We start from the raw sequence: 55,236 nt of genomic DNA, 5'->3' as shown, positions 1-55,236 counted from the left end.
CGGTATCGAAACCGCCTTCGACTGCCTTCATTTCGTGTTCCTCCATCGGTCCTGGCGGTAGCACCCGCACCCGATCACTCGGGGGGTTGCTGCGACTTCAATGAGCCAGGTCTCTCGGTCGCTCTGGATGGTCGTTCGCAAGTGTACGAGGTCAAACCCGGGTGTTGTCAACCCGGTCGGTAGGAATTGCTGCTCGAGTCACATTTTCGAGCACCCGAAGTTGTTTCTCGAACGGGTGGACGCCCACCTCTTCGGGCGAGAGTGAAGCGTCGTAAAGCGGTGTGTATCCACTGGACAGATACAGCGCGACGGCCTCCGGCTGCCGAGGACCCGTCGTGAGAAACACACGGTTGTATCCACGAAGTTCGATCTCTCGTTCCAACTCGCGAACGACGGCCTTGCCGAGGCCACGCTTCCGATAGTCGACCGACGTCCAGATTCTCTTCAGTTCGGCAGTGGTGGAATCGAATTGACGAAACGCACCACCGGCGATCGGCAGACCGTCGTGGGTGAGCACCAGAAGCGCACCCTGCGGGTAGGCAAATTCTTCTGCCGGATACGTCGTGAGATCATCGAGCATCGCTTCGCGAGTCCCGCCGTAACGCGAACTGTATTCGAGTGCCAACTCCGCGATCAGTGGAGCTGCCAAGGGATCGTCCTGCGATACCGAATAGACCTCTACCGCTCCGACACCCTCGAGCTGTCGAGTTCCGAGCTCCAGTGCCACAACACTTTCCTCCATGAATCTGGTCAACGCTCCCCCAGCCTGAAAACTTCCGGAGCGAGGGTGGTTCCGTCGACGAGGTCCGCCACAAGTTCACCCAAGGCCGGACCGAACTTGAACCCGTGCCCCGAGAATCCCGCCGCCACCGTGACGGCGCCGACTCGGTCGATGACGAAGTTACTGTCCGGCGTGCTCGTGTACAGGCACGTGATCGACTCGACACGGGTGGAATCGACGCCGGGCAACCACGACTCGGCGTACTGGGCCAATCGCCGCTCTCCGTCGACGTCAGGGGTGTAGTCACGGGTCTGCGGAGTCACCACCGGCCCGGTCGCGTGTTCGCCGATCTTGATCCCGTCCTCGGAACCGAGCCCGTAGATCCCCGCGGTCTCCAATTCTGCGCCGGTGTGGTGAACGAAACTCGGCCACTCGACTCCGGGATCGAGCGGTGCGAAGTGTGCTGGTTGTTCCTGTGTCGTGCGCAGTGTCGGCAATACGATCTCGGAGCCGAGACCGCTGTCTGCGATCAGGTCCGCAGTCCACGCACCGGCCGCGATCACGACCTGACGAGCTGCGAGCGTTCCACTGTCCGTCACCACGTCCACGCCGTAGGACGCTCGCGCGAGTGCCAACACCCGAACATCGTGACGGACCTCGGCACCGGCAAACACCGCTCCCGCCTTCAGAGCGGTCACGGCGCGGTCCGCGTGCAACCGGCCTGCGTCGGGGTGATGGAGCACCGTGGTGTCGAATCGCAGCCCCGGCCAACGGGCGGACGCCTCGGCAGGAGTGAGGATCTCACCCTTGATGCCCGCCTCGCGAAGTATCTTCGCCTTGGACTGCACTGCCTGCGGCAGGCCGTGATCGACGGCACCGGTGAGTTCCAGGAACCCGATGTCCGTCGTGGTCTCCAACTCCCGCCACAGCGGCAGCGCGCCGGCCGCCAAACCTGTGTACAGGTGATTGTCGTACGCCTGCCGGTAGATACGCGAAGTACCGTGCGACGCACCGTGCTTGTGACTCGGCCCGAACTGTTCCAGCTGAACTACGCTACGTCCGCGTGCCGCGAGCCGCCATGCGGCGGAGGACCCGACGAGTCCTCCGCCGATGACGATCACATCGAGAATCTCACTCATGGACGAGAGCTCACTTGGTCTTCGGAAGGCCGGGCGGGTTGATCAGGGACGTGTCGACGGCTTCGCTGGTGATGTTCCAGCGCTCGAGGATCTGCTGGTACGTGCCGTTCTCGATCGTGTGGTTGATCGCGTCGTTGATCGCCTTGATCAGGCCGTTGTCCTTCTTCACCAGCACCGCGATCTGCCCCTGCAGGGTGTCGCCGGCCCCGGAGAACTCACCGACAACCTCGGTCTCCCCCGACTGCTTGGCGTGGAACTGCGACGACGGGTTCGGGCCGAAGTAGGCGTCGATCCGGCCGGACTGCAGCGGGAGGTAGTAGTCGGTGGTGTTCTGGTAGTAAGAGATGTCGGTAGGCGCCAGGCCGGCCGCGACGTTCTGCTCACTCCACTTGACCAGCAGCGCTTCCTGATTGGTGCCCGAGGAGACGGCGATCTTCTTGCCCGCGACGTCCTTGGGTTCCTTGATGGAGATTCCGGCACCCTTCTTGGCTTCGAAGGCGAGGGTGTCGAGACGGTAGGTCGCGAAGTCGTACTTCTCCTTACGCTCCTCTGTGACAGTCACATTGGAGAGGAAGGCGTCGGCCTCACCGGAGTCGATCCGGACGAAGTTCTGTGCCCAATCTGCTGTCTGCAGGTCGACCTTCAAGCCGAGAACGTCACCGATCAGATAGGCGAAGTCGGTCTCGGAACCGATGAGGGTGGTGTCGTCGTCGGCGTAGAAACGGAGCGGCGGAGCGGAACCGGCACTACCGGTGACGCGCAGCGTGCCACGATCGCGGATGTCCTGAGGTAGCTCGGCGGCGATTGAATCCACCTTGTCGGTGGTGATGCGGTTCTGATCGGCCGTGAGGTTGTAACCCGCAGCAGCGGTGACCTGGGCGCCGTCGGACTCGGCGTCCGCGCTGCTGCATGCAGCGCTGAGCAATCCGACGGTGGCAAGCGCCGAGATCAGAAAAGTCGCGCGACGGGATGTGGAGAACATCAATTTTTCCTTCCGGGAATGAGTCTGGGTCGCGTCAGAGGACGCGGGAGAGAAAGGCTTTGGTCCGTTCGTGGACCGGATTGTCGATCACCTGCGAAGGCGGGCCCTGTTCGACGATGACGCCGCCGTCCATGAAGACCGCAGTGTCCGCCACTTCCCGAGCAAATCCGACCTCGTGTGTGACGATCACCAAGGTGGCGCCGTCACGGGCCAGCTGAGCCAGGACTTCGAGAACCTCGCCCACCAGTTCCGGGTCGAGCGCCGACGTCGGCTCGTCGAAGAGAATGACCGCCGGCCGCAGTGCCAGCGCTCGCGCTATCGCGACGCGCTGTTGCTGGCCACCGGAGAGTTGGCGCGGATACTCGTCTGCCTTGTCGCCCACCCCCACTCGCTCGAGCAGTGCGTGGGCCTCGCGGTACACCTCGTCACGATCACGCTTCTGGGCCGAGAGCGGCGCTTCCACCACGTTTTCCAACGCGGTCAGGTGCGGAAACAGGTTGAAGTTCTGGAACACGAATCCGATGTGCGAACGCTGTTTCAGGATCTCGCGGTCACGCAGTTCGTGGAGTCGATTTCCCTTGCGCCGGTATCCGATCAGCTCTCCGTCGATCCGTACGGTCCCGCGGTCGACCTTCTCGAGGTGATTGAGGGTGCGCAGCAAGGTGGACTTACCGGAACCCGACGGACCGAGAATGACGGTCACTTCGCCCTTGCGGACCAGGAGATCAACGCCGGCAAGTACTTCCAGCGTGCCGAAGGACTTGTGAATTCCGCGTGCTTCGACGGCGTACACCGTATCTTCGGCCAGTTCTGCGGTCATCGGGTCGCACCTCTCGGAATATCGAGACGCGCATCGCGAATCTCTTCGAACTTCTTGCGCGCCTTCTGTACCGGAGTCAACGGAAGAGCACGGGCGGATCCTCGTGCATAGTGGCGCTCCACGTAGTACTGACCGATCGAGAGCAACGTCGTGAGGATGATGTACCAGATCGTGGCGACCATCAGCAGGGGCACGACTCGTCCGTTGCGGCCGAAGATGACCTGCACCTGGTAGAACAGTTCGGCGATTGCCATGGTGGAGACGATCGACGTTCCCTTGAAGAGTCCGATGACCTCGTTGGCGGCGTTGGGGAGGATCGCCCGCATTGCCTGCGGGAGAACGATCTTGAAGAACTGGCGACTGCGCGGAATGCCGAGCGAGTGAGCAGCTTCGATCTGACCGTGATCCACCGAGATGATTCCGGAGCGAATGATCTCGGCCGAGTATGCAGCCTGGTGCAGCGCCAAACCGATGACTGCTGCGGTGAATCCGCCGATCACACCGCTGACCTGGAAGGTGAAGTACTCAGGCCCGAAAGGTATTCCGAGAGAAAGTGTCTGGTACAGGTAAGTGATGTTGAACCAGAAGAGCAGCTGCACGATGAGTGGAATCGAGCGGAAGGCCCAGATGTAGGTCCAGGCGATCACCTGCAGGACCGGATTCTTCGACAACCGACCGAGCGCCAGGAAGACACCGAGACCGAAACCGAGGATCGTCCCCCACAGGGTCAGTTTGATCGTCATCCACAACGCGGCGAGCACTGATTTCGCGGTGAAGTACTGCGCGAACGTCGGCCAGTCCCAGCCGGGGTTGACGACGAGTCCGTGGATGAACTGAGCAAGCAGGACCAGCACGACCGCACTGATCACCCAGCGCAGCGGGTGCCAGGTGCGAGCGACGACAAGCTCCGAGTCGGGTAGTTGCGACTCGGACACCGACTTTTCGGGGCGGACATCGGTGGGCGCGCTCACGGCGCGCTACCTGACGGAGTGGACATCACGAATAGACCTTTCGGGGAAATGGGAACGCAGCTGTGTCCTCGAGTTGGTGAGCTCGAGTTGCGAAGACGACGAGAGTTCGGTCAGCGACAGTGACACGAAGCGGTGCGGCACAGATCGATGTGACGTCGCTTGTGCGCAGCGTGCGAAGTGGTACCCATGTGATGCCTTCCATCGGTCCTGGCGGTAGCACCCGCTCCCGATCACTCGGGGGGTTGCTGCGACGTCGACGAGCCAGGTCTCTCGGTCGCTCTGGATGGTGAGCAAAGACTAGACGCGAAATGTCGAGTCGTCAAATGTTGTATTTCCCTGCACTGCAAGGGAAATGAAGGGCCCACGATGTTGAAATCGCATTGATTCCAACGGTGTCCGCAGCCGCGTTCGGCGTGTTGAATGGAGCGTTCGAATGAAGACCGGGACCGCCGTCCGGACTGACTTTTCCTCTGCCGTACCGTCTGCGGAGTGAGTGGACTCGACGCTTTCTTCATCTTGTTGGCCGGTATCGGCGCGGGCGCGATCAACGCCGTGGTCGGCAGTGGAACGCTGATCACGTTCCCGACGCTGGTCGCCTTCGGCATGCCGCCCGTGACCGCAACCATGTCCAACGCGGTCGGGCTCGTCGCCGGCGGAGTTTCGGGTACCTGGGGCTACCGACGTGAGCTGTCCGGACAGTGGGATCGACTGAGGTGGCAGATTCCGGCGTCACTCGCCGGGGCACTACTCGGTTCGTGGTTGCTCATGCATCTACCCGAGAAACTGTTCGAGACCATCGTTCCGGTGCTGCTGGTCCTCGCTCTCGCGCTCGTCCTCCTCCAACCACGCATCCAGGCGTGGGCCAAGAAGCGTTCCACCGAAGAAACGACGCTGTCCACCAAGAGGCTGATGCTCCTGACCGCCGGCACTTTTGCAGTCGGCATCTACGGCGGGTACTTCACTGCCGCGCAGGGCATCCTTCTCATCGGTGTGATGGGTGCCATCCTCCCGGAAACCCTCCAGCGCATGAACGGCGCGAAGAACCTGCTGTCGCTGCTCGTCAACATCGTTGCAGCAGGGATGTACATCACTCTGGCATTCGATCAGATCAATTGGGCAGCAGCCGGTTTGATCGCCGTCGGCTCACTCGGTGGTGGCGTTCTCGGTGCCCGCTACGGACGGCGCCTGTCCCCCACTGCACTGCGCTACACGATTGTCGTCGTCGGCCTGATCGGACTGTGGCGCCTTCTCGCTTGACCGCCCACATCGGGCGCCACCCGCACATACTGGAGTAATGACCAGTACAGAAGATCAGACCGGTTGGACCTACCTCATGGACATGGACGGGGTTCTCGTCCACGAGGAGCACTTGATACCTGGAGCGGACACGTTCCTGGCAGAGCTGGCGTCGAACGACATCCCGTACATGGTGCTCACCAACAACTCCATCCGCACCCCGCGTGACCTGCGAGCACGCCTGCTCAATTCGGGACTCGACATCCCGGAGAAGTCGATCTGGACGTCAGCGCTCGCAACCGCGACGTTCCTGGCCAACCAGCGGCCGGGCGGCAGCGCCTACGTGGTCGGCGAATCGGGCCTGACCACTGCCCTGCACGACATCGGTTACGTCCTGACGGACAGCGACCCCGACTACGTCGTCCTCGGCGAGACGCGAACGTACTCCTTCGAGGCAATCACCACCGCCATTCGCCTGGTCGAGCGTGGATCGCGGTTCATCGCCACCAACCCGGACGCCACTGGACCGTCGCGAGACGGCTCGCTGCCGGCCACCGGCTCGGTCGCCGCTCTCATCACCAAGGCGACCGGACGCGATCCCTACTACGTCGGCAAGCCCAACGCCTTGATGATGCGCTCAGCCCTGCGGTCCATCGGCGCTCATTCCGCCAATACGTTGATGATCGGCGACCGCATGGACACCGACATCGTCTGTGGCCTCGAAGCCGGACTGCAGACGATTCTGGTGATGACCGGGATCTCGACCCGCGCGTCGGTAGAGCTCTATCCCTACCGCCCGACCATCGTCCTCGAGTCGGTCGCCGATCTTGTGGGAACAACAACCGATCCATTTCGTAGCAACACAAACAATTGATTCAAATTGCAAAACAAAACCGAAACTCGGTAATTAACTGGTAAAAAACAGCAGATTTGCCAGGTTCCGACTCGTCCGCTTTGTCCAACTGAACAAACCAACGGTTTTATTCGCACCAAACTTACAAACGAGTAGTTAGACGCAGGTCAAAGATCATTTCGACACCGAGTGACAGTTGGACTCCAGTCGTAAAATTGATTTTTCGAAAAGTGGTAACGAATCGTTTGCCGTGTCTGATACTCATGTCTGAATGGCCCCATTTCGGGTCCCAGACATGAAATGAGATTTTCATGAAGAAGCAGACCAAGGGTGCGATCGCTGCTGCGGCGGCCGGTGCTCTCCTCCTCGGCGGTGCCGGCTCGCTCGCAGTCTGGAGCGATTCGGCCGACGTCAGTGGCGGCGGGCCCGTCACGTCCGGCGCCCTCGACCTGAGCTCTTGCGCACCGGTCGGTGGCGGGTGGAACTCCCTCAACCCGACGAAGACCGCGATCACCAACATTTCGGCCTACCGCATCGTCACGACCGAAAGCATCGAATACACCTGCGACGTCACTGTGACCGCAGTGGGCGATCGTCTCGCGGCTGTTCTGACCGCTGATACGGCCGGAATCGTTCCGGGTGCGAACAGCGCCGAGCTTGCCGCTGCTGTCGTGCCCGTGACGACAATCAAGGACACTGGCGGCAACCCGATTTCGCAGATCACCAAAGCCCAGAACGGAACGATCGTCCACGTCGGAGTCCGGCTGAACTTCAACGAGGTGGCCAATCAGGTCGCGCAGAACCAGTCGCTGAACTTGTCGGCGATGAAGTTGGTCGTCACTCAGACAGCACTGACACCGGCCCCGTAATTTCATGAGGAAAAAGGTCTGGGGAGCGATCGCAGTCGCGGTGGCTGCTGTAGCGGTGTTCGCATCGTCGCAGCAGTCGCTCGCGCTGTGGTCCGATTCGGCGAGCGCGAATGGCGGTACGGCGACAGCCGCCAGCGTCAACCTCACGGTTGGTACAACTGCCGGAACCAGTGCGGCGTACACCCTGGCGAACTTGACGACGGCCGCGACGCCCGTTGTCCCGGGAAACACGGTGCAAGCACCGCTCACCGTCAAGAATTCGGGGGCTGATCCTCTGCGGTGGCGAATGCAGTCGACGACCACGCCACTTCCGGGATTCACGTTGACCACGTACGGCGTCGACAACGAAGGCGCCTGCCCGACCGGCGTGAACACGGCAGCTCCTGCGGTTCCATCCCTGCTGTCAGCACCGATGACCGCGTCGCTGCAGCACCCGGTTTCACCGGCGTACATGCCGGATCCGCTCGTGCCTGGCGGCACCTACGTCTTGTGTCTGCGGCTCGCGGTGGACTCTGGTGCGGTCTCCGGTCAAACGAACAAGGCCACCTTCACGTTCCAGGCAGGTCCGGTATGACAAAACACTCGACCAAACGCGGTGAACGTACCGGCCCTCTGTGGTGGGTCACCTCGATTGTCAGCTGGACACTGCTGCTGGCAATTTCGGCAGTCATCGTCGCAACCATTGTCGTTCCCTTCTTTGCCGGAGCACAGCGCTTCACGATTCTGACCGGTTCGATGCGCCCGACGTACAACCCTGGATCACTGGTAGTCGTCAAACCTGTCGATCCGTCCGAACTGGGGATCGGTACACCTATTACGTACCAACTGGAATCCGGTCAGCCGACCGTCGTCACGCACCGGATCATTGCAACCAGCGAAAACCAGAAGGGTGAAAGAACTTTCATCACCCAGGGTGACGCAAACGGTGAGCCTGACGAGAAAGAAGTACGGCCAGTACAGATCCGGGGAAAGGTCTGGTACAGCCTGCCTTATCTCGGTTACGTGAACACCTGGCTGACGGGAGAGCAGCGCACCGTGATCGTGGTGATCGTAGTGACCGCTCTACTGCTGTACGCGTCGTACATGATGATCAGCGGCATCCGTGACGGCCGGAAGGAGCGAGCTCGAGCCCGATTGGCTCCTGACCCTGCACCTTTCGCGCCCGCAGACTCCGCCCAGATCGAGAAAGGCCAGAACGATGCCCTCGCGCCCTGACCGTCCGGCTCACCGGATTCGTCACCTGTTGACCAGCACGCGCTTTCGCGCGCTGCTCGCTTTGGGGATGGTACTGGGTGTCGGCGGTGTCACTACACTCGCGGCCTGGACGTCTTCCGCCACGGCAACCTCGGGCAACATCACGACCGGGTCCATCAATCTGCAGTTGAACAGCATTGCCCAGCCCATTCTGACCAGGTCTCTGAATTTCAGTGAGCTTGGCAAGTCCGGAATGATTCCCGGCGATTCGAATACCGCTCTGATCAAGGTCAACAACCTGGGCACCGGGACAACTGTCCCGCTGAAGTACACGATCACGTCTACGAGTAGTGGTGCGTTGACGACCTCTCTACGAATGACGGTTTCCTCCAACGGAACTGTTGCCAACAAGTGCACTGACGGCGCCAACGTCGTGTCCTCGCTCGCGCTGACACTCACCGCGAATCAAGCCATCGGTAGCCCCGACCGCCCACTGGCGGTCGGGGCTACCGAGAATTTATGTGTCTCGGTACAGCTTCCGACAACACCGACACCGCCGACGAACAGCACGTCGAACATCGTCCTGACCTTCACGGCAAAGGTGTGATGGCAATGTCCCGACACACGAAGATGTCACCGAAAGCCTCGACGCCACGTCGGATTCAGGAAATTCTGCTCACGCTCGGCGCGCTCGCAGGATTTGCTTGCATTGCCCTCTTCATAGCCGGATTGGCCTTCGGCATCTCACCGCTGATCTTCAAGAGTGGATCGATGTCTCCCGCGATCAACACCGGGGCACTGGCATTTGCGCGAACAGTGCCTGCTTCAGAAATTCAAGTCGGTGACATCGTCAGCGTCTCCGACAGCCAAGGCACGCGCATCACCCATCGTGTGGAATCAATAGATCAGCAGGGCAACAACCTTGCCGTCGCACAACTGCGTGGTGATGCAAATCCGATCGCCGATCCCGATCCCTACGTCATCACCGAAGCCGATCGCGTCTTCTTCAGCATCAACCGCCTCGGATACGTGGCCGTCTGGCTGTCCGGACCGAGTGGGCTTGTGCTTGGTGCGATTGCCGTCGGCGGGCTCCTGTACATCGCGTTCCGTCGACGTGAGGCTTCCGACGCGGAGGAACCTCAGCGGGATCGTCAGGACATACGCGGCGACTCCCATGCCCTCAAGGCCATCGTCGCCTTGGCTACGGTCGGTCTCACGGTGGTCGGTGTGTCCCAGATCGGTGGTACCAAGGCGGGGTACACCGACACAGCCACGGCAACAAGCATTCAGTTCGGTACTGCTGCAACCTTTCCCACGTCTCCAAGCGCAGCCAGTTGCGCGGTGAATTTTGCGCTCGTTGTTCCGGTCGCGGTGACAATCACCTGGCCCGCGACTGTCGGAAGCTCATACCGTCTCATTGCCCGCGATAGCAACGGATCCTTGTTGGGATCGAATGACTACACCGCAACGTCTACTACAGGCTCCATGAGATACGGCTCGGGCGGTACAACAGTCGCGTTCCCGCTCATCGTCGGCACCTACAACATCGAAATCCATGGACTGAGCGGCACGTCGGTCACGCCGTCGTACTCCGGCTACCAATTCAGCATTCTCGTCGGCCTGCTCTACTCGTGTGGCGGTCCGATCAGCGGGACATCTGCTCTCAGTCGATCGGCAGCGCCGGCACTGGCGGCAGACGCTCCGAGCACTCCTACTACGGCCGTCACTTCCACGACCGCCTCATCCACCACGCCCACCACGACATTGGCGCCGGCTGTGACAACCACCAGCACAACTGCACCGTCGACAACCACCTCGTCACCGGCTACAACTACGGCGCCCCAGACGACGACCGCTACAACGACAACGACAACGACAACGACAACGGTGCCACCAACTACGACCACCCCGAGCGAGGTTCCCGTCGACGCCCCGGCGACCACGACCGGTCTCAGCGCCCAGAAGCTCTCGACTGCCAGCGGAACGGTTGTGTCCGTGTCGAATTCATCGGGCGCTGAGGTATATCGAGGTCCCGTTGACAGCGACGCTGTCCTGCATTGGCTCACCGGAACCGATCAGTTGTATGTGATCACCACTGGCGGCGTCACCGTCATCGACACGTCAACGGGAGTCTGGGCCGAATCTCCTGCCCCGAGCGAACTGCCGGACGAGATCAAGGCGCTGGTGCCGTGATGAGAAAGACAACGAAAGCTGCCATGGCAGTTGCCGCGGCCGGAGCCGTATTGCTCGGCGGTTCGGGCACATTGGCGAAGTGGACCGACAGTGCGACCCTGACAAGCGCCGCTGTCCAGTCCGGGACCCTGGATCTGGGAGCGTGCGTGACCACGAGCGGCGGGGGCTGGTATTCGCAGGTCTACGTCAACGCGCCCACCAATCCGAATCCACTCGTATATATCCCGGACATCACTACCTACCGGCTCAAGCCCGGATTCAACTACACGTATTTCTGCGATTCGAAGGTGATGGCCACCGGCCCACGTCTGAAAGCGAACGTGACAGTCGACAAGACCAAGTTGAGCGGCGGGCTCGCGGCCGCCAACATCGACCTTCGCACGTACGTCACGGATCAGAGCAACAATCTGCTGTACGACAGCACAGCACCGACGCCGAACCTCATCGCGGTCACGTCGGCCCTGAACAACACCAATCTGACGGCGCAGGTGTTGTTCACGATCTACCCCACCGACACGACAAGCTCAGGTCTCACACTGAATACGACGGCGTTGACGATCGACGTCAAACAACTGGGTCTCACGCCCGCACCGTAGAACGCCTTGCCGTCGGAAGTTCGAGGCAAGGCGCTCCAGCGATTCAGCCGAGTGCTCGCTTCAGATCAGCCAACAGATCAGCCGTGTCTTCGAGACCGACGGACAGACGGACAACGCCGTCTGTAAGACCCACTGCTGCACGGCCTTCCGGACCCATGGCCCGGTGCGTCGTCGTGGCGGGGTGAGTGATCAACGACTTGGAATCTCCCAAGTTGTTGGAGATGTCGATGACGCGCAGACCGTTGAGAACCTCGAACGCCCGCTTCTTGCCCTCTCCGTCAGGCGCATCGAGCTCGAACGTGACAACCGTTCCGCCACCGCTCATCTGAGACTTCGCGAGCTCGTGCTGCGGATGCGACGTCAGGTACGGATACTTGACCCACTTGACGCCGGAGTGTCCTTCGAGGAATTCGGCGATCTCGAGTGCCGAAGCCACGGAGTGCCGAATACGGACCGGCATCGTCTCCAGGCCCTTGAGCAGAGTCCACGCATTGAATGGACTGAGCGCAGGACCGGTGTGCCGCATCAGTTCTCGAACGGGACCGCTGATGTATTCTTCGGTACCGAGGATCGCGCCACCAAGCACGCGGCCCTGACCGTCGATGTGCTTGGTGCCGGAGTACACAACGACGTCGGCGCCCAGATCGAGGCTGCGCTGCAGAAGCGGCGTCGCGAAGACGTTGTCCAGCACTACCTTTGCACCGGCTGTATGAGCAAGCTCCGACACCCGTCGAACGTCGACGAGAGATTGCATCGGGTTGGACGGCGTCTCGAAGAACACTGCCGTGGTAGGCACGGACAGCGCCTCTTCCCACTGCGCGTTGTCTTCACCGTCGACGAAGACGACCTCGACTCCCCAGCGCGGAAGAATCTCGTTGCACACGACGAAGCAGGATCCGAAGAGGCTGCGCGCAGCCACCAATCGGTCGCCGTTGGCCAACAGTGCGCCCAACGCCGTGAAGACTGCCGACATTCCGCTGGCAGTCGCAAAGCAGGCTTCTGCACCTTCGATGAGACGCAGACGCTCTTCGAACATCTTGACGGTCGGGTTGCCGTAGCGGGAGTAGACAAAATGATCCACCTCGCCGGTGAAGGCTTGTTCGGCGGCTTCTGCACTCTCGTAGACGAATCCGGAGTTGAGGAACAGCGCTTCGGAAGTCTCCTCGAACCCGGTACGCATCAGTCCGCCGCGAACACCGAGGGTGCCGAGACCGACGTCGTCCGGCAGCGCTCGTTGAAATGCGCCACCCTGGGGAATTCCGCTCACTGCTGCCTCCATGGCAAGCCGATGGCCCGCCAACCTACAAGTCCGCGATGTCCGTCGGCACCCAATGCGCCTTCGAACCCGTCGAGCACGTTGTACGACGGGCCGATGCCCGCCGCAGTCGCAGCTTCCGCCGCACCGATGGAACGCTGTCCGGATCGACACAGGAAAATCACCGGACGCTCCGACCCGGAGGAATCAGCAGTGATGCCGGCTTCCTTCAACTGGTCGACGAAGTTGTCATTGCGCGCGCCGGTCGGGTGGCTCACCCATTCGATCAGTGCGGCCTGCTTGCCGAGGGAGGACACATCGGGGACACCGACGTACTTCCACTCCGCATCGGTCCGCACGTCGACCAGCACGGCGTCGGGGTTTTCGCGGAGCAGCTCCCAGGCTTGCTCCGGCGTCAGATCGCCTGCGTAACTCACGTAGTCCATGTTTTCACAAGACTGCCGTGAGCGCCTGAGCGGGCCGTCAGTTGCAGACGACCCAACGGTTGCCGTCACGGGTCAGGGCCCAGGTCGAGACTCGCTCGCCCGCTCCGCCACCGGTGATCGTCACGTCGGCCCGGGCGCGATCGCCGTTGACCACGACCCCGTCCACACCCTTCAGTTCGACCGTTCCGTCGACGCCGGCCATCGGACCAGTGCTCGAATTGAAGCTCGCGCAGGTCAGGGTCTTGACCGTCTCCGCGTCATTCCGATTCTCGGCATCGACGTAGTCGGTGACGGAGCGGCTCACGCGGTCCGACTCGGTGACGTTCTCCTCGGCCGGCGAGATCCACGATGCGACGAAGATTCCACCCAGGATCAAGGCGACGATGGCGACAGCCAAGAGGAACGGCCCCGCAGACGCCTTCTTGCCATCGATGTTGTCGGATTCGCGCAGCTCGTCACTCATAACGCCAATAGTCCCCCACAACTTGAAATTGTGGCCCGTCAAGGATCAGGCCCCTACCCCGGATACCCGAGACAACAGGAGAATGGGAGGAAAGAATAGGTTTACCCACAACCGATCGAGTGAGAGTGTGGATCCGTTCGGCCGCAACCGAGGCACTGTGCTTAGGTTCGGCTAAATTGGATACTTGTCGATATGTTGTCCGAACTTCGAAGAAGGTAGCTGTCCTCACGATGACTGACTCCAACCGCCCACTCCGGGTCGCGATCGTCGGCGCCGGCCCCGCCGGCATCTACGCCGCCGACGCCCTCATGAAATCCGACACCGCAGTTTCCGGCCGCGGCGTCAGCATCGACCTCTTCGAGCGCATGCCCGCGCCCTTCGGCCTGATTCGTTACGGCGTCGCGCCTGATCATCCGCGCATCAAGGGCATCATCACCGCCCTGCACAAGGTGCTCGACAAGCCTCAGGTACGCCTGCTCGGCAACATCGACTACGGCACCGACATCACCCTCGACGACCTGCAGTCGTTCTACGACGCGGTCATCTTCTCCACCGGCGCCAACGCCGACCGTGCGCTCGGCATCCCGGGCATCGAACTCGACGGCAGCTACGGCGCGGCCGACTTCGTCTCCTGGTACGACGGCCACCCCGACGTACCGCGTACGTGGCCGCTCGAAGCCGAGAAGGTCGCCGTCCTCGGCGTCGGCAACGTTGCCCTCGACATCGCCCGCGTTCTCGCCAAGACCGGCGACGAACTGCTGCCGACCGAGATCCCCGCCAACGTCTACGAGGGCCTCAAGAACAACAAGGCCGTCGAGGTTCACGTCTTCGGACGCCGCGGCCCGGCCCAGGCCAAGTTCACCCCTCTCGAACTGCGCGAACTCGACCACTCGCCGACCATCGAGGTCATCGTCGACCCCGAGGACATCGACTACGACGAGGGTTCCGAGCAGGCTCGCCGCAACTCCAAGCAGGTCGACATGGTTGCGAATACGCTGCAGGACTGGGCAATTCGCGACGTCGGAGCCCGTCCTCACAAGCTGTTCCTGCACTTCTTCGAATCTCCCACGGAGATCCTCGGTGAAGACGGCAAAGTCGTCGGCCTGCGCACCGAGCGCACTCAGCTCGACGGCACCGGCAACGTCAAGGGCACCGGCACGTACAAGGACTGGGATGTCCAGGCCGTGTACCGCGCCGTCGGTTACCTCTCGCAGAACATCACGCAGTTGCCGTTCGACGACCAGGCCGGCACCGTCCCCAACGACGCCGGACGCGTCGTCGCCGACGACAACGCCGAGGGCGCAGCCCGGTTCATGCCGGCCACCTACGTCACCGGCTGGATCAAGCGCGGCCCCGTCGGCCTCATCGGCCACACCAAGGGTGACGCCAACGAAACCGTCGCGAATCTTCTCGAGGATTCCGTCGACTTCGCGGGCGCCGCGAACCCCGACGAGAACGCCGTCATCGAGTTCCTCGAAGGCAAGCAGGTTCCGTACACGACCTGGCAGGGCTGGTACCGCCTCGACGCGCACGAGCGCAGCCTGGGCGAGCCCGAGGGCCGTGAGCGCATCAAGGTCGTCGAGCGTCACGACATGCTGAAGGCATCCGAGCCCGACCGCGCGAACTGAGTGCGCGGAAGTAACTGAACAGAAGCCCTCCACCGGCCCGACGCGACCCAGGTCACATCGGGCCGGTGGTGTGTGCAGGGACCCAAGGCAACAGGGCAAAATAGACCCCGTGTTTGACGCCCATGTGCATATCATCGACCCGCGCTTCCCGCTGGTCGAGAATCACGGGTACCTGCCTGAGCCCTTCACCGTGGCCGATTACCGGGCCCGGATTGCCTCGCTGAAGGGCCTCAGCGTTGACGGCGGCGCGGTGGTGACCGCGTCGTACCAGGGCAATGACCAGGAATACCTGAAAGCTGCCTTGTCCGAACTCGGCGAAGGCTGGGTGGGCGTCACTGCTTTGCCGCTCGATGCGACGGATGAAGACATCGTTGCCCTGGACGCACTGGGAGTGCGTGCCGTCCGGTTCAACCTGCGCCGCGGCGCCACCGACCTGCGTCTGCTCGCCGATCTCGCCAACCGCGCTTTCGATCTGGTCGGCTGGCACGCCGAGTTCTACGTCGATGCCACGCTGTTGCTGTCGTTGGAACCGGTCTTCGCCAAATTGCCCGCGGTGAGCATCGACCATTTGGGAATGTCCACCCGCGGACTGCCGTATCTCCTCAACCTCGTCGACCGCGGAGTGCGCGTCAAAGCCACCGGGTTCGGCCGCACCACCATCTCCGACGTCAGCGATGTGCTGCGCCAGATCCACGCGGTCAATCCCGCTGCGCTGATGTTCGGCACCGATCTACCCGGTACACGGGCACGTCGAGCGTTCGAGGTCCACGACCTGGACGTGATCGCCGACGCTGTCGGCGACGACCTGCCCGCGGTCATGTGCGACAACGCCCGCTCCTGGTACCGCTGCGCTCAGGTGAACGCAACGGCTCCCAGCCACAGCCCCGCCGCGATCAGCGCTCCGAACAGTTCCACCAGCATGGACAATCCGACTGCCTTCACCGCGTGAAGCGTCGAAGACCAAGCGATGTCGTAACGGCGCAGCCGCGCTAGTTCCGCGAAATACGTTCCGACGATGAATCCGAGGAACAACCCCACGACCGGAATCACGAAGAACCCGATGATGCCGACGACGCCGCCGACCACCACCGACAGGTTGGGCACTCCCCCGGACTTCATCCGCTTGCCCGGCCACGTGTACTTCACGATCCCGGTGACCACCAGTGCCAGCGTGGACAGCGCGAACACCGTCCACGCCGTGGCACCACCGGTCATGATCGCCCACACCAGAATTGCACCGAAAACGAGAAGCGTCCCCGGGAGAATCGGAACGACGACACCGATCAGACCGACCAGGATGACCAGCCCGACGAGGACCTCGGCCGCTGGACTCATCCGACGGGACGCACCTTCGACGCAGCCTCGCGAGCACGGTCGCGTGCAGTAGGCACATCGGCGGCCGTCGACACTGCAACACCCATGCGACGACGCGTGAAGCTCTCCGGCTTGCCGAAGAGCCGCAGGTCCGTCTCGGGAACCGCGAGCGCCTCGGCGACGCCGTCGAATCCGATCCCCTTTGCCTCCACTCCGCCGTAGATCACTGCCGATGCTCCCGGAGACGTGAGCGTCGTGTCGACCGGCAAGCCCAGGATCGCGCGGGCATGCAGTTCGAACTCCGAAAGTCGCTGCGTCCGCAGAGTCACCAATCCGGTGTCGTGCGGCCGTGGGCTCACTTCGGAGAAGAAGACGTCGTCGCCCTTCACGAATAGCTCGACGCCGAAGATGCCTCGCCCGCCCAGAGCCGTGGTCACCTTCTCGGCGACGTCTCGGGCCGAGGCGAGGGCAACCGCGGACATCTGCTGCGGCTGCCACGATTCGATGTAGTCTCCGGCCTCCTGCAGGTGCCCGATCGGTTCGCAGAACGACGTCTCGACCTGACCGCTCTCACCGACGGCTCGAACTGTCAATTGCGTTATCTCGTAATCGAAATCGACAAAGCCTTCGACGATCACCCGGCCGTGATTCACACGACCTCCGGCCATCGCGTAATCCCATGCGGCGTCGAGATCTTCGGCGGATCGAACCGTCGACTGTCCCTTCCCCGACGAGGACATGACTGGCTTGATGACGCACGGGAAACCGATTCGGTCTGTCGCTGCCTGCACTTCGGCAAGCGAGTCCGCGAAAGCGTACGGCGAAGTGGGCAGGCCCAACTCCTCGGCCGCGAGCCGACGGATTCCCTCACGGTTCATCGTGAGCTGGGTGGCTCGGGCGGTCGGAATGACCACCGCACCCCCGCGTTCTTCGACGAGTGCAAGCGCATCCGTCGCGATGGCCTCGATCTCGGGAACCACGAAGTGAGGCTTTTCCAACTCGATGACGGCAAGCAGTGCTTCCGGATCGGTCATGTCGACGGTATGAGCACGATGAGCCACCTGGTGCCCAGGGGCATCGGGATACCGATCCACCGCAATCACTTCGACGCCCAGACGCTGCAGCGCGATGACAACTTCCTTGCCCAACTCGCCTGATCCCAACATCATCACGCGGATGGAGTTCTCGGTCAGTGGGGTTCCGAATCGGAGCGGAAGCGTCGGCAGGGGCGAAGGCGTCGAATCAAGCTGCATGGGTGCGACTATATGCCAATCCCGATGCAGGTCAGCGCGGTTATCGGCCGTCCACCACACCTTCGCGGCCAAATCCTCGCCGGATCGTTCGGGGTAGCGCAGGTTTGCGATAGGTGCGGGTGGCAGTGTCCGGCTCGGAATTCCGTTGCGGCACGGTGTCGTTGCCGACGCGGTGCACTTTCACGAGGTTGCGCCCAGCACGCTTGGCGTCGTACAGAGCCTCGTCTGCGACGCTCATGAGGGTCGACAGCGCCGGCGTCGCATGATCGACCCACGCGACGCCGACGCTGACGGTGCTCGTCACATCTGATTCGGCCGAGTACTCGACTTGCGCGCCGCGGACCGCCTCGGCGACATCGATTGCTCGCGCGTAGCTGCAGTCCGGAAGCAGAACGGCGAACTCCTCGCCGCCGAGCCTTCCGATCAGATCGCCGTCCGACAATCGGTCAGCGGCCCGCTCGGCGAAGTTCGCGAGAACGCTGTCACCGGTCATATGTCCATGCGTGTCGTTGATGCTCTTGAAGTGGTCCAGGTCGAGCATCAGCAGGCCGACCGGAGATTGTGTGCGAGCCGCGTCGGCAAGTTCCGCTTCCGCGTGGCCGAGGAACGCACCACGCGAGAGGACCCCGGTCAGATGGTCGAATTCGACGGCAAGGAAGAGCTCACGCTCGGCAGCACGGCGTTCCTCGGTCGCACAGGCAACCGCTATCGGCCCCAACGCGATCAGTGTGACCGCTATGGATGTGATGACGTCCTCGTTCCACGTCGAGGCGGCTTGATCTCCGATGTCGAGTCGACCGCTACCCGCCATCATGAGTGACCACACCGACCAGACCACTGAAACGAAGGCAGTGCTCGGAACCGAGATGCGAGTGGCACACCAGAGGAGAGCTGGAATCGGCAAGACCAGCGCAATCGGCCCTTCGATACTGAGGGCGATCGGCACGCAGGCTGCAGTGGCGAGTAGCGGAACGCTCAGAGCGGCGACAGTTCTGGCGGTCAGTTTCCTGCGGAACTCGGCAAGGCTCGACGGGATGGTGAGAGTGAGAATGAGAGGAAGGACCAGCAGGTACGCCATGACCTCGGTGGCACCCCAGTGGAAAAACGTGTCAGCAAAGGACTGACCGCGTAAGAGCCGGTCCAAGGCGCCGGCCGTGGCCGCGGTACCAGTCGCCGCCACGAACGAAACGAAGACCATCCATACCAGCGACTGCGAATCGACCAATCGGAACGGTGTGCGCTTCAAGTAGTACAGAACGAGAACACCGAGCGTCACTCCGGCGAGGTTGGCCCCGTTCAGCTGCAGGGCAAGCGACAGCGAGTTGCCCGTAATCAGGTCAGCGCAGACGTATCCGACGGCCGCGGCGATCCACGTCCGCCATTCGATCAGGACCGGCCATCTGACCATCATTCCCAGCAGAATGGCGTTGGCGCACCAGAAAGTCGCGAGCAAACCTGGTGGGCGCGTGAGGATGCCGATCAACGATGCCGCAAGTACGACGGCCAGCACTAGGAGAAGGCGCAGAAAGCGACTCGTCCCTACCATGCGTCACCTCGCGGTCGGCTACCTCTGAATTCGGGAGCACCGGACGTCGCGGTGACCGTATGCCGATGTCGTCGAACCATCGTACGCAGGTGCTGCCACTCGCAGTTCTGTGTTCACATGCCAAAACGGCAGCTGCGACCATCTCCGCAAACGCGAGTGCCCTCCGGCCACGACAGTGGACAGAGGGCACCTGCATGCAATCCGATCGGCAGAGCCGAATGGACCTGCCGGAAGGGATGACTACTCGGCGGATCCGCTGGACAGACCCGAGAGTGAACCGGTGGACGAGCCCTCGCCCTTGCCGGACAGCGATTCGGTGGGAACGGACTTGAGGAAAGCTCCGAGCGCGGTGAGCAGGGGTCCGAGGGTGCTGAGTGATCCGAACATAGGAGGTTCTCCTGTATGTGAGGTGATGTGATGTTCCAGCGCCATTCCGGCCGCAGGCGGTGGCCGAGATGGTTCGGGAACTTCTGCCGCACGGATGGCTGAACCGCCCCCCGAACAACATCCCGAGCTGTGATGTAGCGCACTTACTTGGCGCTGCCTGCATTTATAGACCGGCTTTCCATCCTTGTCTAGCTACCCAATAGCTATCAATGCGGACTTTCGGTTACACCTTTACGGATAATTGCAGTTCAAAGTGCAAATTCACCCTCTAGAATGTCCCATAATGTGATTTAGCTCACAGTGAAAAGTCGAAAGGTGTGACCCGCAGACAACTGCGAGCCACACTTTCGGACAAACTGGACTTACTTATCGGCCGCCGATCCCGTCCCAGGGGTGAGAGAGCCACCACCGAGTGCCGTGAACAGGTCCTTGAGCACCGGAATGAACGTCTTGACGACGCCGCTGAAGTCTTCGAATGAACCCATGTCGGGCCTCCTTTTGTCGGAATGCAGTTGAGATGAAGTGAGGACCGAGAACTACTCGGCGGCCGAACCGGCCGAACCCGAGCCGTCTGCCGATCCCGCGTTCAACTTGGTCACGAATGCAAGAACGCTCTTGAGGAAGGCGTCGAGATTCTGAATCGAGGTCATGCGACTACTCCTGTGTTGTTTCGGAAGATTTCTCGAGGTCGACGTCAGGAGTTCGAGCTCGCGGTGTCCAGCCCCTGAAGGGTTTTGAGCATGTTGACCAGGGGCAGAAGCTGGAGAATGCCCCAGCCCATACCGTTGGCCTTGAGGAGGTTTCCGAGGGATCCCATATGTGACTCCTTGCATGAATATCCATGACGCGGCGCACGTTTTGTTCGCTGCACGTCTTTGTAGCCAAGCTAAATACGTACGTCCAGTTTGTTTCTGTCCAATCGAAAACGTGACACATTGGATGGATATGTAAACCTGCAGTTCAGGTGCTGTGACCTGAATCCAATCTCGAATTCGAGTGTGTTCGAGATCACAGTCAATTAGGACAAAAGGATGCAATCGTCAGAGTCGGTGCCAACCTCGACCGCGATCTGTCATACCGTGTGCGTGTGATCAATCGCGAACGAGCGGCAACCGAGGCAACTCACCGGGAACCGTCGTGCTAGCAAAACTCCTCAAGACGTACCTGCCGCCGTACCGCTGGTTGCTTGCCGGGGTCCTCGCACTGCAACTCTTCGGGGCCATCGCGTCGTTGGTCCTCCCCACACTCAACGCGCGGATCATCGACGACGGCGTCGCCCGAGGCGACACCGGATTCATCATGTCCACCGGCGGGATCATGCTCCTGGTCTCGCTTGCGTCGATCATCGCGTCGGTCGCATCGACCTATCTGGCTGCAAAATCGTCGATGGGCTTCGGCCACGACGTTCGAGGCGCCTTTTACAAGGCAGTCGGCAGTTTCTCGGATCGCGAATTCAACAGTTTCGGTGCGCCGACGCTGATCACACGCAACACCAACGACGTCCTGCAGATCCAGGCCCTGGTCATGCTGACGTCCTCGATGCTCGTCAGCGCCCCGCTTATGTGCATCGGCGGCATCATCATGGCTCTGCGCGAGAACCTGCAGATGTCCTGGCTCCTGACGATTTCGGTGCCACTGCTCGGCATCACCGTCTCGGTCGTGGTGGCCAAGCTGATCCCGCATTTCCGGACGATGCAGACGCGCATCGACAACATCAATCGATCACTGCGCGAACAGCTCACCGGTATGCGTGTCATTCGCGCCTTCGTTCGCGAACCCGACGAGACGATCCGCTTCGACAAGGCCAACAAGGAACTGACCGACACTTCGCTCCTCATCGGCCGGTACCAGGCGGTTCTGCTGCCCACCGTCATGTTGATCGCCAACCTGTCGAGCGTGGCGGTCCTGTGGTTCGGCGCGCATCTGGTCGACACCGGGGACATGCAGATCGGACAGATCAGCGCCTTCCTCGCCTACGTCATGCAGATCCTGATGTCGGTGGTCATGGCGACCATGTTGGCCGTCGTGATCCCCCGCGCCGCCGTGTGCGCCGACCGCATCACCGAAGTACTCGACACCGAGGCGACCGTGCCCGCGCCGGCCCAGCCCCTTCGCCCGACCAGCCCATACGGCGTGGTCGAGTTCGGTGGAGCCGGATTCACGTATCCGGGAGCAGAAACGCCGGTTCTGTCGAATGTTTCGATGCGATGCATGCCAGGCACGGTCACCGCGATCGTGGGCAGTACGGGCAGTGGCAAATCGACCCTCGTCTCACTCATCCCCCGGCTCTTCGACGTCACAGCCGGCGCCGTCCTGGTCGACGGCTTGGACGTCCGTGGCTGGGATCAGGACGAACTCTTCGCCAACTTCGGATACGTGCCCCAGAAGGCCTATCTGTTCGCCGGCACGATCGCGAGCAATATCCGCTACGGAAACCCGACCGCCACCGACGACGACATCTGGGCAGCCCTCACCATCGCCCAGGCAGACGACTTCGTCCGGGAACTCTCCGACGGTCTCGAGTCACCGATCGCGCAGGGCGGCGGCAATCTCTCGGGCGGACAGAAACAACGTCTCGCCATCGCCAGAGCGGTGGTCCGCAGACCCCGGATCTTCGTCTTCGACGATTCGTTCTCCGCTCTCGACATGCATACGGACGCCGCGGTCCGACGCGAACTCCGGACGGTTTCGACTCATTCGACGGTCATCATCGTGGCTCAGCGCGTCGCATCCATCATCGATGCCGACCAGATCATGGTCCTCGAAGACGGTGCGCCGGTCGGCCTCGGCGACCATCAGTTCCTTCTGGCCAACTGTCCGACGTACCAAGAGATCGTGGCTTCCCAGATTCCCGCGGAGATGAGCGCATGACCAGCCCGCAGGACCCGACATGGGGCGGCCCCAACAGCCAGTACTTCGACGATGCCCCGACGGTGGTGTTCGCCAAGATCCCGAGCGAACCTGAATCCGCGGACGGGGATGCGAAGTCGAGTAACCCCGAGACCCCCGACAAAGAGCCGAAGCCCGCGCTGACCGCGACGGACACCAAACCTCGCCACTTCAAGGCGACGATGAAGCGGCTTCTCTCGCTTCTGCAGCCGCACAAGTTTGCGGTCTTCTGTGTCGTCGTTGCGACGATCGCCAGCATCGCGCTGTCGGTCGCAGTGCCGAAAATCCTCGGTCACGCGACAGACCTCATCTTCGCCGGGTTCATCGGCAAGAGCCTGCCCGCCGGACTGACCCGCGAGCAGGCCGCAGACGCCATCCGGGCATCAGGGAATTCGACGTTCGCCGATCTTGTCGCCAACTCGACCGACGTCGTTCCCGGTGTGGGTCTGAACTTCGACGCCATCGGCAAGGTCGTCATGCTCGCGATCGGCGTGTACTTGCTCTCGTCGCTGCTTGCCTGGTTGGAAGCATTCCTCCTCAACATCATCGTCCAGAAGACCATCTACAACCTGCGTGCCTCGGTGGAGGCGAAGCTTCACCGTCTCCCCCTTCCGTATTTCGACAAGACGCCGCGTGGCGAGATCCTCAGCCGCGTCACCAACGACATCGACAACATCTCGTCGACGCTGTCGTCGACGTTGACCTCGCTCCTGACGTCGGTGCTCACCGTCCTCGGCGTCCTGACGATGATGTTCGTCATCTCTCCGATGCTCGCCCTGATCGCACTGATCGCGGTGCCGGTATCGGTGCTCCTCGTTGCCAGGGTCGCCAAGCGAGCACAGGTGTTGTACAAGGCTCAGTGGACCGAGACGGGCAAGATCAACGCGCAGATCGAGGAGAACTACAGCGGTCGCGACCTGGTACGCGTGTACGGGCATCAGGCCGAAGCCGAGCGTGAATTCGCCGAGCAGAACAAGAAGCTCCTCGACGCGTCCTTCGGCGCACAGTTCCTCTCCAGCCTGATCATGCCGGTCATGAACTTCGTCGGAAACATCACCTACGTGCTGCTCGCTGTGGTCGGCGCTCTCAAGGTCGCCAGCGGCAACATGTCACTCGGTGACGTTCAGGCCTTCATCGTCTATTCGCGCCAGTTCAGCCAGCCACTGACGCAGATCGCGTCCATGTCGACGAGCCTGCAGTCCGGAGCCGCGTCGGCGGAGCGGGTCTTCGAGCTTCTCGACGAACCCGAGCAGTCGCCCGACATCGACGTGCCGCTTCTCCCCGAGCCCGCCGGACGTCATCGCAACGTCGGTCACATCGAGTTCGAGAACGTCTCGTTCCGGTACGAGCCGGACAAGCCGTTGATCGAGAACGTGTACCTCACGGCCCGGCCCGGGCAGATGGTCGCCATCGTCGGGCCCACCGGTGCCGGCAAGACCACCTTGGTCAACCTGCTCATGCGCTTCTACGAAGTCGACTCCGGCCGAATCACTCTCGACGACGTCGACATCTCGCAGATGCGCCGCTCCGACTTGCGCAAGCACGTCGGCATGGTTCTGCAGGACACCTGGCTCTTCGGCGGCACGATCCGCGACAACATCGCATACGGCCGACTCGACGCCAGCGAATACGAGATTCACGAAGCCGCACGCGCTGCCTTCGTCGACCGCTTCATCCACACGCTCCCGGACGGTTACGACACCGTGCTGGACGAGGAGGCGTCGAACATCAGCTCCGGCGAGAAGCAGCTCATCACGATTGCCCGAGCATTCCTGTCGGAGCCGTCGCTGCTGATTCTCGACGAGGCGACCAGCTCAGTCGACACACGTACGGAACAGCTTGTGCAGCAAGCAATGTCCGCGTTGCGCGTCGGGCGGACCAGCTTCATCATCGCGCACCGGCTCTCCACCATCCGTAACGCCGATCTGATCGTCGTGATGGAGTCGGGCAAGATCGTCGAGCAGGGCACACACGACGAACTCATCGCAGCGGCGGGCGCGTACTTCCGTCTCTACAACGCTCAGTTCGAGGGTGCCGCCGTCTAGTGATCGGCGCCTCCCTCGGTGGACACAGTGCCCCGGAGCACACCTGATCGATTCGACACGTTACCGTCGGGTCAGAAGTGTTGTCACCGTCTGAATTGGGAGTGCGTGTGTCTGCAGAAGCTGTGGAGAAGAAGGGCCCGCTCGCGGGCATTCGGATCGTGGAATTCGCTGGATTGGGACCGGGCCCGCACGCCGCGACACTGTTGGCGGACATGGGCGCCGACATCGTCATCGTGCAGCGCGCAGGGCAGATTCCGCAAGACTCGAACGCAACCGACCAGATCAAGCGCGGCCGCCGCATCGTCGAGGCCAACCTGAAGGACCCGGCCGACGTCGCGAAAGTGCTCGATCTCCTGGGCCGCGCCGACGTCCTCATAGAGGGTTTCCGCCCCGGCGTCATGGAACGCATGGGACTCGGACCCGACGTGGTCTCGGAGCGCAATCCGCGCCTCGTCTACGCCCGTATGACGGGCTGGGGACAGGAAGGACCGCTCGCCAACGCCGCCGGTCACGACATCAACTACATCTCACTGACCGGTGTCCTCAACGCCATCGGACGCAAGGGTGAACGTCCCGTCCCGCCGCTCAACATGGTCGGCGATTTCGGCGGCGGTTCCATGTTCCTGATCTTCGGCATTCTGTCGGCTCTCGTCGAGCGCTCGACGTCCGGTAAGGGCCAGGTCGTCGACGCGGCAATGGTCGACGGAACCCTCGCGCTCTCCCACATGATGTGGGCATTCCGCGGTCGCGGCGTCTGGTCCGACGAGCGCGGCGTCAATCTCCTCGACACCGGCGCTCCGTTCTACGACACCTACGAGACCTCCGACGGCAAGTACATGGCCGTCGGATCCATCGAACCCCAGTTCTACGCATTGCTGCTCGAGGGCCTCGAACTCGATCCCGCGACGCTCCCTCACCAGATGGACACGTCCAAGTGGGACGACATGAAGAAGCTCTTCACCGAAAAGTTCCTGTCCAAGACTCGCGACGAGTGGGCCAAGATCTTCCTCGGCACCGACGCCTGCGTCTCCCCTGTCCTGACTTTCGCCGAGGCTCCGTCCAACGAACACATCGCGGCTCGCGGTTCGCTCATCGAACTGGACGGCGTCACCCAGCATGCTCCCGCACCGCGCTTCTCGCGCACGCCCACCACGACGCCTGCTGCGCCGGCGCGTGAGGCGACGGATATCGATACGGTCTGGACCTAGGGCCTTCGGCCCCTGTGCGCCTTTTTGGTAGTTACTGCAACCAAAAAGGCGCACGGGGCGTCAGCCCAACCTGTAGAACCTGAACATCTCGTGCTCGATCGGCAGCACGTCCACCCGCTCGAAACCTGCCGCCTTGGCATAGCTTTCGAGTGTCGAGTGCCTCATCACCGTCCCGGTGGCAATGCTTCCCGGATGCGAAAGACTGTCCGGTAAGCAGCAGGTCAGCGAAAATCCGTACAGCAATTGCTCGATCGGACCCGCCTCGGGATCGAACTCATCCGCCGTTCGTTCGTCCATCACGATCACCGGAGCGCCCGGCTGGGCAATCGCCCGAGCCGTGGAAAGAAAACCCACCGGATCCGGAACGTCGTGAAGGCACTCGAAAGCGAAGACGGCGTCGTAGGTCCCGGCATCGGCTCGCCCGGCCTCAGGAGCCTGTCCGGCGACGTCGACCAACGAGAAATGCACGCGGTCGTCCACCCCCCGATCATGAGCGTTACGACGGGCAGCGTTCACCGACGCCGCGTCGACGTCGAAGCCGTGCACTTCGATCTTCGGGTATCCGAGGGCGAGCGCGATCGACGACCAGCCCTCCCCCATCCCGAGATCAGCGACCTGCCCGCCGTCCGAAAGTGTGGCGTGCAGGTCGGTGACTACCGGCAGAAACTGCTGACAGAGCTGATGGAGATACATCGGCCGATTCAGTAGCGCCTGACCCTCGCGAGCATCGGGGCCCATCGATTCCCACGTGACTCCCCCACCGTGACGATAAGCGTCGAGTAGACGTGGCATCGACGACGTCGTCGCGACGAACAGCCTCGCCAGCGGCGCCAGGAAAAGTAGGTTCTCGTCGTCGACCAGAACATCGGCGTGGGCCCGCGGCAGGCTGTACCGGCGATCGGCATCCGAATTGACGTCCACATAACCGGCGACGGCCTGCTGCTCGAGCCACTCCCGCGCATATCTTTCGACGGTCCCTGTCCGGTCCGCCAGCTCCGTCGACGTGAGCGGGCCGTGATCGCTCAGCGCGCGGTACCAGCCCAACCGGTCGCCCAGATACACGGCCTGCAGCTCCGATGCCCCGAGCGTGGCCGCGAACAATCGTTCTGCGAGCGCTTCCGCCGCACTGGTTCCCGCTGCGCCTGTACCGTCTACCGCCGTCATGCCCTACCTCCTGGTTTCACACCACTTTCAGGGTGTGTACCCAGTTCTCAGACGACGACCATTCGTTGGTCTGCCGTGTCGCGATCCGTCGCGAGAGTGTCGTACGCAGCGGCGATGGACGCAACGCCGCGAATGAGGTCCTCGGCAGAACGTGCGTACGGCACGCGGATGAATCGTTCGAACGCACCTTCTACGCCGAAACGGGGGCCGGCGGCAAGGAGTACGCCGAAGTTGGGTGCCACCGCCGCCAACGCCGTCGAGACGGGCGCGGACATTCGCATCCAGACCGACATTCCGCCGGAACCGATGGTGGGACGCCAGTCCGGCAGATGCTCGGCCACCGCACCGAGGAGTACCGCACGCTGTTCTCGCAGAACTTCGCGACGCTGTTCGAGCAACGAGCGGTCGTCGGCGAGCAAGTAGGCGGCTGCCAACTGATCCATGACGGGAGTACCGAGGTCGACCGCGGCACGCGCCCCCACCAACTGGGTGATGAGCGCGGCATCGGCGCGAATCCAACCGACACGTAGCCCGCCCCACAGCGACTTCGCGGTCGAACCGAGCGTCACCACTTCGGTTTTCGCTGCGCCTCGCCCATGTGAGGCGACCGGCGCCGGCGGTGGTGCGTCGAGCCACAGATCCACCATCGTCTCGTCGACGACCAGAGTCATTCGCGTTTCGTGCGCAATCTTCGCAAGCTCGGCGCGGCCGGAAGAGTCCATGCAGAGGCCGGTCGGGTTGTGAAAGTCAGGGATCAGGTATGCCATTCTGGCTGCGGTTTGCCTTGCTGCACTTCGAATCCCGTCGAGATCCCAGGCTCCGGCTGCCGCGAACTCCGGTCGGACCGGAACCGGTACGGGCCGAGCGCCGTTTCGCCGAATCGCTTCCAGCGCATTGGGGTACGTCGGATGATCGACCAGCACTCGCTCGCCGGGTGAGGTGAGCACCGACAGCAACAATCGGAGCGCGTGCTGCGCACCCGAGGTCACCATGATCTGTTCGGCGGTGGTGGGAAGACCCCGCGCCGTGTAGCGCTGCGCGATCACGTCACGCAAGTCGGCGATCCCGACCGGTTCCATCCCGTGTGTGGGAAGGAAGTTCGGAAGTTCCTGCAGCGCAGACGCATACGCCAGTTCGACCTGAGCGGCGGGAGCTGCCATCGCCGCGTAACTGAGGTCGACGACGGGTCCACTCGGCCCGGGTTGATGGGAGCGGAACATCAACCCGTTCGGCCGCGCGCCGGCAGGCAATGCCACGGTGCTTCGCGACCCCTGCCTGCTGATCAGGTACCCCTCGTCTCGCAGCACCGAGTACGACGACGTGATCGTGGTTCGACTGAGTTCGAGTACCGCCGCAAGTTCACGCTCACTCGGCAGTGCGACTCCCAGCGGAACGCGACCGTCGTGCACGAGCAGGCGGATACCGTCGGCAAGCGCACGGTACGCGGGTCTGCGTCCGGACTCTTCCTGCCAGGATCCCAGATCGCGAGCAAGCGAACGGGCACCGAGAACTCGAGTCATCATGCAGTCCAGTATCGACAACTTGGCTATGTAACTCAATACCAGTCGAGTTGATCATATGTCCATGACTACCTTCGCAACCCTGATCGGCATCGGACTCTTCGTGGCACTCGTCTACTTCTTCGCGCCCGCCGAAGGTGAAGGTACATACATTCGTTTGGAGCAGTTTCGCCTGGCAGCACCCCTCGGCGGCATCTTCCACGACAAGACTTCAGACCGCGAGAACGACGCTGTCAGACCCCCGTGCGATTGTGATCAGGGGGAAGAATTCACTGATCTCAGTCCAGTTGGGTAAAACTGGACTCTTTTCGCACTCAGAAAGTCTCCAGAGAGGGTTCCCATGCCGGCTTCCAAAAAGATTCTCTATATCGATCTCGACAACACCTTGGTCAACTTCCAGTCGGGCATCGATCGCCTGACCCACAGCGTCCGAGAGAAGTACCAGAACGACCTCGACGAAGCGCCGCACATCTTCTCTCGCATGGATCCTCTCGACGGCGCTATCGACGCCTACCACCAACTGGCACAGCAGTTCGACACCTACATCCTCTCGACAGCGCCGTGGAAGAACGCCACAGCCTGGCACGACAAGGTTCTGTGGGTCCAAGAGCACCTCGGAATGGAGGAAGGCAGCGTCGCATACAAACGTCTGATCCTCTCGCACCACAAACACCTCAATCGTGGCGACTACCTCGTCGACGACCGCGGAGCAAACGGAGCAGATCGATTCGAGGGCGAGTGGATCAAGTTCGGCAGCACCAAGTTTCCCGACTGGAAGACCGTCACCGCACACTTGTCGAAGCTGGCTTGAAACACGAAATCCCCGCTCATGCTTGCATGAGCGGGGATTTCGAGGGAACAAACTAGCGGACGATCTCGCGCCGGACGATCGTTTCGTCGCGGCCGGGGCCGACACCGATGCAGGAGATGAACGCACCCGAAAGCTCTTCGAGCCTAAGCACGTAGTTCTGCGCATTCTGCGGCAGTTCCTCGAAGGTGCGAGCCTCCGAGATGTCTTCCCACCAGCCGGGCATCTCTTCGTAGATGGGCTTGGCGTGGTGAATGTCGCTCTGTGACATCGGCATTTCGTCGTGGCGGACACCGTCCACCTCGTACGCGACACAGATCGGCACGGTGTCGAGGCTGCTCAGCACGTCCAGCTTGGTGAGGAAGTAGTCGGTGATGCCGTTGACGCGCGTCGCGTAACGCGCGATGACAGCGTCGAACCATCCCGTACGACGAGCGCGTCCGGTGGTGACACCGACCTCGCCGCCCTGCTTCGCCAGGTATGCGCCGTGATCGTCGAACAGCTCCGTCGGGAACGGACCGGAACCGACACGCGTCGTGTACGCCTTCAGGATGCCGAGCACTGTGGTGATCTTGGTGGGACCGATTCCCGAACCGACCGCCGCACCACCCGAAGTGGGGTTGGACGAGGTCACGTACGGGTACGTGCCGTGGTCGACGTCAAGCAGAGTGCCCTGCGAACCTTCGAGCAGAACGGTCTCGCCGCGCTCGAGGGCGAGGTTGAGTTCCAGGCGCGTGTCCGAGATGCGGTGCTTGAAACCCTCGGCCTGCGTCAGTACCTCTTCGACGACCTGCTGCGGGTCGAGTGCCTTGCGGTTGTAGATCTTGACCAGCACCTGGTTCTTGAATTCGAGTGCTGCTTCGACCTTCTGGGTCAGGATCTTCTCGTCAAGGACGTCCGCGGCACGGACACCGACACGGGCGATCTTGTCCTGGTAGCACGGGCCGATACCGCGGCCGGTCGTGCCGATCTTCTTCGCTCCCAGGAAGCGTTCGGTGACCTTGTCGATGGCCACGTGGTACGGCATGATCAGGTGCGCATCAGCAGAAAGCAGCAGGCGGGACGTGTCCACGCCGCGCTCTTCCAGGCCTGCCAATTCGGTCAACAACACACCCGGGTCGACGACGACACCGTTACCGATGACGTTGTTGACGGCGGGGGTGAGGATTCCGGACGGGATGAGGTGCAGTGCGAACTTGTCACCGTTCGGCAGAACCACGGTGTGTCCGGCGTTGTTACCGCCCTGGTATCGCACGACCCACTGAAGCTGCTCGCCCAGTAGATCTGTAGCTTTGCCCTTACCTTCGTCGCCCCACTGGGCGCCGATCAGGACGATTGCCGGCATGACGTTGTCTCCTACGGTCGACGTGCAGCAGTTGTCCCGCCGCATTGGTACTGCCTGGCTTCCGCGCACATGATGCAGCGCCGAACTGTTGCAGTGACCGAAGGAGCAGTCTAGCCCAGAGCATCAGACCAGACCTGACGGTCCAGAATTTGGCCGGTGACCATCACGATTGCGAGTCGACACAGAGACTCGCACTAAGATCGTCGGCAGTGATTCGGACGGCCATTTCGGGGAAGGGTGGCGAGGTCCCACTACCCGAGAAGAAGTCTTGATCGAGCTAGGAGTGGCTTTGACCCCTGTGGTGCTCAAATGTGGCGATTCGCCGGTTCCACTCCCCCTGGGTGAACTCACGTCGTTCACTGTCCCTGAACTTCCGGAGAAGCAAGACTTCGACGAGGCACTGTCCCAACTGCAGGTCGTGACGGAGCCTCGCTTGATCGTCGTGGGTAACGACGGCGCGTTTGCCGCGGCATTGACGCGGTTGATGCGATTGGAGCGACTCAACGTCGAACTCGCCTACGTCACCGAGAACAGGTCCGACGCAACCGACGCGTACAAACTCGCGACCGGTGCACGAGCTGCGCGCACGGCCTTGAAAGGCACAGTCCACACCGTGCCGCTCATTCGCGACGACGCTGGAATCGCGCTGGTAGGTGCAGCAACTGTCACGGGTCCGGCGGATGCAGACGAACTGATCGGCGAGGCCTACGTCGACGACAACAAGCTGTTCTCCGGTACAGTCCCCGGCATCCGGATAGTGCCGAGCCCCAAGCTCCCCGGGATCAAGGCATCAGTCGACCGCAAGAGCCGCTGGAGCGGGCGACGCTGGCTGGAAGGCCGAGCCATTCAACTGGGCTCGCCGGCAGCGCGACTGGTTCGCGACGGGGTGGCCAACCCACGCGATCTGAAGCGTTCGACCTTCTACCGGCACGACAAGACTTGGTTGTTGGTCAGGTGAGAACCGGAGCAGCACGGTCGGCGGTTCGGCCGAGCCCTGTCTTCCTCGGCGTCGTTGCGATCACTGTCATCGCCGGAATCGTCGCTTGGAACTCGACGTGGGGTTCCATCGCGGGCCGCGCGGGTGTTTTTGTCCTCGTGGTTGCCGGCTGGGTGGTCACGCTCTGCTTGCACGAATTCGCGCATGCCTATCTGGCGTGGCGTCATGGAGACACCGACGTCGAGGCTCGTGGCTACCTGACGCTCAACCCGCTCAAGTACAGCCATCCGATGCTCTCGATCGGTCTGCCGGTGCTGTTCATCGCATTGGGCGGCATCGGGCTTCCCGGCGGCGCCGTGTACCTGCGCACCGGGATGTTCCCGCCCAAGGTGCAGGCCCGAATATCGCTCGCCGGTCCGTTCACGAATGCCGTCGCCGCCGTGATCCTCCTCGTCGTCATACGTACGTACGGCTCATCGGCCGAGCATCTGACGTTCTGGGCCGGCCTCAGTTTCCTGGCCTTCTTGCAGGTCATGGCAACAGTTTTGAACCTGCTCCCAGTCCCGGGTCTGGACGGTTACAACGCGCTGGAGCCCTACCTCGCACCCAACACACGGCACCAACTCGACCAGTTCAAGCCGTACGGACTGCTCCTGCTGGTTGCGCTCCTGTTCGTCCCACAGATCAATGTCGTCTTCTTCGACGCGATCTACTGGATCTTCGAATTGAGCGGTGTGTCCGACTACTACGCCATGCTCGGTAACGCCCTCATGCGTTTTTGGACGTGATCGAGTGCGCTGGAGGAGACTCGTGAGAGTCTGACATTTCAGACATTCATTCTTCTTCAGGGGAGCATCGATGATTGCGACGTCATTTCAGTCCGGCGGAGTGGAGTACACCCTCACGCGGGCCGAGATTCGACACGTGGAGGCACTGATCGACTTGCTCGCCGACGACCCGATCGGCAGCACCCGGGAGACGACCAACCCCGAAGCTCGAACGATCTACGAGGACGCGTTCAAGCGAATCGACGAGGATCCGGCTCAACTTCTCGTCACCGTTCTGGTCGGTGACGCGGTAATCGGCACAATGCAATTGACCTTCATTCCGGGTATGAGCCGGATGGGTGCCACGCGACTGCAGATCGAAGCAGTTCGCGTCCACGAGGACTACCGAAGTAAAGGCATCGGCAGTTCGATGATCCGATGGGCCTGCGAAGAAGGTGCCCGGCGCGGCGCGTTTCTGGCGCAGCTCACCTCGGATCAAACTCGCAAGGAAGCTCACGACTTCTACGAGCGACTCGGATTTGTGGCCTCCCATGTCGGGTTCAAGAAGTCACTGAGCTGACGCCCTGCCACAAAACTCCCAAACGCGGGGACTCCCAAACGCGAGCTCGAGCACCGGGGCGTAGAGGTGCCCCGGTGCTCACGTCTTCAGTTGTCGCGATTCACGCCGCGGTGGGTGGGCTGTTCCCGCCGATCGGCTGCTGATACGGATCAACAGACATCGGCGGATAGAACACCGATTTGCGATCCGGCCCGATCTCCACCCGCCACTCGGTGTGGTGCATCGTCCGATGATGATGACCGCACAACAAGATCAGATTGTCGAGATCCGTTGGGCCACCAACGTTCCAGTGAACAATATGATGAGCATCGCACCACCCCGACGGTGTCCCGCATCCCGGAAACGCACACCCACCATCACGAACCGCCAACGCCCGCCGCTGCGGAACCGTCGCCGTTCTCGCTTCCTTACCGCAGTCGAGCGGAACACCATTCTCGTCCAGGAGGATCCGCGTCACGGTGCAGTCGCACGCCAACATCCGTGCAGTATCGATACTGATCGGACCCACCCAATCCGCCCACGCGAAACCCAGTTCCTGAGTCGACGGCAGTAGATCCTTCAATGCTTTGAGGTCGGTCATGTCTTTTGCACTGGCGGTGACTGTGATGTGCGGTTTCACTCCGCCTTCGATCGGACCCAACCCCGCCCGCTCGTACCGGCGCAACAACTCGCAAAACCCATCCGCCCGCCGTAGCGCCGGCGTGCGTGTGTCCTTCACGCCGTCTTTTTCCGGTGTCGGCGCAGACAGGCTCGACAACAACGTGATCAGACGGGCCCCGTTCACAGCATCCAGATCGCCCTTCACGGTCACCCGTCCGTACAACCCTTTCGAGGCGTAGAACTCGTTACGTTCGGAATCCTCGCCGACCGGGACGCCGTCTTCGCGTTTTCCGTACTGCTTCTCGATCCGCCGGATCGCCGCCCGCACCGCATCACAATCGGCAATGTTCTTCGACGCCAACCCCAACAGGATCCCGCGAGCCTTGTCCACATCCGCCAGGGTCATGTTCTTCGGCGGATGCTGACAAAACGACGCCACCTGACGGGCTTTCAACGCATCCACGTCACCACGATGAAACGCATCGCCGACAACCGGTTCGAGCATCAACAACCGCGCCAACCCGACCAGCAGACTGCACTCACCGATCTCCAGATTCGTCGAACCATGCAACCACTGTGCGATCGCCCGAAAACCCTTCCCACCGAGAACGTCCCGGGAAAACATCTCCACGATCAGCAACACCATCCGCGACTGCAACTCGTGTCGGGCGCGCACCAGATCCAGAACCTCACCCTTGAGGTCCTCGCTATCCAGTTGCCATGCTTCCCGACTGTCCATGCTCAAAGTTTAATCGAACATACTTTCGATAACCAGAGACAAACCGGACAACTTCAAGAAGACCTACACTCGAGAGCTGTTGAGATGCATCGCTATTCGCGCAACCGCCGACGCGATTCGTTGACAGAGACTCGCAACTCCCCCAAAGGCACTTCACGACCCGACTCACTGCGCACCTCGACGCGAACGCGCTCACCAGTAGCGTCGTCGGCCACCTCCAACGGTCCACCTTTTCCGCCGTGCAGATACTTGTCGCCCCACTGCATCAGCGCGAGAACCGCCGGCAGCAGGTCACGGCCCTTCTCGGTGAGCACGTACTCGTGCCGCGTCCGCTTTCCAGGCTCCTTGTACGGCACACGCTCGAACAGTCCCGCCTCAGTGAGTTCTTTCAGCCTCGCCGACGCAACCGCCTCGGTGATGCCGACTCGCGACGCGAAGTCGTCGAAACGCGTTGTGCCGTAATAGGCCTCTCGCAGAATGAGTATCGCGGATCGAGTGCCGACCACTTCCATGGCCCGCCCGATCGAACAGTGCGTGGCCCGCCAGGCGTCGCGATCTTCGAGCACTCCGGTCAGTCGTACAGCGTCCATGCAATTCACCATACCCCCTGGCTTGCCATAACCATAGCCAGAGTCTAGATTGCTGACTATGGAACTTCATAGCCAGCCGGTGCGGACCGGACCCCTGCTCGCGATACTGTCGGGGGCGCCGTTTGTCGCCAGCCTCGATCTTTTTGTGGTCAACGTGGCCTTCGGCGACATCGCCAAGAGCTACCCAGGTCACTCGCTCGGCGAGTTCAGTTGGATCCTCAACAGCTACGCGATCGTCTACGCCGCACTGTTGATACCCCTCGGACGCTGGGCGGACAGGATCGGGCACAAGCGCGCCTTCATCGCCGGCCTCGCACTGTTCACCCTCGCCAGCGCCGCCTGTGCCTTCAGCCCGTCCTTGTGGGCACTGGTGGCCTTCCGTATCGTCCAGGCAGTCGGTGCCGCTGCGCTCACCCCGGCCAGTCTCGGGCTTCTGATCAATGCGCTTCCCGCCGCGAAACGTCAATCCGGCGTTCGCATCTGGGCAGCCGCCGGCGCTGCAGCAGCTGCATTCGGCCCTGTCGTGGGCGGCATCCTCGTAGAGGCCTCGTGGCGCTGGGTCTTCCTGATCAATGTTCCAGTGGGCATCGTGTTGCTCTACTTCGCAGTCCGACTCGTACCGGATACAACACACAAGGACCCCGATGCCGGTATCGACTTCGTCGGCGCTGCCCTCCTCACCGTCGGAATCGGCTCTCTCGCCCTGGCACTCGTCCAGGGTCCGGACTGGGGATGGACCGACAATCGCGTTCTGATCGCCTTCGCCGTGGCCGCCGTGACACTACTCTCGTTCTGGTGGAGCAACTCTCGTCACCGGACTCCGTTGATTGCTCCGGATCTTCTGAAGATCCGCTCGTTTGCCTGGTCCAACGTCACCGCCATCCTGTTCAGCGCAGCATTCGCCGCGGGTCTTCTCTCGAACATCCTGTGGCTCCAGGAAGCCTGGGGATACTCCGCTCTGCGAACCGGTTTCGCCGTCTCACCGGGTCCGCTTCTCGTTCCGCTGTTCGCCATCGCCGGCGGATCGCTGACGCGCAGGTACTCGGCGGGACGCGTCGCCGCACTCGGCAGCCTTCTGTGGGCAGTCGGAACCGTACTCGTTCTCGTCTCGGTTGATACGACGCCCAACTACGCGACCGGACTCCTACCAGGCTGGATCATCGCCGGGATCGGTGTCGGTCTTGCCCTGCCGACCATTCTGTCGCAGGCCACGGCGGATCTGGCACCTGCCAGATCGGCCACCGGTAGCGCAATCGTCAGCATGAGCCGACAGATCGGAACCGTTCTCGGCGTGAGCGTTCTGATCGCGGTTCTCGGCTCTGCTGTCGACTACGACACCTTCCGCCAGGCCTGGTGGGTGATCTTTGCCGTCGCGCTTGTGTCTGCCCTGGCATCACTGGGAATGACACCTGCGACCACACCCACCCCGGTTGTCCCTGTTGAATCCGCCATCCCTGAAAGGAATTTGTCATGAGAGACGCAGTTATCGTCGAAGCCGTTCGCACTCCGATCGGCAAGGGAAAGGCGAACGGCGCCCTGCACGGCATCAACGCCGTCGACCTCCTCGCCCACAGCCTCAAGGCGGTAGTCGAACGCACTGGAATCGATGCAGCACTGATCGACGACGTCATCGGTGGAGCGGTAAGCCAAGTCGGTGAACAGAGCCAGAATGTCACTCGCACTGCCCTTCTCGCCGCAGGCTACCCTGAGTCGGTACCGGGAACCACCGTCGACCGACAGTGTGGAAGTAGCCAACAAGCAGTTCATTTTGCCGCTCAGGGCGTCATTGCCGGTGCGTACGACATCGTTGTCGCTGCCGGAGTCGAGTCGATGAGCCGAGTCCCTATGGGCTCGAGCAGCATCGGGCGCGAATCACTCGGCGTGGGTTTCGAAGAGCGCTATCCGGACGGTCTGGTATCGCAGGGCATCAGCGCCGAATTGATCGCTGCCAAGTGGGGACTGAGCCGCACCCAACTCGACGAGTTCTCGGCGTCGAGCCATCGGAAAGCCGCGCTGGCAACCGAGAGTGGTTACTTCACCAAGGAACTCGCCACGCTCCCGCAGCTGTCGGTCGACGAGGCCATCCGCCCCGGCACCACGGTCGAGACCCTGGCCGGCCTACGGACCGCCTTCGAATCCGACTACTACGCACAGCGATTCCCACAGATCGACTGGTCCATCACCGCGGGCAACAGCAGCCCGCTTTCGGACGGCAGTTCGGCGGTGATGATCACGACCAGTGAGATCGCCGCGAAACTCGGCCTCACCCCGAAGGCACGATTGCACAGCTTCGCAGTTGCCGGCGACGATCCGCTCTACATGCTCACCGCGGTCATCCCGGCTACACAGAAGGTCCTGGCCCGTGCGGGATTGACGGTCTCGGACATCGATCTGTTCGAGGTCAACGAGGCCTTTGCCCCCGTCGTCCTGTCGTGGGCAGCGGACACCGGCGTCGACCTGTCCAAGGTGAACGTCCACGGCGGCGCCATCGCGCTCGGCCACCCACTGGGCGGCAGCGGAACGCGGATCATGACCACCCTGGTCAACGCGATGGAGCAGCGCGGCGCGCGCTACGGACTCCAGACCATGTGCGAGGCAGGTGGGTTGGCAAACGCGACCATCCTGGAGCGTCTGGGCTGAGCGATCCCCGATCGACGGCATTCCGACATCAGTGACCGAGTGCCGTCCATTCGGGATCCGGCTTGCGCGCAACGACCCGAAACACGATTCCGCCCCGGCCGCTGCGCTGCACCTCGTCGATCAGGAAACCGGCGTTTTCGAGGTATTCAACCGGTTGACGGGTGAGATGATCGGCACCGAACCGAACAAAAAGCGGTTCGACGACCTTCATCAACGTACGAGCAACAACGTTCTTGCTCGGTCCGTGCTCGGCGAGGACGAATCGACCACCGGGTACCAGGACTCGAAATGCTTCGTTCGCAACTCGGTCCGGATCGGGGATCGTGCAAAAGGCGTAGGTCGAGACCAACGTGTCCACGCACTCGTCGGGAACATCGAGTGCTTGCACGTCTCCGAGTCGTAGGTCGACTTCGGTCTTCACTCCCTCGGAGACCTTGAGCCTGGCCTGATCGAGCATCGCAGTCGAGATGTCCACGCCGATGACGTAATCGACGTCGTCTCCGTAGAGAGGCAGGTTCAGTCCGGTACCCACGGCGATCTCGACCACGCGGCCATGCGCCTGGTCCACGGCCCATTTCCGGGCGTCACCGAGCACAAAGCGTTCGAAGCGCCCGATCTGTCGGTCGTAGTGCGCCGCCATTGCGTCGAAAGTCTTGGCGACCTGTGCAGTGTCTGGTTCACGCATAGTGCCCCGTTTCGATCGATCTTCTGTGCAGTCTTACACGCGAGCACCGGGTCGGGAAGACCTTTCGTGGCGAAGGGCAACCGACCTCGCGAGGTCGTCCCTGACGGATGCCCCCGGTATCGTTCCAGGTGACCTGACCTCACCTACGACGATCATGGATAGAGACCTCGTGCGATCAAGTAACTGCGTCACCGGTTCGGTCCGGCCACCTTTTTCCACTGATTCCGCTGGAGGTCTGTGATGGCCGGCGGACTCTTCGCCCTGCTCGACGACGTCGCAGCCCTGGCTCGCATGGCTGCCGCCTCGATCGACGACGTTGCCGCCGCAACCGGTAAGGCGACCGCCAAAGCGGCCGGCGTGGTCATCGACGACGCAGCCGTCACGCCGCAGTACGTCCGTGGGCTCGCAGCCGAACGCGAGTTGCCCATCATCAAGCGCATCGCCATCGGATCGTTGCGCAACAAGCTGCTGATCATCCTTCCGATCGCTCTGCTGCTGAGTCAGTTCCTCCCCTGGCTGCTGACGCCACTGTTGATGGTCGGCGGCTGTTACCTCAGCTACGAAGCGGTTCACAAGATCTGGGGTGCAATCTTCGGCCACGGTGACCACCACGAGGCCGCTGACGAGCATCCTCGCGACGAAGAAGCAGTGGTTTCGGGCGCCGTCCGCACCGACCTGATCCTGTCCGCCGAGATCATGGTGATCGCACTCAACACCATCGCAGGCGAAGGCTTCTGGAGCCGATTGGTGATCCTTGCCGTCGTGGCGGTCGTCATCACCGTGGTCGTCTACGGAGTCGTCGGACTGATCGTGAAGATGGACGACATCGGATTGAAGATCGCCGAGACGTCGTCTGGCTTCACCCACAAGGTCGGCCGAGGCCTCGTTCGCGGCATGCCTCACGTGATGTCAGTGCTCTCGGTGGTGGGTACCGCCGCGATGCTGTGGGTCGGTGGCCACATCCTGTTGGTCGGCATCGACGAACTGGGCTTCCACCCGCTCTACGACGCCGTTCATCACGGCGAAGAAGCAGTCAGAGACATCGCCGGAGTCGGTGGCGTGTTGGCGTGGATCGTCAACACACTTGCGTCGGCGGCACTGGGTCTGGTGGTCGGCGCCATCATCGTCGCAGCTCAACTGGGTATCACTCGCCTGCTCGCAAAGCGTTCTGCAACGGCCTAGTCACTGCGAGTGTGGCGGAGCACCATCTGCTCCGCCACAGCCCGCAGTCCTTCACGCAACGACCGTGGCTCGAGCACTTCGACGTCCGCTCCCAAACCGATCAACTGCGAGAGCGCGACAGCTTCGCTCTCGAGTTTCAGCTCGGCACTCACCCATCCGTCGTTGTCCTCTGGCCCCACTTCGACTGCAGCGGCAAGCTCGCCCACCACATCGGGGAGCCGGCGCCTGCCCTCTGGTGTCAATCGCACGCGACACTCGAAGCGAAGCAGCGACCGGTCGAACTCGGCCATCGACGCCGCCCACCACGACGGCAGGTCGAAATCCACCGGCCGAGTGAACGAATCATCTTCTACCACGGCATTTTTGATGCGCCCGACTCGAAACGACAGCGTTCGACCGTTCATCCCCGCCACCAGATACCAAACACCGGCTTTGATGATCAGACCCAGCGGATCGACCGTCCGCTCGCGATCGCGATAGGCGAAGCGCAGTCGACGCGAGTCCAGCACAGCGGATGTGACGATCGGAAGCGCAGAGATGTCGTCGACGCCGCCGAACCAACCCGGAACGTCCACGAGAATGCGGTCCTGCCACAGTCGTGCACTCTCGCGCAGGGGACCGGGCAGGGAGCGGAGCAGTTTGGCCCCCGCCGAACCGACGGCGTCGGATCGCCCGAGATCTGCAGCGATGGACGGCACACCCAACAGCATGAGTGCGGACGTCTCGTCGTCCGTCATGCCGGACAACTTGGACTGCCAACCGTCGAGCAGACGGATGCCACCACCAGGGCCGCTCTCGGTCCAGATCGGCACACCGGCAGCCGACAACGAGGCCACGTCGCGGTAGATCGTCCGCACTGACACACCGAACTCGTCGGCCAACTGCTCGGCGACGACGCCGCGACTCCCCTGCAAACGCAGCATGAGTTGGAGTAACCGCGCGGATCTCATGGACCGAACATTACCGAGAATCACTGACAGAAGTTGTCAGGAATAGGGGTGCACAATGACCGTCATGGTCACCTGGAAGCAGTTCTCCGAAGAAGTACCCGCTCTTGCCGACGCGGTCCAAGCGCGGTTCAAAGCCCACAAGCATCACGTCCTCGCAACGCTGCGCAAGGACGGCTCACCACGGGTCAGCGGCACCGAAGTCGAAATCCTCGACGGGCGTCTGGTGCTCGGTTCGATGTTCGGCGCACTCAAGGCGAAGGACCTCATCCGTGACGGGCGCTACGCCCTCCACAGCAATCCCGGCGAGCACACCATGGAGGGCGGTGACGCGAAGATCGCCGGACTCGCACGCGAGGTGACCGGCAACGAGTTCGAAGCCGTGCTCGCAAGCTACACCTACGAGGTTCCGAAGCCTCTGCACCTATTTGTCCTCGACATCGACGAGGTGGTGCACACGACTGTCGACGACGAACACATGTATGTCGATCTCTGGAAGCCGGGCAAGGAGATCACCCGCTTCACCAAGTGACGTTCTTCTCGCAATGCTCGCCGTTGGCACACGATTCCACCTGAACGGTGGCGTGGGAAAGACCGTGACTCTCGAGGACGGTGCGCGCGGATTCCAGAACGTTCGACGAATTCGCGTCACTGGTCAGGTGGACCGTCGCGACATCCATGCCGGTGGTGAGCGTCCAGACGTGTAGGTCGTGAACACCCATCACGCTCGGCAGCGCCGCCAGGTCGGCCTCGACCGCTTCGACGTCGACGTCGGCCGGCGACGCCTGCGTCAGAATGCGCAGCGATGCTGCGGCCAGTTTGATCGCACGCGGCACCACCCACAGCGAGATGAGAACACCGACGACGACGTCTGCCCACGTCCAGTTGAACAGCAGGACAAGGCCACCGGCGATCAGAACGCCGACGCTACCGACGGCGTCGGCAAGCACTTCGAGGTAGGCACCACGCACGGCCAGGCTGTCCTTGGAATCGCCGCGCAGCATCAGCATCACGACGATGTTCGCGGCCAGGCCGGCGGCCGCCGTGATGATCAGGGCGCCGCCCGGGATCTCGGGTTCGTTACCGATGCGGCCGATTGCCTCGTAGAAGACCCAGGCGGCGACGGCCAGCAGCATCACCGCATTGGCCATGGCGGTCAGCACTTCGGCGCGGTGCCAACCGAAGGTCCTGGCAGCGGTGGTGCTGCCCCTCTTCGCGAGCAGCAGCGCCGTCAGTCCCATGGCCATACCCACCACGTCTGTGAGCATGTGACCGGCGTCGGCAAGCAGAGCCAACGAGTTGATCAGGATGCCGACCGTGGCCTCGAGTACGAGGAACGCAACGAGGATCGCAAGCGCGATCGCCATTTTTCTGATGCGTTGCGGTGACGGTCCTACGCCGACCGAATCTGCTGCCGAGTGGCCATGTGAATGACCGTGCCCTGCTCCCATTTGTCCTGTTCCCTCCCAAGTCCTTCTCAGAGCATATGCATACATTCGCATACATACAATGAGTTGCTCAGTGAGCGGGAAACGGCAGAGGTCAGTGATCCGGCTCGTAGGCGGGATGAGGCACGGTGGGCGGCAGAGTTGCGATCGACGAGATTCGCTTCATGCCCGCGACCTGCAACAGGTCGACGACCAGCGATCGAATCTGGGCGAACACCACCGTCGAGGACAGGCCTGCGTTCTCCACTATCGCCGGTTTCAGTTCCTTCGCCACCGAGCGCAGGACGCGCGCTGCTTCGGCCTGATCAGGCTGCTCCCCCGGCTCCGCCAGGATCATGTCCTCGAGAACTTCGACGGCTTTCGACAAGCGCTCGACCTGAGCCACCAGACGCGGATCGAGGATCTCGTCGTCCCTGACCAACGTCAACGAACGACGCGCGAGCACTCGAATGTTGCGCATCGCGTTGTCGATGGGATCGGCTGTCGCCATGAGCCTTTCGAGGCGAGGCCGACTGTTCCAGTACAGCGGGGAGATTCGGCTGATCTCGCGCCCGCCGAGAAGGTTACTGCGCAACCCGTCGATGGCACCCTGAGTTGCGCGCGCCTTCTGCAGTGCCTTCACGATCGGGTCCGGGTCATTCGCGACGAGGCCGTCTGCCACCAATTGCAGTACCTCGGAAGCGGTTCCGAGGATCGATGCAGCATCCTTGCGCGCGCGTCGTACCGGGTGGGTGGGGATGATCGCGACCACCGCGATACCCACCAGGCCACCGACAAGGGCATCGATCATTCGATCGGGACCGCCGCTGCCGCCCGGCGGGATCAGCGTCGCCACCAGCACAGCCGAGTTTCCCGCCTGCATGGAGAAGATCGGCCCGCTGTTGAGAAGCACCGCGACGGACATCGCCAGCACGACAACCAAACTGATCTGCCACGGTCCGCTCCCGATACCGGAGATGATCAGATCACCGATTCCGATACCGACCGTGACTCCCGCAACCAACTCGAACGAGCGTCGTAGTCGTGCACCCAACGACAGACCGAGCGAGACCACAGCGGCAATCGGCGCGAAGAACGGCGCGTGGTGCCCGATCACCGTGGTGGCAACCCACCACGCCAATCCGGCCGCCAAGGCACATTGAATGATCGGTAGCGCCGACGTCTGAAGTCGACGCACCGATTTGCGAGCCCGGTCCTTGATGCCGGCCCGGCTCGGACGGAAACTGCTAACCGAGGCCAAGCGCTTCGGCGGCGTTGGGATCGCAGTCTTCGAGCAGATCGAGGCAACGCGCGTACTCGTCGGCTTCACCGATCGTCTTCGCGGCCTTGGCCAGGACTGCGACGCAACGCAGGAAACCACGGTTCGGTTCATGGCTGTAGGGCACGGGACCGAAACCCTTCCAACCGTTGCGACGCAGTTGGTCGAGTCCGCGGTGGTATCCGGTACGCGCGTAGGCGTAGGCCGTGATGGTTTCGCCCTTGTCCAGGGCAGCCTCGGCCAGGTAGGCCCACGCAATGGAGGCAGTGGGGTGGTCGGCCGCTACCTGGGCCGGTTCAGCGTGGTTGAGCAGTGCCGATTCCGCGTCGTCGTCGCCGGGAAGCAGAGTGGGCTTGGGTCCGAGCAGGTCACCGAATTGGGTCATGCGCTCATTGTGCCCGCTACGCCTTTCTGCCACAGGACCGCCTCGCCGACGGTCGGAGTTATGCAGGCTACATACCGGTCGTTACCCTGACATGGTCATTGCTGCATAAGACCGAAGGGTTACCCGTGCCGGACTCGAAAGACGACAACTCGAAAAAGAGCGCAGCACCGAAGGGTGCGCCCGAGAAGTCGGCCCCGACCGAACCTGCGACTGTGGCGATCCAGAAGACAGACAAGGCCTCGAAAGCGGACGGCGACGCCAAAGCTGCCAGCGCACCAACCGTCGCGATCCCCAAGGCAACTCAGGCACCCACAGCAGCACCGACACCCCAGCCCAAGCCGGAGCCCGCCACCGTCGCGATTCCAAAAGCCGCGCAGCCGACACCACCACCCCGGCAGGCTCCGACCCCACCACCACCGCAGCAGCGCGCCGCGCCTCAACGTGTGGGTGTCGCAGCGACCCCACCGCCGGCTCAGCCGATGCCGACTCGCATCGAGCCCGCCGCGCCGGAGAAGACCAAGCGCAGCGGCAAGGGCTGGTACATCGCGGCAGCAGCGGCCGGCGTCGCCGTCCTCGCGGCGATCGGCGTCGCCGTATTCGTCTCGTCCAACAGCGGTAGCGGTGAAAGCTCACCCGAAGCTCAGGTCCAGACCGCCATCTCGACGTATGTCGACGCTCTGCAGACCGGCGATCTGGCAACGCTGCGAACGTCGACCTGTGGGGCGTTGGGCGAGTACTACCGCACCATTCCCGACGCAGCGTTCGCTCAGGTCCACGACAATGCCGTCGCGCAGAAGACGATCCCGCAGGTCGGAGCCGTCGACGCGGTGCGCATCACCGACGACACCGCGATCGCTCAGGTCCAGGCAAGTTTGCCGAGCACGGGCGAGCAGTCGTGGCGCACGTTCGACCTCGAGCGCCAGGACGGCACGTGGAAGGTCTGCGATCCCAGCAAGTAGGTACCTGAACAGAAAATGCGCGCCGGCGAGAATTTCGCCGGCGCGCATTTTGTTCTGTGAAGCGCAGTTGTGAAACCGATCAGCCTGCCGACACCGAGCGTCCGGCCGACTTCAGGTCGTTGCACGCCTCGACGACGCGAGCCGTCATGCCGGCTTCGGCCTTCTTGAGGTAGCTGCGCGGGTCGTATGCCTTCTTGTTTCCGACCTCGCCGTCGACCTTGAGGACGCCGTCGTAGTTGGTGAAGAAGTGTCCGGCGATCGGACGGGAGAACGCGTACTGGGTGTCGGTGTCGACGTTCATCTTGACGACGCCGAAGTTCAGCGAGTCCTCGATCTCCGACTTCAACGATCCCGATCCACCGTGGAAGACGAAGTCGAAGGGCTGCGAACCGGAAGCCAGGCCGAGCTTGGCAGCGGCGACCTTCTGGCCCTCTTCGAGAACCTCGGGCTTGAGCTTGACGTTGCCCGGCTTGTAGACGCCGTGGACGTTGCCGAAGGTGGCGGCAAGGAGGTACTTGCCCTGTTCGCCGATGCCCAGAGCATCGACCGTCTTCTCGAAGTCTTCGCTCGAGGTGTAGAGCTTGTCGTTGATCTCGGCTTCGACGCCGTCTTCTTCGCCGCCGACGACACCGATCTCGACCTCGAGGATGATGCGTGCAGCCTTCGAGAGGGCGAGCAGTTCCTTGGCGATGGCCAGGTTCTCGTCGATCGGGATAGCCGAGCCGTCCCACATGTGCGACTGGAACAGCGGGTTACGACCGGCGTCGACGCGCTCCTGCGAGATCGCGAGCAGCGGACGCACGTAGGTGTCCAGCTTGTCCTTCGGGCAGTGATCGGTGTGCAGCGCGATGGTGACGTCGTACTTTGCCGCGATCACGTGTGCGAACTCGGCGAGCGCAACAGCGCCGGTGACCATGTCCTTGACGCCCAAACCGGAACCGAACTCGGCGCCGCCCGTCGAGAACTGGATGATGCCGTCACTGCCGGCGTCCGCGAAGCCCTTGATGGCTGCGTTGATGGATTCGGAGCCGACACAGTTGATGGCGGGGAAGGCAAAGGAATGCTCCTTGGCCCGACCAAGCATCTCGGCATAGACCTCGGGAGTTGCGATAGGCACGGCGGGAGTCCTCCATATACGTGTCGTTCGGAGCGCTCGGCGATGTGAAAGCGCTTCGTGTGGTCCTAGCAGTATGGCAAGTCCGACTCGTCACGTCTCTTTGCGGTCTCGGCCCGCCGCCACCGACGCGATGACCTGCGGTGGTGGGAAACACTCAGATTCGGCCGGTACTCTGGCCACCGTGAATGTGCAGGCAGCAACTGAATCCGTGACGAACCTGGCCTTGCTGCCCGGCTTCCTCGATCCCGTGAACCTCTTGAATTCCTTCGGAACGTGGGTTCTGGTGGGATTGCTTCTGGTGGTCTTCATCGAATCAGGCCTGCTGTTTCCGCTCTTGCCCGGCGATTCGCTCCTCTTCACCGCAGGGCTGATCGCGGCGTCCAAGTCCACCGAGATCGAACCGTTCGCGCCGCTGTGGGTGCTCCTGGTGACCATTCCGATCGCCGCGATTCTGGGTGACCAAGTCGGGTTCTACATCGGCGCCAAGGGCGGAACTGCCCTGTTCAAGACGGACGACGCGCGGTTCTTCAAGAAGAAGTACATCGACGAGTCACACGCCTTCTTCGAAAAGCACGGCCCGATCACCATTATCCTGGCTCGGTTCGTGCCGATCGTGCGTACTTTTGCTCCGGTTGTCGCCGGCGCTTCGAAGATGAAGTACTCACTGTTCCTGACGTACAACATCGTCGGCGGCATCCTGTGGGGTGCCGGCGTGACTTTGCTCGGCTACCTCCTGGGGCAGATCGAATTCATCCGCGACAATGTCGACTACATCTTCATCTTGATCGTCCTGGTGTCGGTTCTGCCGATCGTCTTCGAAATCGGGAAGCGAATTCTGGCGTCGAGACGTGGTGAAACGGCGAATACTTCCACTACGGACAATTCGACGGTGACAGTCCCCGAAGACCCCACCCCCTGATTGCAGAACGAGGCGAAGAACTGACGACGATGACGCTCGCATCCGGCAGTTTCTCCCCGCTCGAGACTGCCGGGCCTCTGTTGGTCTGGATCATCGTCGTCACGTTCGTCTTCATCGAGTGCGCGATCATCCTCGGGTTGTTTCTCCCCGGTGATTCGCTTCTGATCACAGCCGGAATCGTTCTCGCCGGCCACGAATCCGGCGCGGGCCACGTGTGGGCGTTGTCTGTCGGTGCGATGATCGCGGCCATTGCCGGCAACCAGGTCGGGTACGTCATCGGCCACCGGACCGGCAATCACATCAAAGCCCGTAAGGGCGGCAAGTACTTCACCGAGAAGAACCTGCACCGCGTGAACATCCTGTTGGAAAAACACGGATTCTGGGCGGTCCTGATTGCTCGCTGGGTTCCGTGGGTGCGCACCCTGTGCCCGATGGTCGCGGGCGCAGCCAAGATGAACCACACGCGCTACACCATCGCGAGCACCATCGGCGCGATCATCTGGGCGCCCGTGCTCCTGCTACTCGGTTTCTACGGTGGCTCGTTCCTCGATCGCGTGCCGTGGTTGCTGCCCGCCGTACTGATCGTGATGATGGTCAGCTTGGTCATCGGTACTGCGCTGGGAATCTGGCAGTACCGCAAGGAGATGGCCCGACCGGCCGAAGACGTCGAGGTCGAACAAGTCCTCGACTAGAAGCTGACTGCTCAGTGCAGGTGGCTCTGGTCCCACGCGGGCAGCGGGTCTTCGTAGCGAGTCCATGCCCGCGGTCCTTCGCGTAGTTCGTCATCGGTCAGCAGAGCCGGATCGAGGATTCGTGACGGCGCCGCCGGGTCCAGTTTCACTCCGATGAACACGATCTCCTGCCCTGGCACCTCCGCCGCCGACGCCCACAGTTGAGCCGGTTCGATGACGAGGTTGGGGCCTGCCTGCGACCAGATCGCGGCGGACTCGGGCCGACTGGCGATCCAGCAGAATCCCTTGCTCCGCAGGAGTCCGGCGAACTGACCGAGCGCAGCCTCGAGTCGCGCCGGATGAAAGGGTCGCGAGGCTCGATACGTGACGCTGCGTATTCCGTATTCCTCGGTTTCCGGGGTGTGCCCGCCGGCCAGCTCCTCGTCCCAACCGGGTACTTGCGCAGCCAGTTCCGGGTTGTAGAGACCGGTTTCGAGGACGCGATCGAGGGTGACTTTTCCGTGGTCGGTCCGAATCAGCTGAGCAGTGGGGTTGAGCCTTCGAAGCGTCGCCTCGACGGTTCCCGCCGCCCGCGGGCTCACCAGGTCGGTTTTGTTCAGCAAGATGACGTCGGCGAACTCCACCTGATCGACCAGGAGATCGGAGATGCTGCGTCCGTCCCCCTCCCCGGCTTCGAGGTTGCGCTCGTCCAGTCGTTCGCCTTTTGCCAGTTCGCCGAGGAAGGTCGACGCGTCCACCACGGTCACCATGGTGTCGAGCTTCGCGAGCGAGCCGAGGCTGAATCCGTCCTCGAATTCCCAGTCGAAGGTGGCCGCCACCGGCATCGGTTCGGAGATGCCGGTGGACTCGATCACCAACTGATCGAACCGTCCTTCTCGCGCGAGAGCGCCGACGGCGTCGATCAGATCCTCACGCAGCGTGCAGCAGATGCATCCGTTGGTCAGCTCGACCAACTTCTCTTCCGTGCGGTCGAGATGACCCTGGCCCGCGACGAGGGCCGCGTCGATGTTGATCTCGCTCATGTCGTTGACGATGACGGCGACCCTCCGGCCATCGCGATTGGCGAGAATGTGGTTGAGGAGTGTGGTCTTGCCTGCGCCCAGAAATCCGGACAGCACGGTTACCGGTAGCTGCTTCATTCCTTAATGGTAACCATTGTCATTATCGACAACAGCGGGCGGGCCTACTGCACTGCAGAGGCACTACCCGAGAACTGGCTCTCGGGCCTCGGCAAACCGAAATGATCACGAAGGGTCGTACCCGAGTATTCGGTCCGGAAAAGACCGCGATCCTGCAGGATCGGGACCACACGCTCGGTGAAGATCTCGAGTCCACCCGGGTAGTACGGCGGCATGACGTTGAAGCCGTCAGCAGCACCGCTGGTGAACCATTCCTCGATCGTGTCAGCCACCTGCTCGGCGGTTCCAGCAAACACCCGGTGTCCGCGCGCACCCGCCAAACGATGAAGCAGTCCCCGAACCGTCGGACGCTCACGCTCGACTATGCCGGCGATCACCTGCAATCTGCTTTGCTTGTTGTCGGTGACATCACCTGCCGCCGCGAACAATTCGACAGGAACCGGTGCATCCAGTTCCAGATTCCGAACATCGGTCCCGGTGAGTGCACCGAGTTGCGCGAGCCCGTACTCCGGCGAAGTCAACTCGTTGAATTCTCGCTCGAGCGCCTTGGCTTGTTCCTCGGTGTCACCGATGAACGGGCTGATTCCGGGCAGGATCTTGACATGATCGGGGTTGCGCCCGAACTGAGCAGCCCTCGACTTGATGTCGGTGTAGAACGCCTGCGCATCGGAAAGTCTCTGGTGCGCTGTGAAAATCGCCTCCGCATACTGACCGGCAAACGCGCGACCGTCGTTGGACGCCCCGGCCTGCACCAGCACCGGGTATCCCTGCGGCGTTCGCGGTGCGTTGAACGGTCCCCGCACCCGAAGATGCCGGCCGACGTAGTTGATCTCGTGAATCTTGTTTCTGTCCGCGTAGATTCCGTTCTCCCGGTCCAGACTGATCGCGTCGTCCTCCCAGCTGTCCCACAACCGCACCACCGCGTCGACGAATTCCCTTGCACGCGAATACCGGTCGCCGTGGTCCGGATGCTTGGCCAGCCCGAAGTTCGCGGCAGCCAGATCCGTACCCGTGGTGACGATGTTCCACCCAGCACGTCCGTTCGAGATGTGGTCGAGCGAGGCGAACAGCCGAGCCAGGTTGTACGGCTCGTAGTACGTGGTCGACGCCGTCGCGATCAATCCGATCCGCTCGGTTGCCACTGCAATGGCCGTCAACAAGGTGATCGGCTCCAACGTTCCTGCGGGACCGTGCTCGACGTCGCTGCGCAACGCGGGACCGTCGGCGAAGAAGATTCCGTCGAACTTCGCCGCCTCAGCAGTGCGAGCGATCTCCTGGAAATACGTGACGTCGAACAGACGTTCCGGTGTTGTCCACGGATGACGCCACGCCGCTTCGTGATGACCGGCGGGGTGGATGAACGCGTTGAGGCTCAGTTGGCGCGGAGAATCAGACATGCCTGAATGCTGGCAACTGCCGCCGCAGTCCGACAGGGTTAGGGTTCGCGTGATTCCAACTCGGGGTTGGCAGCTCGGTATCGTCACATGGGTGAGCCGCGTAGTTGTAGCCGAGTTCGTACCGTCCGGATCGACAGCATCGGTTCTTCACCAGTGGTGTGAGGTCTTCGCCGAAGGCCAGCGTCACCTGTCCGGAACTGCGCCGACAGCGACGGCGCTGATGGAAATGATCGAGGCCGAGGACAATTCGGCCGATGTATGGCGTTGGATCGCACGCGACGGTGGAACGGACGAAGTCCTCGGCATCGCCCAGGCGCGACGCAACTCGGCGGAACCTGATCTCGCAGAGTTTCGGATGTACGTGACACCCCACGCGCAGCGACGAGGGGTAGGACGAGCGCTTGCCGAACTCGCCGAAGTCGACATCGCCGGGTTCGGCGTGCGAAGAATCAGAGTGACGGCGCTCGTCGGAAGCGCAGCCGAGCATTTCCTGGGATCGTTCGACGGCCACCGTGTGTTGCTTCGGTTGGCCAACCAGGTTCAGCACCTCAGCCCTCCCACCGCACACAGCACCCGCCCCGGCTATCGAATCGTCAGTTGGCGCAACCGAACCCCGGACGAGCTGGTCCACTCCTTCTCGGAGGCTTTGAACCGACTCCTCGACGCGCCGGGCGCCGAACTGCAGATGCCCGAACGTAATTGGGGAGCTGACGAGGTCAGATCGTGGGAACAGAAGATGACGGGTGGCTCTCAAGTGCTCCTGGTGTGCTGCGCGGTCGACGACAGCGTCGGCGAAGTAGCCGCAGCGACAGTGGTGACGGTGGACGAACATGACAGCACCCACGCATCGCAGCACGACACCGTGGTACTTCCCCAGCACCGCGGACACGGTCTCGCTCAGTGGGTCAAGGAGCAACAAGCGTCTGTATTGGCAGCTGAATTTCCCTCCGTGCGAAAGATTTACACAACGGTGAACGCGGAGAATCACCCGATGCTGACCGTCAATCGGAGCCTGGGATACCAGACCGTCGCGGAGCGGATCCTGGTGGAAATCAGGAGAGCCGAGAGTGCGCCGCACAAGCCTCGGTGACGATCTTCCTCCACAGGAGCGGGTGAGACTGCCAGAAGTTGTGCGCGACACCGTCGACGACCTCGAAACTGCCGTTAGGCACGAGCTCGGCCAGTTGCTGCAACGGCCACGACGGGCGAACATCGTCGGCCGCCGCGAGAAATGTCATGGGCACTGGTGAGTCGGCCAACTGCCGAAACAGCTGTGGTTCATGGATCCATTCGATGAACGATTCTTGAAGCGATTGCCAGACAACAGGTTCCCAAGGTATCTGCGGGTCCGGCTCGATTCCCGCTTCGTACTGCTTCGACCATGTCCGGTCCTTGTGGAGGCCGTGCCCCGCGATGCCGACGACGCCGGACACCGATTCCGGACAGTCGAGTGCGTACCGCACCGCCAAGTCGGATCCCCACGAGTGCCCCAGCACGACCCAGCTGTCGATCTCGAACGTGCGGCGGACGAGTTCGAGGTCCGCAACCGCCTGCGCCATCGTATGAGCGCCGCCACCGGACCGGCCGACTCCGCGTGGCTCAGGGCACCACGCGCGCATTCCTTCCGGAACCAGCTCGTCGTGAGCAAGATAGTGAACGCATCCCGGGCCGCCGGAGAGAACCAGAACGTCCGCCCCTGCCCCACCGACATCGACGTGAAGACGTACGCCGTCCGTGTCGACCACGTGCCGGGATTCCATGAGGAAAAAGCCTAACGCTTACGCGGGTATCCAGCCGCCGAGACGACAAATGCCGCCTCCATGAGCATCCACCCACCTACCTGCACCGAGAGGTCTCGCTCGGGCACGCTCGACGAGCGCACGGTTCCGGCGGCGAAGGTGGCGATGTCGCCGGACAGACTCGGCAACTGAGCATCCTTGGTCCAGTCGTGCCCGAACAGCGGCAGACCTTCGATCTGCAGTCTGTTGTTCCAGGCCGCTTCCGCGGAGGACAGAACGATCTGCGCTGCGAGTTCGCGCGCTCGCAGGTCCTCGTGAGTCTCCCAGGACAGGTTCACCACCACGAACGCGAGGTAGCGAGCCAGGATTGCGTTGAACAGTCCGCCGTCGCCTCCGCCACCGCCCGTGATGACTCCGTACTCGGTCATGCCGTCGTACACGGCGTCGACGAGTTTGTGGACTCGCTCGCGGTGACGCGGTTCGCCCAATCGCGTCGACAACTCGGTTTCCAACCCCAGCGTGACGCCCTGACAGTACGAATAGATCGCGCGCTCGAGGGTGCCGTCGCGGCGGATACCGTCGAAGATCAGTCCGGAGTCCGGATCCCGCAGTGTCTCGTCGATCCAGTCGGCCGTTGCCTGCGCACGCCAGAGTTTTCCGGTGCGCGCCAGCATGATTCCGGCGGGTCCGTTTGCCGGTGTGTTGTAGAAATCGGAGCCTTTGCACCACGGAATACCGCCGCCGTCGGCCGGGGACCACGAATCGAAGAGTTGCGATTCGAGCGCCTGAACCGCGGTTCGGTGATCGACCGAGAACATGCGTTGCGCACGTTCGAGCGAGAGGCCCAGCCACGCCATGTCGTCGTAGTAGTTGTTGGTCCACGCCGAGACGTTGCGGACCCGCACACTGCGGGCAACCTTCGCGACCCGGCGACGACGCTTGGGGGTCGGGTCACGTTCGAGTGCGTCGATCGCAGTATCGAGCAGGTGCGCTTGCCACCAGTAGTGCCACGGCTTGAACATCCGCTCGCGTCGAACAGCAGGCCAGGCAACCACGCCGAGTGCTGTCCGGGGCATTCCCCACAGGCGCCGAAGGTGACGACTGACTATCGCGCCCTCAGCCGCATCGGCCCGCTCTGCCCACACTTCCTGCATAACTACCTATCCTGTCTGGTCGAGGCGCTACACGCTAGCCGGAATTCGCGAGCGAGATCAGCGGGAATCGGCGAGATCGGCATGCTCACGTACCCACGCGTGCATCGCGATGCCGGCCGCGACACCGGCGTTGATGCTGCGAGTCGAACCGAATTGTGCGATCGAGACCGTCATGGACGCAACCTCTTTCGCATGATCGGTCACTCCGGGGCCTTCTTGACCGAACAGCAGGATGCACTCCCGCGGCAGGCTTGCCGTTTCCAGCGGCACCGACCCCGGGGTGTTGTCGACGGCCACGATCGTGAGTGAATTCTCACGGGCGTACTCGACGAGTTCGCCGATGTCTGCGTGGTGAACGATGTGTTGGTATCGATCGGTCACCATGGCGCCCCGCCGATTCCAGCGCCGACGCCCCAGGATGTGGACCGCGGCCGCGGCAAACGCGTTGGCCGTGCGGACCACCGTGCCGATGTTGGCGTCGTGCGCGAAGTTCTCGATGGCGACATGCATCGTGTGACGGCGCGAGTCGATGTCCTCGACGATCGCTTCCCGCGTCCAGTACCGATACTCGTCCAAGACGTTTCGACGATCACCCTCGGCCAGAAGTACCGGGTCGTAGCGCTCGTCGGTCGGCGGTTCCGTGTCGTGCTCCTCGGCCCAGGGTCCGACGCCGTTGGGATTCTCGCCCCACTCGGTGGGTCCCGGTTCACCGGCTCCGCCGGACACGTCGTCGGCTGCGACTTCGGTCATCAGAACACCTCGTTGGAATCTGCAGCCACGGTGAAGCCGTGCGTGGTCTGATCGTTGACACACGAGACGTCTGTCGCGGTGGTCGTACAGGTGAAACCCAGTTTGCTCAGCGGTTGACCGGCCGCCAACACCGGATCGGCGTCGGGGCCGCCAGAGGTGTACACCTCTCCGCCCGAACACATGAAAGCACCCTCACCCTCGTCGGTGACGCGAATACCGTTGCCCCAGTTGACCATGCAGCTCTCCGGCCGCGGCGGAACGGGAGTGGTCGTTCCCTCGCACCCGGCTTCGATTCTGGTGGGCAACTTGATGATGCCGCACTGGAAGTTTCCGTCGGGAGTGGTGAAGTAGTACGACTCGTTGCGCTCGAACTGCACGTCCGTGAGTGTCGTCGTCGGTGGCAGCGTCGTGGTCGGTGGTTCGGTGGTCGTGGGGACGACGGGCGCGACGGTGGTGGTTGTCGTCGGCACTGCGGTAGCGGTGGACGAACTGGGCTGCGCCGCTACGGTCGGCGCTGAATCCGCCTCCCCGCTGCACCCTGCGAGCACGAGCGCCGACCCGACGCCCAACAAGACGAACCCCACCCGAACACGAACCACCCGACTACCTCCACACACGTCATCTTGGCCCAGCAACAGCCGACAGTGCACTCTATCGTGTGGTCGACTAAGTGCTGGTGACGCGCTTGTTCATCAGCCGTGAGAGCCACGCGGGCGAGAACCGCGACGCGCTGAGGAAGAGCTTCGCCTGAGTTCCGACCGGGTAGTGAACCTTGTGCATCCGTCCGGCGCCGCGTGTGGCCGCCCACAGTTCCTGCGCGACGTCGGTTGCAGTCAGCTTGATACCCAACGATCTGGTGGCTCCGGTGTCCATTCCAGTGACCATCGCGGTCTGGACGAACAACGGCCAGAGCGCGAGAACACGGATGTCGTGCTGTGCCCATTCCAGATCGAGCGCCTCGGTCAGGCCGCGGATCGCGAACTTGGTTGCACCGTACGTCGCCAGTTCGGGCTGGCCGTAGATCGCCGAAGCGGAGCACAGATTGACCACCTGGGCGCCGACGGTATCGCGGAGGTACGGGAAAGCCGTGTGCGTGCCGTTGAGGGTGCCGGTGATGTTGATGTCGACCATTCGGCGATGCGCCGCAAGAGAAATATCCTCGAACCGTCCCGACGAGAGCACGCCCGCATTGTTGATCAGGATGTCCAGACGCCCGGACTCCCCGGCAAAATCGGCCAGACACTGCGCCCATCCCGCCGGATCGGTGACATCCAGGACACCCGTCACGACACTGCCGCCGAAACCGTCGATCTCGGCCTGCAAGGAGGCAAGGCCGGCGTCGTCGATGTCGAACGCGCCGACGCGGTATCCGTTGCGCGCGAACAACAGCGACGTCTCCCGCCCGATTCCAGCCGCAGCACCGGTGATGAAGACGTTCGGTTCGCTCATCCGGTCAGGCTATCCTGGATGTGGAGGAAATCTGATGAATCACCGTCGCGTCGTACACACCGTGTGTTTCATCGCGGTGGGGTATCTGATCGTGCTCGCCGTGTGGCTCGGATGGCTGGTCGAGCACACCCCGCCTGGCACGCTGCCCTATCAGATCGGCGGGCTGCTCGCCGCTTTCGGCTCGGTTCTCGGATTCGGAATGGCATGGGCCAACCGCCCGACCCGCGCCGAGCGCAAACTCGAAAAGCACGGCCTCGAAGGGTGGGCACGAATCGACACCGTCACACCCCTGCGCCGAACCGTCGACGGCGAATTGGC

General features: G+C 62.4%; 61 protein-coding genes and 2 riboswitches (2 of these 63 running past the window's edge). Of the genes, 27 read left to right on the top strand and 34 right to left on the bottom strand.

Annotated features, from left to right (window positions below; translation table 11 throughout):
• The 7 genes from ACN50D_RS21120 to ACN50D_RS21090 form a co-directional block, all read right to left on the bottom strand.
• Nucleotides 1-31: the start of a putative leader peptide gene (locus tag ACN50D_RS21120; RefSeq protein ID WP_310504006.1), read on the bottom strand. Its footprint begins 59 nt before the window's first position; 31 of the gene's 90 nt are visible here — the first part of the coding sequence; the start codon lies at nt 29-31; the stop codon falls past the left edge of the window.
• Nucleotides 32-39: 8 nt separating this feature from the next.
• A riboswitch (SAM riboswitch) is annotated at nt 40-134 on the bottom strand.
• 17 nt (nt 135-151) lie between these two features.
• Entirely contained in the window at nt 152-742 is a 591-nt protein-coding gene (locus tag ACN50D_RS21115; protein WP_042925869.1) for a GNAT family N-acetyltransferase, read from the bottom strand.
• Between the two features lie 8 nt (nt 743-750).
• On the bottom strand, nt 751-1,860 hold the full coding sequence (locus tag ACN50D_RS21110) for an FAD-dependent oxidoreductase (protein WP_064443279.1): 1,110 nt from the start codon (nt 1,858-1,860) through the stop codon (nt 751-753).
• 10 nt (nt 1,861-1,870) lie between these two features.
• Nucleotides 1,871-2,842, bottom strand: a complete 972-nt coding sequence (locus ACN50D_RS21105; RefSeq protein WP_007726832.1) for an ABC transporter substrate-binding protein — start codon at nt 2,840-2,842, stop codon at nt 1,871-1,873.
• Between the two features lie 34 nt (nt 2,843-2,876).
• Nucleotides 2,877-3,662, bottom strand: a complete 786-nt coding sequence (locus tag ACN50D_RS21100) for an amino acid ABC transporter ATP-binding protein (RefSeq protein WP_212633985.1) — start codon at nt 3,660-3,662, stop codon at nt 2,877-2,879.
• Entirely contained in the window at nt 3,659-4,633 is a 975-nt protein-coding gene (locus ACN50D_RS21095) for an amino acid ABC transporter permease (protein ID WP_212633984.1), read from the bottom strand. Before ACN50D_RS21095 ends, ACN50D_RS21100 begins: the two co-directional genes overlap by 4 nt.
• A 110-nt stretch (nt 4,634-4,743) precedes the next feature.
• Complete coding sequence (locus tag ACN50D_RS21090) at nt 4,744-4,821, bottom strand: putative leader peptide (RefSeq protein ID WP_350318888.1); 78 nt, start codon at nt 4,819-4,821, stop codon at nt 4,744-4,746.
• A gap of 7 nt (nt 4,822-4,828) precedes the next feature.
• Nucleotides 4,829-4,923, bottom strand: a riboswitch (SAM riboswitch).
• A gap of 199 nt (nt 4,924-5,122) precedes the next feature.
• Here ACN50D_RS21090 and ACN50D_RS21085 point away from each other — a divergent pair.
• From ACN50D_RS21085 to ACN50D_RS21050, 8 genes are all read left to right on the top strand, one after another.
• The gene (locus tag ACN50D_RS21085; protein WP_212633983.1) at nt 5,123-5,890 is read left to right on the top strand and encodes a sulfite exporter TauE/SafE family protein; all 768 of its coding nucleotides are present in this window, start codon (nt 5,123-5,125) and stop codon (nt 5,888-5,890) included.
• A 37-nt stretch (nt 5,891-5,927) separates the two neighbouring features.
• Entirely contained in the window at nt 5,928-6,743 is an 816-nt protein-coding gene (locus ACN50D_RS21080) for an HAD-IIA family hydrolase (protein WP_003944345.1), read from the top strand.
• 290 nt (nt 6,744-7,033) lie between these two features.
• Nucleotides 7,034-7,591 carry an alternate-type signal peptide domain-containing protein gene (locus ACN50D_RS21075; RefSeq protein ID WP_047269467.1) on the top strand — a complete coding sequence of 186 codons (558 nt, stop codon included), beginning with the start codon at nt 7,034-7,036 and terminating at the stop codon, nt 7,589-7,591.
• Between the two features lie 4 nt (nt 7,592-7,595).
• The gene (locus tag ACN50D_RS21070) at nt 7,596-8,165 is read left to right on the top strand and encodes a hypothetical protein (RefSeq protein ID WP_212633982.1); all 570 of its coding nucleotides are present in this window, start codon (nt 7,596-7,598) and stop codon (nt 8,163-8,165) included.
• Nucleotides 8,162-8,806, top strand: a complete 645-nt coding sequence (locus tag ACN50D_RS21065; RefSeq protein WP_064443277.1) for a signal peptidase I — start codon at nt 8,162-8,164, stop codon at nt 8,804-8,806. Before ACN50D_RS21070 ends, ACN50D_RS21065 begins: the two co-directional genes overlap by 4 nt.
• The gene (locus tag ACN50D_RS21060; RefSeq protein ID WP_082920554.1) at nt 8,790-9,392 is read left to right on the top strand and encodes a SipW-dependent-type signal peptide-containing protein; all 603 of its coding nucleotides are present in this window, start codon (nt 8,790-8,792) and stop codon (nt 9,390-9,392) included. The genes ACN50D_RS21065 and ACN50D_RS21060 overlap by 17 nt, the downstream gene beginning before the upstream one ends.
• A 5-nt stretch (nt 9,393-9,397) precedes the next feature.
• Nucleotides 9,398-10,978 carry a signal peptidase I gene (locus ACN50D_RS21055; protein ID WP_212633981.1) on the top strand — a complete coding sequence of 527 codons (1,581 nt, stop codon included), beginning with the start codon at nt 9,398-9,400 and terminating at the stop codon, nt 10,976-10,978.
• Nucleotides 10,978-11,574, top strand: coding sequence for an alternate-type signal peptide domain-containing protein (locus ACN50D_RS21050; protein ID WP_047269470.1), 597 nt, complete (start codon nt 10,978-10,980; stop codon nt 11,572-11,574). Before ACN50D_RS21055 ends, ACN50D_RS21050 begins: the two co-directional genes overlap by 1 nt.
• 43 nt (nt 11,575-11,617) lie before the next feature.
• Here the strand turns inward: ACN50D_RS21050 and ACN50D_RS21045 are convergent, their stop codons facing one another.
• From ACN50D_RS21045 to ACN50D_RS21035, 3 genes are read right to left on the bottom strand one after another with little or no spacing between them, the layout of a single operon-like run.
• Nucleotides 11,618-12,841, bottom strand: coding sequence for an O-succinylhomoserine sulfhydrylase (locus tag ACN50D_RS21045; RefSeq protein WP_212633980.1), 1,224 nt, complete (start codon nt 12,839-12,841; stop codon nt 11,618-11,620).
• Nucleotides 12,838-13,266, bottom strand: coding sequence for a rhodanese-like domain-containing protein (locus ACN50D_RS21040; RefSeq protein ID WP_007726822.1), 429 nt, complete (start codon nt 13,264-13,266; stop codon nt 12,838-12,840). Before ACN50D_RS21040 ends, ACN50D_RS21045 begins: the two co-directional genes overlap by 4 nt.
• 46 nt (nt 13,267-13,312) lie before the next feature.
• A complete protein-coding gene (locus ACN50D_RS21035; protein WP_019749485.1) occupies nt 13,313-13,738 on the bottom strand; it encodes a hypothetical protein in 426 nt (141 codons plus the stop codon).
• Between the two features lie 230 nt (nt 13,739-13,968).
• Between ACN50D_RS21035 and ACN50D_RS21030 the strand changes: the two genes are divergently transcribed.
• Nucleotides 13,969-15,366 (top strand): FAD-dependent oxidoreductase, encoded by a 1,398-nt coding sequence (locus ACN50D_RS21030; RefSeq protein ID WP_003944405.1) that lies wholly within the window; start codon nt 13,969-13,971, stop codon nt 15,364-15,366.
• A 109-nt stretch (nt 15,367-15,475) separates the two neighbouring features.
• Complete coding sequence (locus ACN50D_RS21025) at nt 15,476-16,315, top strand: amidohydrolase family protein (RefSeq protein ID WP_223304639.1); 840 nt, start codon at nt 15,476-15,478, stop codon at nt 16,313-16,315.
• Here ACN50D_RS21025 and ACN50D_RS21020 read toward each other — a convergent pair.
• The 6 genes from ACN50D_RS21020 to ACN50D_RS20995 form a co-directional block, all read right to left on the bottom strand.
• Entirely contained in the window at nt 16,219-16,701 is a 483-nt protein-coding gene (locus ACN50D_RS21020) for a DUF456 domain-containing protein (RefSeq protein WP_007726816.1), read from the bottom strand. The two genes, ACN50D_RS21025 and ACN50D_RS21020, sit on opposite strands and share 97 nt — an antisense overlap.
• Entirely contained in the window at nt 16,698-17,933 is a 1,236-nt protein-coding gene (gene purT, locus ACN50D_RS21015) for a formate-dependent phosphoribosylglycinamide formyltransferase (RefSeq protein ID WP_003944342.1), read from the bottom strand. Before purT ends, ACN50D_RS21020 begins: the two co-directional genes overlap by 4 nt.
• 40 nt (nt 17,934-17,973) lie before the next feature.
• The gene (locus ACN50D_RS21010) at nt 17,974-19,479 is read right to left on the bottom strand and encodes a GGDEF domain-containing protein (protein ID WP_231783042.1); all 1,506 of its coding nucleotides are present in this window, start codon (nt 19,477-19,479) and stop codon (nt 17,974-17,976) included.
• A gap of 240 nt (nt 19,480-19,719) precedes the next feature.
• Entirely contained in the window at nt 19,720-19,866 is a 147-nt protein-coding gene (locus ACN50D_RS21005) for a hypothetical protein (protein WP_007726811.1), read from the bottom strand.
• A 362-nt stretch (nt 19,867-20,228) separates the two neighbouring features.
• Complete coding sequence (locus tag ACN50D_RS21000; RefSeq protein WP_019749478.1) at nt 20,229-20,351, bottom strand: hypothetical protein; 123 nt, start codon at nt 20,349-20,351, stop codon at nt 20,229-20,231.
• A gap of 209 nt (nt 20,352-20,560) precedes the next feature.
• Entirely contained in the window at nt 20,561-20,683 is a 123-nt protein-coding gene (locus ACN50D_RS20995) for a hypothetical protein (RefSeq protein ID WP_003944443.1), read from the bottom strand.
• Between the two features lie 320 nt (nt 20,684-21,003).
• Here ACN50D_RS20995 and ACN50D_RS20990 point away from each other — a divergent pair, with 320 nt between their 5' ends.
• The 3 genes from ACN50D_RS20990 (at nt 21,004) to ACN50D_RS20980 (ending at nt 26,008) form a co-directional block, all read left to right on the top strand.
• Complete coding sequence (locus ACN50D_RS20990) at nt 21,004-22,737, top strand: ABC transporter ATP-binding protein (RefSeq protein ID WP_007726810.1); 1,734 nt, start codon at nt 21,004-21,006, stop codon at nt 22,735-22,737.
• On the top strand, nt 22,734-24,800 hold the full coding sequence (locus tag ACN50D_RS20985; protein WP_042924214.1) for an ABC transporter ATP-binding protein: 2,067 nt from the start codon (nt 22,734-22,736) through the stop codon (nt 24,798-24,800). Before ACN50D_RS20990 ends, ACN50D_RS20985 begins: the two co-directional genes overlap by 4 nt.
• Before the next feature lie 107 nt (nt 24,801-24,907).
• Nucleotides 24,908-26,008 (top strand): CaiB/BaiF CoA transferase family protein, encoded by a 1,101-nt coding sequence (locus ACN50D_RS20980; RefSeq protein ID WP_042924245.1) that lies wholly within the window; start codon nt 24,908-24,910, stop codon nt 26,006-26,008.
• Nucleotides 26,009-26,068: 60 nt separating this feature from the next.
• On the opposite strand, the gene ACN50D_RS20975 is transcribed toward ACN50D_RS20980, so the two are convergent.
• Both ACN50D_RS20975 and ACN50D_RS20970 read right to left on the bottom strand, forming a co-directional pair.
• Nucleotides 26,069-27,172, bottom strand: a complete 1,104-nt coding sequence (locus ACN50D_RS20975) for a class I SAM-dependent methyltransferase (RefSeq protein ID WP_212633979.1) — start codon at nt 27,170-27,172, stop codon at nt 26,069-26,071.
• Nucleotides 27,173-27,219: 47 nt separating this feature from the next.
• Nucleotides 27,220-28,695, bottom strand: coding sequence for a PLP-dependent aminotransferase family protein (locus tag ACN50D_RS20970; protein WP_003944301.1), 1,476 nt, complete (start codon nt 28,693-28,695; stop codon nt 27,220-27,222).
• 61 nt (nt 28,696-28,756) lie between these two features.
• Here ACN50D_RS20970 and ACN50D_RS20965 point away from each other — a divergent pair, with 61 nt between their 5' ends.
• Nucleotides 28,757-28,987, top strand: a complete 231-nt coding sequence (locus ACN50D_RS20965) for a hypothetical protein (protein WP_042924212.1) — start codon at nt 28,757-28,759, stop codon at nt 28,985-28,987.
• 45 nt (nt 28,988-29,032) lie between these two features.
• Nucleotides 29,033-29,503, top strand: coding sequence for a 5' nucleotidase, NT5C type (locus ACN50D_RS20960; RefSeq protein ID WP_042924209.1), 471 nt, complete (start codon nt 29,033-29,035; stop codon nt 29,501-29,503).
• Nucleotides 29,504-29,555: 52 nt separating this feature from the next.
• Here ACN50D_RS20960 and ACN50D_RS20955 read toward each other — a convergent pair whose 3' ends face one another.
• Nucleotides 29,556-30,845 carry an adenylosuccinate synthase gene (locus tag ACN50D_RS20955; protein WP_003944351.1) on the bottom strand — a complete coding sequence of 430 codons (1,290 nt, stop codon included), beginning with the start codon at nt 30,843-30,845 and terminating at the stop codon, nt 29,556-29,558.
• 283 nt (nt 30,846-31,128) lie between these two features.
• Here ACN50D_RS20955 and ACN50D_RS20950 point away from each other — a divergent pair, with 283 nt between their 5' ends.
• From ACN50D_RS20950 to ACN50D_RS20940, 3 genes are all read left to right on the top strand, one after another.
• A complete protein-coding gene (locus ACN50D_RS20950) occupies nt 31,129-31,803 on the top strand; it encodes a hypothetical protein (RefSeq protein ID WP_080961056.1) in 675 nt (224 codons plus the stop codon).
• On the top strand, nt 31,800-32,570 hold the full coding sequence (locus tag ACN50D_RS20945) for a site-2 protease family protein (protein WP_003944319.1): 771 nt from the start codon (nt 31,800-31,802) through the stop codon (nt 32,568-32,570). The genes ACN50D_RS20950 and ACN50D_RS20945 overlap by 4 nt, the downstream gene beginning before the upstream one ends.
• Nucleotides 32,571-32,640: 70 nt before the next feature.
• Nucleotides 32,641-33,129 (top strand): GNAT family N-acetyltransferase, encoded by a 489-nt coding sequence (locus tag ACN50D_RS20940; RefSeq protein ID WP_007726792.1) that lies wholly within the window; start codon nt 32,641-32,643, stop codon nt 33,127-33,129.
• Nucleotides 33,130-33,229: 100 nt separating this feature from the next.
• Here the strand turns inward: ACN50D_RS20940 and ACN50D_RS20935 are convergent, their stop codons facing one another.
• Both ACN50D_RS20935 and ACN50D_RS20930 read right to left on the bottom strand, forming a co-directional pair.
• On the bottom strand, nt 33,230-34,468 hold the full coding sequence (locus ACN50D_RS20935; protein WP_212633978.1) for an HNH endonuclease signature motif containing protein: 1,239 nt from the start codon (nt 34,466-34,468) through the stop codon (nt 33,230-33,232).
• 92 nt (nt 34,469-34,560) lie between these two features.
• Nucleotides 34,561-35,058, bottom strand: a complete 498-nt coding sequence (locus ACN50D_RS20930) for a winged helix-turn-helix transcriptional regulator (RefSeq protein ID WP_007726791.1) — start codon at nt 35,056-35,058, stop codon at nt 34,561-34,563.
• Nucleotides 35,059-35,116: 58 nt separating this feature from the next.
• Between ACN50D_RS20930 and ACN50D_RS20925 the strand changes: the two genes are divergently transcribed.
• Both ACN50D_RS20925 and ACN50D_RS20920 read left to right on the top strand, forming a co-directional pair.
• Complete coding sequence (locus ACN50D_RS20925) at nt 35,117-36,532, top strand: MFS transporter (RefSeq protein WP_042452157.1); 1,416 nt, start codon at nt 35,117-35,119, stop codon at nt 36,530-36,532.
• A complete protein-coding gene (locus ACN50D_RS20920; protein ID WP_073513553.1) occupies nt 36,529-37,698 on the top strand; it encodes a thiolase family protein in 1,170 nt (389 codons plus the stop codon). Before ACN50D_RS20925 ends, ACN50D_RS20920 begins: the two co-directional genes overlap by 4 nt.
• A 28-nt stretch (nt 37,699-37,726) precedes the next feature.
• Here ACN50D_RS20920 and ACN50D_RS20915 read toward each other — a convergent pair whose 3' ends face one another.
• Nucleotides 37,727-38,383: a class I SAM-dependent methyltransferase gene (locus ACN50D_RS20915; RefSeq protein WP_042924200.1), complete on the bottom strand. Its 657-nt coding sequence runs from the start codon at nt 38,381-38,383 to the stop codon at nt 37,727-37,729.
• A gap of 240 nt (nt 38,384-38,623) precedes the next feature.
• On the opposite strand from ACN50D_RS20915, the gene ACN50D_RS20910 reads away from it, so the two are divergent.
• Nucleotides 38,624-39,565, top strand: coding sequence for a DUF808 domain-containing protein (locus ACN50D_RS20910; RefSeq protein ID WP_030535980.1), 942 nt, complete (start codon nt 38,624-38,626; stop codon nt 39,563-39,565).
• Here the strand turns inward: ACN50D_RS20910 and ACN50D_RS20905 are convergent.
• Nucleotides 39,562-40,515, bottom strand: a complete 954-nt coding sequence (locus ACN50D_RS20905) for a helix-turn-helix transcriptional regulator (RefSeq protein ID WP_212633977.1) — start codon at nt 40,513-40,515, stop codon at nt 39,562-39,564. The two genes, ACN50D_RS20910 and ACN50D_RS20905, sit on opposite strands and share 4 nt — an antisense overlap.
• 64 nt (nt 40,516-40,579) lie before the next feature.
• On the opposite strand from ACN50D_RS20905, the gene ACN50D_RS20900 reads away from it, so the two are divergent.
• Nucleotides 40,580-41,044, top strand: a complete 465-nt coding sequence (locus ACN50D_RS20900; protein WP_070160642.1) for a pyridoxamine 5'-phosphate oxidase family protein — start codon at nt 40,580-40,582, stop codon at nt 41,042-41,044.
• On the opposite strand, the gene ACN50D_RS20895 is transcribed toward ACN50D_RS20900, so the two are convergent.
• The 3 genes from ACN50D_RS20895 to ACN50D_RS20885 all read right to left on the bottom strand — a co-directional run bounded on the left by ACN50D_RS20895 (nt 41,034) and on the right by ACN50D_RS20885 (nt 43,603).
• Nucleotides 41,034-41,963: a cation diffusion facilitator family transporter gene (locus ACN50D_RS20895; protein WP_007726784.1), complete on the bottom strand. Its 930-nt coding sequence runs from the start codon at nt 41,961-41,963 to the stop codon at nt 41,034-41,036. The two genes, ACN50D_RS20900 and ACN50D_RS20895, sit on opposite strands and share 11 nt — an antisense overlap.
• A 91-nt stretch (nt 41,964-42,054) precedes the next feature.
• The gene (locus ACN50D_RS20890) at nt 42,055-43,200 is read right to left on the bottom strand and encodes an FUSC family protein (protein WP_003944297.1); all 1,146 of its coding nucleotides are present in this window, start codon (nt 43,198-43,200) and stop codon (nt 42,055-42,057) included.
• Nucleotides 43,187-43,603 (bottom strand): DUF3151 domain-containing protein, encoded by a 417-nt coding sequence (locus ACN50D_RS20885; RefSeq protein WP_007726781.1) that lies wholly within the window; start codon nt 43,601-43,603, stop codon nt 43,187-43,189. The genes ACN50D_RS20890 and ACN50D_RS20885 overlap by 14 nt, the downstream gene beginning before the upstream one ends.
• Nucleotides 43,604-43,728: 125 nt before the next feature.
• Here ACN50D_RS20885 and ACN50D_RS20880 point away from each other — a divergent pair, with 125 nt between their 5' ends.
• Nucleotides 43,729-44,562 carry a nuclear transport factor 2 family protein gene (locus ACN50D_RS20880; protein ID WP_070160630.1) on the top strand — a complete coding sequence of 278 codons (834 nt, stop codon included), beginning with the start codon at nt 43,729-43,731 and terminating at the stop codon, nt 44,560-44,562.
• A 79-nt stretch (nt 44,563-44,641) separates the two neighbouring features.
• Here ACN50D_RS20880 and fbaA read toward each other — a convergent pair whose 3' ends face one another.
• Nucleotides 44,642-45,679, bottom strand: a complete 1,038-nt coding sequence (gene fbaA / locus ACN50D_RS20875; protein WP_007726777.1) for a class II fructose-bisphosphate aldolase — start codon at nt 45,677-45,679, stop codon at nt 44,642-44,644.
• Between the two features lie 181 nt (nt 45,680-45,860).
• Between fbaA and ACN50D_RS20870 the strand changes: the two genes are divergently transcribed.
• On the top strand, nt 45,861-46,598 hold the full coding sequence (locus ACN50D_RS20870; protein WP_003944390.1) for a VTT domain-containing protein: 738 nt from the start codon (nt 45,861-45,863) through the stop codon (nt 46,596-46,598).
• A gap of 29 nt (nt 46,599-46,627) precedes the next feature.
• On the top strand, nt 46,628-47,290 hold the full coding sequence (locus ACN50D_RS20865; protein WP_070160628.1) for a DedA family protein: 663 nt from the start codon (nt 46,628-46,630) through the stop codon (nt 47,288-47,290).
• Between the two features lie 11 nt (nt 47,291-47,301).
• Here ACN50D_RS20865 and ACN50D_RS20860 read toward each other — a convergent pair whose 3' ends face one another.
• Both ACN50D_RS20860 and ACN50D_RS20855 read right to left on the bottom strand, forming a co-directional pair.
• The gene (locus ACN50D_RS20860; protein WP_070160626.1) at nt 47,302-48,429 is read right to left on the bottom strand and encodes a GTP-binding protein; all 1,128 of its coding nucleotides are present in this window, start codon (nt 48,427-48,429) and stop codon (nt 47,302-47,304) included.
• A gap of 44 nt (nt 48,430-48,473) precedes the next feature.
• Nucleotides 48,474-49,826 (bottom strand): LLM class flavin-dependent oxidoreductase, encoded by a 1,353-nt coding sequence (locus tag ACN50D_RS20855; RefSeq protein WP_063314834.1) that lies wholly within the window; start codon nt 49,824-49,826, stop codon nt 48,474-48,476.
• Nucleotides 49,827-49,917: 91 nt separating this feature from the next.
• Between ACN50D_RS20855 and ACN50D_RS20850 the strand changes: the two genes are divergently transcribed.
• Nucleotides 49,918-50,916: a GNAT family N-acetyltransferase gene (locus tag ACN50D_RS20850; protein WP_307850566.1), complete on the top strand. Its 999-nt coding sequence runs from the start codon at nt 49,918-49,920 to the stop codon at nt 50,914-50,916.
• Here the strand turns inward: ACN50D_RS20850 and ACN50D_RS20845 are convergent.
• From ACN50D_RS20845 to ACN50D_RS20825, 5 genes are all read right to left on the bottom strand, one after another.
• Nucleotides 50,879-51,586: an alpha/beta fold hydrolase gene (locus ACN50D_RS20845; protein ID WP_212633975.1), complete on the bottom strand. Its 708-nt coding sequence runs from the start codon at nt 51,584-51,586 to the stop codon at nt 50,879-50,881. The genes ACN50D_RS20850 and ACN50D_RS20845 overlap by 38 nt on opposite strands.
• A gap of 11 nt (nt 51,587-51,597) precedes the next feature.
• Entirely contained in the window at nt 51,598-52,719 is a 1,122-nt protein-coding gene (locus ACN50D_RS20840) for a glycoside hydrolase family 76 protein (protein WP_003944321.1), read from the bottom strand.
• 57 nt (nt 52,720-52,776) lie between these two features.
• The gene (locus ACN50D_RS20835; protein WP_212633974.1) at nt 52,777-53,469 is read right to left on the bottom strand and encodes a TrmH family RNA methyltransferase; all 693 of its coding nucleotides are present in this window, start codon (nt 53,467-53,469) and stop codon (nt 52,777-52,779) included.
• Nucleotides 53,469-54,068, bottom strand: coding sequence for a DUF6636 domain-containing protein (locus ACN50D_RS20830; RefSeq protein ID WP_212633973.1), 600 nt, complete (start codon nt 54,066-54,068; stop codon nt 53,469-53,471). The genes ACN50D_RS20835 and ACN50D_RS20830 overlap by 1 nt, the downstream gene beginning before the upstream one ends.
• A gap of 67 nt (nt 54,069-54,135) precedes the next feature.
• On the bottom strand, nt 54,136-54,918 hold the full coding sequence (locus ACN50D_RS20825) for an SDR family oxidoreductase (protein ID WP_212633972.1): 783 nt from the start codon (nt 54,916-54,918) through the stop codon (nt 54,136-54,138).
• 34 nt (nt 54,919-54,952) lie between these two features.
• Here ACN50D_RS20825 and ACN50D_RS20820 point away from each other — a divergent pair, with 34 nt between their 5' ends.
• Nucleotides 54,953-55,236, top strand: partial view of a hypothetical protein gene (locus ACN50D_RS20820; protein WP_007726759.1) — the 5' portion only. It continues 160 nt past the right edge of the window; 284 of the gene's 444 nt are visible here — the first part of the coding sequence; its start codon is at nt 54,953-54,955; its stop codon lies off the right edge, out of view.

Source organism: Rhodococcus sp. SB1D (assembly GCF_048573875.1).
GTDB lineage: Bacteria > Actinomycetota > Actinomycetes > Mycobacteriales > Mycobacteriaceae > Rhodococcus_F > Rhodococcus_F qingshengii.
This window is presented reverse-complemented; position numbering and strand designations above follow the sequence as displayed.

What these genes read in the sequence shown, in the direction of transcription:
- ACN50D_RS21070 (WP_212633982.1), top strand. Translation starts at nt 7,596, where the DNA reads ATGAGGAAAAAGGTCTGGGGAGCGATCGCAGTCGCGGTGGCTGCTGTA.
- ACN50D_RS20885 (WP_007726781.1), bottom strand. Translation starts at nt 43,603, where the DNA reads ATGACCCAATTCGGTGACCTGCTCGGACCCAAGCCCACTCTGCTTCCC.
- purT (WP_003944342.1), bottom strand. Translation starts at nt 17,933, where the DNA reads ATGCAGCTTGATTCGACGCCTTCGCCCCTGCCGACGCTTCCGCTCCGA.
- ACN50D_RS20900 (WP_070160642.1), top strand. Translation starts at nt 40,580, where the DNA reads ATGGTCACCTGGAAGCAGTTCTCCGAAGAAGTACCCGCTCTTGCCGAC.
- ACN50D_RS21080 (WP_003944345.1), top strand. Translation starts at nt 5,928, where the DNA reads ATGACCAGTACAGAAGATCAGACCGGTTGGACCTACCTCATGGACATG.
- ACN50D_RS20955 (WP_003944351.1), bottom strand. Translation starts at nt 30,845, where the DNA reads ATGCCGGCAATCGTCCTGATCGGCGCCCAGTGGGGCGACGAAGGTAAG.
- ACN50D_RS21005 (WP_007726811.1), bottom strand. Translation starts at nt 19,866, where the DNA reads ATGTTCGGATCACTCAGCACCCTCGGACCCCTGCTCACCGCGCTCGGA.
- ACN50D_RS20965 (WP_042924212.1), top strand. Translation starts at nt 28,757, where the DNA reads ATGACTACCTTCGCAACCCTGATCGGCATCGGACTCTTCGTGGCACTC.
- ACN50D_RS20895 (WP_007726784.1), bottom strand. Translation starts at nt 41,963, where the DNA reads ATGGGAGCAGGGCACGGTCATTCACATGGCCACTCGGCAGCAGATTCG.
- ACN50D_RS20835 (WP_212633974.1), bottom strand. Translation starts at nt 53,469, where the DNA reads ATGACCGAAGTCGCAGCCGACGACGTGTCCGGCGGAGCCGGTGAACCG.
- ACN50D_RS20825 (WP_212633972.1), bottom strand. Translation starts at nt 54,918, where the DNA reads ATGAGCGAACCGAACGTCTTCATCACCGGTGCTGCGGCTGGAATCGGG.
- ACN50D_RS20970 (WP_003944301.1), bottom strand. Translation starts at nt 28,695, where the DNA reads ATGATGACTCGAGTTCTCGGTGCCCGTTCGCTTGCTCGCGATCTGGGA.
- ACN50D_RS21000 (WP_019749478.1), bottom strand. Translation starts at nt 20,351, where the DNA reads ATGGGTTCATTCGAAGACTTCAGCGGCGTCGTCAAGACGTTCATTCCG.
- ACN50D_RS20845 (WP_212633975.1), bottom strand. Translation starts at nt 51,586, where the DNA reads ATGGAATCCCGGCACGTGGTCGACACGGACGGCGTACGTCTTCACGTC.
- ACN50D_RS21090 (WP_350318888.1), bottom strand. Translation starts at nt 4,821, where the DNA reads ATGGGTACCACTTCGCACGCTGCGCACAAGCGACGTCACATCGATCTG.
- ACN50D_RS21035 (WP_019749485.1), bottom strand. Translation starts at nt 13,738, where the DNA reads ATGAGTGACGAGCTGCGCGAATCCGACAACATCGATGGCAAGAAGGCG.
- ACN50D_RS21020 (WP_007726816.1), bottom strand. Translation starts at nt 16,701, where the DNA reads ATGAGTCCAGCGGCCGAGGTCCTCGTCGGGCTGGTCATCCTGGTCGGT.
- ACN50D_RS20920 (WP_073513553.1), top strand. Translation starts at nt 36,529, where the DNA reads ATGAGAGACGCAGTTATCGTCGAAGCCGTTCGCACTCCGATCGGCAAG.
- ACN50D_RS21050 (WP_047269470.1), top strand. Translation starts at nt 10,978, where the DNA reads ATGAGAAAGACAACGAAAGCTGCCATGGCAGTTGCCGCGGCCGGAGCC.
- ACN50D_RS21100 (WP_212633985.1), bottom strand. Translation starts at nt 3,662, where the DNA reads ATGACCGCAGAACTGGCCGAAGATACGGTGTACGCCGTCGAAGCACGC.
- ACN50D_RS20975 (WP_212633979.1), bottom strand. Translation starts at nt 27,172, where the DNA reads ATGACGGCGGTAGACGGTACAGGCGCAGCGGGAACCAGTGCGGCGGAA.
- ACN50D_RS20865 (WP_070160628.1), top strand. Translation starts at nt 46,628, where the DNA reads ATGACGCTCGCATCCGGCAGTTTCTCCCCGCTCGAGACTGCCGGGCCT.
- ACN50D_RS20905 (WP_212633977.1), bottom strand. Translation starts at nt 40,515, where the DNA reads ATGAGATCCGCGCGGTTACTCCAACTCATGCTGCGTTTGCAGGGGAGT.
- ACN50D_RS21065 (WP_064443277.1), top strand. Translation starts at nt 8,162, where the DNA reads ATGACAAAACACTCGACCAAACGCGGTGAACGTACCGGCCCTCTGTGG.
- ACN50D_RS20940 (WP_007726792.1), top strand. Translation starts at nt 32,641, where the DNA reads ATGATTGCGACGTCATTTCAGTCCGGCGGAGTGGAGTACACCCTCACG.
- ACN50D_RS21105 (WP_007726832.1), bottom strand. Translation starts at nt 2,842, where the DNA reads ATGTTCTCCACATCCCGTCGCGCGACTTTTCTGATCTCGGCGCTTGCC.
- ACN50D_RS20985 (WP_042924214.1), top strand. Translation starts at nt 22,734, where the DNA reads ATGACCAGCCCGCAGGACCCGACATGGGGCGGCCCCAACAGCCAGTAC.
- ACN50D_RS21110 (WP_064443279.1), bottom strand. Translation starts at nt 1,860, where the DNA reads ATGAGTGAGATTCTCGATGTGATCGTCATCGGCGGAGGACTCGTCGGG.
- ACN50D_RS20925 (WP_042452157.1), top strand. Translation starts at nt 35,117, where the DNA reads ATGGAACTTCATAGCCAGCCGGTGCGGACCGGACCCCTGCTCGCGATA.
- ACN50D_RS20860 (WP_070160626.1), bottom strand. Translation starts at nt 48,429, where the DNA reads ATGAAGCAGCTACCGGTAACCGTGCTGTCCGGATTTCTGGGCGCAGGC.
- ACN50D_RS20960 (WP_042924209.1), top strand. Translation starts at nt 29,033, where the DNA reads ATGCCGGCTTCCAAAAAGATTCTCTATATCGATCTCGACAACACCTTG.
- ACN50D_RS21030 (WP_003944405.1), top strand. Translation starts at nt 13,969, where the DNA reads ATGACTGACTCCAACCGCCCACTCCGGGTCGCGATCGTCGGCGCCGGC.
- ACN50D_RS20930 (WP_007726791.1), bottom strand. Translation starts at nt 35,058, where the DNA reads ATGGACGCTGTACGACTGACCGGAGTGCTCGAAGATCGCGACGCCTGG.
- ACN50D_RS21010 (WP_231783042.1), bottom strand. Translation starts at nt 19,479, where the DNA reads ATGGTAGGGACGAGTCGCTTTCTGCGCCTTCTCCTAGTGCTGGCCGTC.
- ACN50D_RS20915 (WP_042924200.1), bottom strand. Translation starts at nt 38,383, where the DNA reads ATGCGTGAACCAGACACTGCACAGGTCGCCAAGACTTTCGACGCAATG.
- ACN50D_RS20855 (WP_063314834.1), bottom strand. Translation starts at nt 49,826, where the DNA reads ATGTCTGATTCTCCGCGCCAACTGAGCCTCAACGCGTTCATCCACCCC.
- ACN50D_RS20935 (WP_212633978.1), bottom strand. Translation starts at nt 34,468, where the DNA reads ATGGACAGTCGGGAAGCATGGCAACTGGATAGCGAGGACCTCAAGGGT.
- ACN50D_RS21060 (WP_082920554.1), top strand. Translation starts at nt 8,790, where the DNA reads ATGCCCTCGCGCCCTGACCGTCCGGCTCACCGGATTCGTCACCTGTTG.
- ACN50D_RS21055 (WP_212633981.1), top strand. Translation starts at nt 9,398, where the DNA reads ATGTCCCGACACACGAAGATGTCACCGAAAGCCTCGACGCCACGTCGG.
- ACN50D_RS20840 (WP_003944321.1), bottom strand. Translation starts at nt 52,719, where the DNA reads ATGCAGGAAGTGTGGGCAGAGCGGGCCGATGCGGCTGAGGGCGCGATA.
- ACN50D_RS21115 (WP_042925869.1), bottom strand. Translation starts at nt 742, where the DNA reads ATGGAGGAAAGTGTTGTGGCACTGGAGCTCGGAACTCGACAGCTCGAG.
- ACN50D_RS20995 (WP_003944443.1), bottom strand. Translation starts at nt 20,683, where the DNA reads ATGGGATCCCTCGGAAACCTCCTCAAGGCCAACGGTATGGGCTGGGGC.
- ACN50D_RS21075 (WP_047269467.1), top strand. Translation starts at nt 7,034, where the DNA reads ATGAAGAAGCAGACCAAGGGTGCGATCGCTGCTGCGGCGGCCGGTGCT.
- ACN50D_RS20910 (WP_030535980.1), top strand. Translation starts at nt 38,624, where the DNA reads ATGGCCGGCGGACTCTTCGCCCTGCTCGACGACGTCGCAGCCCTGGCT.